Genomic DNA, 55,939 nt, shown 5'->3' with positions numbered 1-55,939 from the left:
AATCCGCCACCGTCGTGCCCGACAATTTGCAGGAAGGTTGGGCAGTACAATCTAGGTGAGGTACCAAAAGAATGGTATCACTTGTTCCCCAATTACAAGTGGAGATGCGACTACGCATGCCCGCCTACTGGTCAGATTGTAACCAAGTACATAGTCAATACCCTTGGCTGCCCTGATATCCATATTCTTGGACAAGGCTAATGTGTAAGAACGGCGTCCAATTGACAGAGAGGGCTATTCAGCTATATCGCGAAATGGCCCGTTCGATAGGCCAAGGGCCTCTTGCGCTTCATCTCGTATGGGATGTAACGGCAGCGGAGAGCACTGGAGTTTGGGAAGTTGGCTTAACGCCTGAAGCGCACTTTACAGCGGCTGGCCAGCAAATGCTGGATAAGATCATCGCAGGAAGGTTTGATGGAATTCTAGTCGTAATAGACGGGCCGATCGCGAAGCCGGCATCGGAATTGAGCATCAAGATCGATGCAACGGCAACAGGAGGCAGCTTCATAGCAGCTATCGACTGAAGAGCGACGCAACGTGAAGGTGGAGCCGCTGGCCGACGCCATCACCTGGGCGCCGTCCTTGCCGGCCAGCGGCACTTACCAGGTCTATGCCAAGTGGACCGCCGACGAGACGCGGGCGACGGACGCGCGCTACTCCATCGTCCATAGCGGCGGTACGGCGGCGGTGAGCGTGAACCAGCGCGTCGGCGGCGGCCTCTGGCACTACCTCGGAAGCTATGCCTTCGATCCGCTGTCAAACCCGACGGTGACGCTGGCGGCCAACGACAACGGCAGCGTGGCGGCGGACGCGATCCGCTTCGTCGGCGGGCCGGGCGGGGCGACCGACGTCGCCTACCTGCATACGGACCACCTGGGCACGCCCCAGGCCATGACCGATGCCAACGCCCAGGTGCTGTGGTGGCGTGACCAGACGCCCTTCGGCCAGACGGTGACGACGGGGGGCTTCAGCCAGAACCCCTTGCGCTTTCCCGGCCAGTTCGCCGACGCCGAAAGCGGCCTCGCCTACAACTACTTCCGCGACTATGACCCGGCGCTGGGCAGGTACATCCAGAGCGATCCGATCGGGCTGCGAGGTGGGCTGAATACCTATGGGTATGTGGGGGGGAATCCGGTTCGGTATGTAGATTCGTCGGGTCAGTTTACTGAGTTAGCGCTAGGCTCGTGCATTGCTGGAGGACCGCTTAATCCAGTCTGCGATGTCGCAATCATTGTTAATGGTTGCAAGTGGATTGTGATTGGGGGCGGTGTGGTGGTTGCAACCATCATGCTTTCTGAAGATACCTGCGAAGATTGCGCAAAAGAACATGATGATGACCGCAAGGCGCTAAACGATCTGATCAATGAGGCGACCAATGGAGGCCGCAAACCGCTATCAAGTGACGATGCAGATACTATAATTGACTGGGCTAATGAACAGGGTATTGGTGGTGTGAGGGATGATCGTGGAACTGGTCACTGGGAAGGCGGCGACCACATTCACGTTCCCGGCTCCGGAATAAGACATATTCCTGCGAATTAAGGGTGAATGACTATGCATAGTCCTTCAGGTTACATGATACTCCGAAGGCCAGAGTTTAGTGGCTATGCTAACGCTCCTGCTCCGTGCCTAGAGATTGGTAGAGCTAGGGGCTCATTTCAGTACAGCGGGGTAGACCGGCTTCCGTGGAGTGACTTGGATGAAGCGCACTATGCAGGTGCCTTGCCGGAGGAAGTTGAGGCATTTTGGGAGGAGCTTAATCGGACAAAGCTTAGTTGGTGTGATTTTCGGTTGGCTGTTTCGTATCAGAAGACAAAGGCGGTTTTGTCTTATTTTGCGGAGCTACGCGAGAAGAATGAAATTTGTGCGATCCAATGCGGCGATAGGCAGTCCTCTAGCTCGAAAGCTTTCGATTCTCCTGTGCAATGGCTCGGTATTGATGTGTACGTTCATGGATACGGGTCGGTCATTCGAGGTGGTGTCTTTCAGCGACCAGATCTATTCTCTGAGTTTGTACCAGAACTAAACAGATATGGCCTTTTCAATCTGACTGAGAAACCCATTCCGTTGCTGATGGAACGATGCCGCGCCATATCGCCTGGTGAGAATGTGGAATTGTTTCCGCAGGAACGAGAGCTGTGGCAGCAAGTGTTGGTGGGAAGGAGCTTGTAACGCTGAAATAGTTACCGTTCGGTCTTCATCCAGGCATCTCCATTTGCGTGTGCAATGAGGGTAATCGCCTGACCGCCGATCCCGCGGCGCTGCGCACGGCGAGCTGGACCTACAGCCCGGCTGAGAGCGGCGACTACCGGGTCTTCGCGCGCTGGCCGGAAGGCGAGGGGCACGCCACCAACGCCCCCTACACGGTCCAGCATGACGGCGGCAGCAGCCTGGTCACGGTGAGCCAGGCCCAGCGCGGCGGGCAGTGGAACGAGCTGGGGGTCTTCACCTTCACGGGAGGGCAGGACTACGCCGTCACCCTGTCGGACGACGCCAACGGCACGGTGGTGGCCGATGCGCTCTACATCGTGAAGGTGGAGCCGCTGAGCGACGCCGTCACCTGGGCGCCGTCCCTGCCGTCGAGTGGCTCTTACCAGGTCTATGCCAAGTGGACCGCCGACGAGACGCGGGCCACGGACGCGCGCTACTCCATCGTCCATAGCGGCGGCACGGCGGCGGTGAGCGTGAACCAGCGGGCCCATTCTTGAGTACTCTTGGGGCGGCCTCTGGCGCTACCTCGGCTCCTATGCCTTCGATCCCTTGAGCAATCCCACGGTCACCCTGGCGGCCAACGACAATGACAACAGCGTGGCGGCGGATGCAATCCGCTTCGTCGGCGGGCCGGGCGGGGCGACGGACGTCGCCTACCTGCATACGGATCATCTCGGCACGCCCCAGGCCATGACGGATGCCAACGCCCAGGTGCTGTGGTGGCGCAACCAGACGCCCTTCGGGCAGACGGTGGCGGCGGGCGGCTTCAGCCAGAACCCCCTGCGCTTTCCCGGCCAGTTCGCCGACGCCGAAAGCGGCCTCGCCTACAACTATTTCCGCGACTATGACCCGGCGCTGGGCAGGTACATCCAGAGCGATCCGATCGGGCTGCGAGGTGGGCTGAATACCTATGGGTATGTGGGGGGGAATCCAATTGGAAGGATTGATCCAAGCGGACTGGATCTCATTCTCATAGGCGAGGATGGCGGGCTGGGCAAATTATTCGAACTGGCAGCCAAGACGTGGGATAGAGAGAACTGCGGTTGCAATGAAATCGTACACGTTGGGACCGGAGATGAAGCTGTTGAAGCGATTGAGAGCTATGCATCTAGAAACAACGGTGTCGACGGCCTTCAAGTATTTGCGCACAGCGCGTCGGACGGCGTCTATTTTAACCAAGGGGTAACGATTAACAGTCTCTATTCTGATGGTGCGGGGTGGTGGCTCTCTTATGTTCCCGGCGGCCAGGCGAGAATCGAGGAGATTGACCCAGATTTGTTTAAGCCCGGCGCGACGATCCAGCTCTTTGGCTGCAACACAGGTGATGGAGATACTTCATTCGCTGAAGCGCTTGCAAAGCACCTTGGAAGGCCGGTGACAGGTTCGCAGAGTCCAACTCATTTTGAGCCGAGTAACATTCGGAGCGACTATAAGGGGGCCGTTCGCATGGTCCCCGATAATCCGAAAAAGGGATGGACGACCTACAAACCTTAATGTTGGTGAGGAATAATGAGAGTCTCCGTTTTCCGACAGGTGCTTTGTGTGATTGCTGTGACGTTCCTTCTCGTAGGGTGTATGCGGTCGCCAGGAGACCTTTTCGACAAGATGATGGCGACAGACAACAATGAGGATTTCAGGTTTCTTTCGGCACAGGCGATGGAGCTTGGAAAGGATTCAATTCCAATTTTTCTTGCCATCCTATCTCGCGAGATCCCGCCAGAACGCAAGCTCTCGGTCATTGAGTTAAGCAAAAATGGCGTTTGCTTGGCTCGCTTAAATGATCTGGCCAAGGAAGGAATCTATAGCATCTATGAGATCCCAATTTTGCTCAGGCATATGGAGCAAGAACCTTTCGACCTCCATGCATCGCTCATTCCGGCGGAGACCCTGAGGTTGATCACCGGGCTGGATGTCGGATATAGCGAACAGTTCGTGGCAGGCTTCACCAAAGCCGATGAGCCGAAACGGAAAAAAATGCTCTCTGCTTGGCGAAATTGGTACGAGGAGAAGATAGCAAGTGAAGGTTAGTGCTGAGTTGTTGGCGGCAATATTGCACTGCTGAAGGGCAACGATTTCTACGCCATGGTCACTTGTGAGCCGGTTGCGGCCAATTCTATTCCCCGGCGACGGCTCGGGCTCGGTGGTGCTGACCGACCGGGCCAACGGGCAGGTGGTGGCCGACGCCGTGCGCCTGACCGCCGATCCCGCGGCGCTGCGCACGGCAATCTGGACCTACAGCCCGGCTCAGAGCGGCGACTACCGGGTCTTCGCGCGCTGGACGGAAGGCGAGGGGCATGCCACCAACGCCCCCTACACGGTCCAGCATGACGGCGGCAGCAGCCTGGTCACGGTGAGCCAGGCCCAGCGCGGCGGGCAGTGGAACGAGCTGGGGGTCTTCACCTTCACGGGCGGGCAGAACTATGTCGTCACCCTGTCGGACGACGCCAACGGCACGGTGGTGGCCGACGCGCTCTACATCGTGAAGGTGGAGCCGCTGAGCGACGCCGTCACCTGGACGCCGTCCCTGCCGTCGAGTGGCTCTTACCAGGTCTATGCCAAGTGGACCGCCGAGGAGACGCGGGCGACGGACGCGCGCTACTCCATCGTCCATAGCGGCGGCACGGCGGCGGTGAGCGTGAACCAGCGGGCCCATTCTTGAGTACTCTTGGGGCGGCCTCTGGCGCTACCTCGGCTCCTACGCCTTCGATCCGCTGTCGAACCCGACGGTGATCCTGGCGGCGAACGACAACGGCAGCGTGGCGGCGGACGCGATCCGCTTCGTCGGCGGGCCGGGCGGGGCGACGGACGTCGCCTACCTGCATACGGACCACCTGGGCACGCCCCAGGCCATGACGGACGCCAACGCTCAGGTGCTGTGGTGGCGCGACCAGACGCCCTTCGGGCAGACGGTGGCGGCGGGCGGCTTCAGCCAGAACCCCCTGCGCTTTCCCGGCCAGTTCGCCGACGCCGAAAGCGGCCTCGCCTACAACTATTTCCGCGACTATGACCCGGCGCTGGGCAGGTACATCCAGAGCGATCCGATCGGGCTGCGAGGTGGGCTGAATACCTATGGGTATGTGGGTGGGAATCCTCTGACACGCATTGATCCATATGGGAACCTAACTGTCTACGTCTGGAGAGGTAAGGGCGAGCAATGGGGACATGCATCTATCGAGCTGGAAAATAAAACGTACATAAGCTGGTGGCCTGATATTTACAACGCTGAAGAAACCAAGAGCATGGAATACAACATCTATTGTGCTCCTCCGCTTGAGCGGACACTAAACCTCGACAGCAGGGATGAAAGACGACGCCCAGATACTGCGATCAAGATTGATGGTCTTGATGAGGAAGCGATCCAGAAGTGGTGGGATGAGTTCAGAGATAGCCATAGGTGGTGTACCCTGGATCAGAATTGCTCGACTACTGTTGCGGAGGCGCTCGATGTAGGAGGTGGAATGGTGGATGCGCTAATTGGAGGAGGCCGTCCCAGTCCTGTAATTTGGGCCCCTGAAGATGTTGAAGCGTATGCCGCTGCTATCACGATTGGTCAGACCATCCGAAACGCACTCGGGAGAATCTTCAAATGATTGTGAGGGAGCGGCGGCTGCGCGGGGCTGTATTAGCACTTTCCATGATAGCCGCATTTTGGATTTCCGTATGCCATGGCCTCGCCCAGGAGGGGGAAGTGCCGATGCCCGATCCCGATGTAGATTACGCTTGGCAACTTGGCGATGATGAGGCGCGTGAGCTGATCCAGAAGATCAAGTCTCTGCGATACGGAGACAAGCTCGATGATGTGAGGAAGCTTTTGGGAAAAGCTTCACGCGATATCGATTTATTCGACAAAAAGCGCAAGTTCTCGGCGCATTTGCTCGAGTACCCAATCCGACGCGTTCGACCGGAGGGAGGGAACCTCTATGACCAAGAAATCCACCTTTTTTTCGATGAGTTGGGGAGATTGACTGAGATCGGTTACAACGCGATGCGACCGCTTATGGGAGACATCATCGACAAAGGTATGGGTTCCCGGACGGGTACGGAGTTTTTTCTCACCAGACCACCTGCCAGACAGCAATCTGAGTAGTGGCTACGGGGAAGCAATCTTTGAGCCGGTAGGAATACGGTAGGCATCTGAGGGGTGCCGTTCTTGGCCAAGGATGGTTCAAGTGGCTTTGGGTATCGCTTTGATTTTTGCCGCTAGGCCTCCGATCCGTTATCGAACCCCACGGTTACGCTCAGGGTCTAGGTGATTGGTAGCGTGGCGGCGCTGCGCACGGCGAGCTGGACCTACAGCCCGGCTGAGAGCGGCGACTACCGGGTCTTCGCCCGCTGGCCGAAAGGCGAGGGGCACGCCACCAACGCCCCCTACACGGTCCAGCATGACGGCGGCAGCAGCCTGGTCACGGTGAGCCAGGCCCAGCGCGGCGGGCAGTGGAACGAGCTGGGGGTCTTCACCTTCACGGGAGGGCAGGACTATGCCGTCACCCTGTCGGACGACGCCAACGGCACGGTGGTGGCCGACGCGCTCTACATCGTGAAGGTGGAGCCGCTGAGCGACGCCGTCACCTGGGCGCCGTCCCTGCCGGCCGGCGGCACTTACCAGGTCTATGCCAAGTGGACCGCCGACGAGACGCGGTCGACGGACGCCAGCTACTCCATCGTCCACAGCGGCGGCACGGCGGCGGTGACCGTGAACCAGCGGGTCGGCGGCGGCCTTTGGCATTACCTCGGAAGCTATGCCTTCGATCCCTTGAGCAATCCGACGGTGACGCTGGCGGCCAACGACAACGGCAGCGTGGCGGCCGACGCGATCCGTTTCGTCGGCGGACCGGGCGGCGCCACGGACATCGCCTACCTGCACAATGACCACCTCGGCACGCCGCAGGTGATGACCGACGCTTCGGCTCAGGTCTTGTGGTGGCGCGACCAGACGCCCTTCGGGCAGACGGTGACGGCGGGTGGTTTCAGCCAGAGCCCCCTGCGCTTCCCCGGCCAGATCGCCGACGCCGAAAGCGGCCTCGCCTACAACTATTTCCGCGACTACGACCCGGCCCTGGGCCGTTACATCCAGAGCGACCCGATCGGGCTCGGGGGCGGGCTGAATACCTACGGGTATGTGGGGGGTGCACCTCTGAGGTATGTAGATCTGTATGGCCTGCGGGAGTATCCGGATGACTTCTTCGGACCGTTGCCGGAGAACGGGTATTTCAAGTCGGAAATGACGTGGACCAGATGTGGGAACATACCACCCGCTCCTCCCGGGGCTGATGTTAACGCGAACATGCAGGAGGCTGACGATAGTTGGGATCCGTTCTGGTTCTACAATCAGGTAAGAAACGGTGGTCCTTGGGATTACAAGCAGCAAGGGAGGAAGTATGAGGATTTTGGGAACTTCAACTTTGGCGCCTCGGGCTCTGCCTTTGGTTTCCCAGAGGGCGTGTTGCGACGAGGTGCCGGATGGGCTAACCAAAAGGCAGACCCCACTCGCAAGGGGCTGGGTGATCCACTCGGGGGGCCCCCATACGGCGACGATCCCGCTGATCAGGAGCAAATTGGGAAAGGAATTAACTATTGCGAATGCATGGAGTACTGAGTGTGCGGATCTTCATTGTGCTCGGATTGGCATCATTCCTGGCTTCTTGTGATTCAAGCATCTGTAGCAATACTATGATCCATGAGATTGCATCACCTGATGGTGAGATCATCGCTGCAGTGTTTGAACGGGACTGTGGAGCAACGACACCATTTGTTCGTATCGTAAACCTTCGGCGGTCCGAGGCAGAGTTTGATCCGAACATGGATGATGCATGGGTGTTCACGATTCATGGACGGTCCGATGTCAAAGCGTGGTGGTTGGGTGATCGCAGCCTCAAAGTGACCTATTCGGCGACCGGTGATCAGCCAACAATGCGAGAGAAATGGAACGACGTCTCCGTCTCATATGACTGAGATCAACCAATGGTCTTCCGGGAGCTGGAGCCCGAGGCTTTTTTGGCAAGTGATTGTTGAAGTGGCTGGCCACGACTGAAATTGTAGAGGAGGAGTTGGCGACGGGGACCCGATGAACCAGACGGGCAACCTCGGCGTCTGGATGCCGCTGGGCAGCTATCTCGTTCCCGGCGACGGCTCGGGCTCGGTGGTGTTGACCGACCAGGCGGACGGCCGGGTCATCGCCGACGCCGTGCGCCTGACCGCCGATCCCGCGGCGCTGCGCACGGCAATCTGGACCTACAGCCCGGCTCAGAGCGGCGACTACCGGGTCTTCGCGCGCTGGACGGAAGGCGAGGGGCATGCCACCAACGCCCCCTACACGGTCCAGCATGACGGCGGCAGCAGCCTGGTCACGGTGAGCCAGGCCCAGCGCGGCGGGCAGTGGAACGAGCTGGGGGTCTTCACCTTCACGGGCGGGCAGAACTATGTCGTCACCCTGTCGGACGACGCCAACGGCACGGTGGTGGCCGATGCGCTCTACATCGTGAAGGTCGAGCCGCTGAGCGACGCCGTCACCTGGGCGCCGTCCCTGCCGGCCGGCGGCACTTACCAGGTCTATGCCAAGTGGACCGCCGAGGAGACGCGGGCGACGGACGCGCGCTACTCCATCGTGCACAGCGGCGGCACCGCGGAGGTGACCAGGAACCAGCGGGTCGGCGGCGGCCTCTGGCACTACCTCGGCAGCTATGCCTTCGATCCCTTGAGCAATCCGACGGTGACGCTGGCGGCCAACGACAACGGCAGCGTGGCGGCCGACGCGATCCGCTTTGTCGGCGGGCCGGGCGGGGCGACCGACGTCGCCTACCTGCACAGCGACCACCTGGGCACGCCCCAGGCCATGACGGATGCGAACGCGCAGGTGCTGTGGTGGCGCGACCAGACGCCCTTCGGGCAGACGGTGACGACGGGGGGCTTCAGCCAGAATCCCTTGCGCTTTCCTGGCCAGATCGCCGACGCCGAAAGCGGCCTCGCCTACAACTACTTCCGCGACTACGACCCGGCGCTGGGACGCTACATCCAGAGCGATCCCATCGGGCTGAGAGGTGGGCTGAATACCTATGGGTATGTAATGGGGAATCCACTGCGGTGGGTTGACCCGTATGGGCTTCAACAGGCTCCAATTCCGGACCCCAATGGCGTAGTTCCTGGAGGTCCCTGGACTCCAAACGATGCCCAACGTAGAGGAAATTTCTTGGGTCCGAAGCCACAAGGAGGCGGTGGACGCGCTCAATGCCAGTGGGTTCCCGCCGAAGCCGATGGCGGTCCGCCCGGTAGTCAAGGATATTGGAAGACCAATCAATCGGGCCAAAAGGGGGGGCAACAAAGGTACGATCAACAAGGCAAACCGATTAATCCGGACGAAGCGCACCCCGGTACGCCTCCCCCGCTGCCAAAGTTACGTTCCTTCGGTCCCTTGATCTTATGCCCCCTTCCCGTATGTGAGGAAATCTTGAGGCAGGAGCGGGAGCGACAGGGTTGCAATAGCGAGTGTAGACTGGAGAGTTAGGAATGCGAGTGCTAACGCAGGCGGAGGCAGACAGCCTCCTCCAACCTTTAGATCTGAAGGTCGGAGAGTGGTGCGAGTTAGCCTGTCTGAGTTCAGAGGTATTTCCAAACAAGGCGTACCGGCCGAATCCAGACGCGCGAGAGCTTTATGTTCTCGCCGGACATCTGCTTGATTGGCTTGATCCCAAGGATTGGGTCATCCTACAGATAGATAATTCTACAGCACCTCTTTTTGATGAATCGAAGGTATTCGAAGAGCTAGCCTTCGAGCCGGGCCAGAGATGGGACCTTGGCAATCAAAGAACTTTCCTGTTCGGAATTGAACGGGCCAAGCTTATTTTGATTGTTTTCTTTTCCCTTGTGTTTGAATGGCATGTCTATTTGACATGTAAGAGCGCCGACCAGGGCCAACGCTTAGGTCTCCAAGATGGCATCGTTTACTTTATTGGTCGTCCAGAGATGGTCGGTGCAGCTGAAGCGATGGTTGAGAGAATTGCCGAGAATCCATTGCGTCTGTCACAATCCGGAAAGTAAGCGGTTTCGGGGGCAATCCCCTACTGGATGAGCTGGGGGTCTTCACCTTCACCGGCGGGCAGAACTATGCCGTCACCTTGTCGGACGACGCCAACGGCACGGTGGTGGCCGACGCGCTCTACATCGTGAAGGTCGAGCCGCTGACCGACGCGGCCACCTGGGCGCCGGCCCTGCTGTCGAGCAATTGAATTGGCCGCATTGGATAGCTTCTGCGCCGTAGCGTGGCTTGCTATGCTGTCGCTATGGTCCAGTCCTTCGAACCGCCTTCCGCTACTAGAACCTCTGCCAGGCGCTCCCGCGGGATTGCGCTAGTGGCGGTGCTCTGGGTGACGAGCCTGCTGGCGGTCATCGCCGCGAGCTTTGTCACTACGCAGCGCAGTGAGACGGTGGCGGCGCGCAACCAGATCGATAATGCCGAGGCGCGGGCCCTGGCGGACGCCGGCCTGTACCGTGCGGTCGTGGCGCTGGCGGCGGACGGTGAGGGGGCTCCGCACGACGGCAGCCCCCGGGAATGGACTTTCGGCGGCGGCAGGGTGGTCACTTCGATCCAGGCTGAGGGCGGCAAGATCGACCTGAACGGCGCCGATATCGACCTGCTCGCCGGGCTCTTCACGGCGGCGGGGGCGGCGCGGCCGCAGGCGCTGGCCAATGCGGTGATCGATTTCCGCGACGCCAACGACGATCCCCTGCCGGGCGGGGGCGAGGACGCCGACTACCGCGCCGCCGGCCTGAACCACGAGGCCAAGGACCGGCCCTTCGAGCGCCGCGATGAACTGTTGCAGGTCATCGGCATGACGCGGGAGATCTATGACGCTGTTGCGCCGGCAATCACGGTCCATACCCGCTCGCGGGGCATCGACCCGGCCAGCGCGCCGCCGCTGGCGCTCGCCGCCCTGCCGGCGGTGAACGCGGGGTCCGCCGAAGCCCTGGCCTTGCAGCGCGACGGCAGGACGCAGGAGGACCTGCGCGGCCTGCTCGGCGACAGCCCTTACCTGGTGCCGAGCCGCATTCCCGTGGTTACGATCCGTGCCGAAGCGACCACCAAGGGCGGCGCCGTCTTCGTCCGCGAGGCGGTGGTTGCGCTGACCCCCGGCCTGCGCCAGCCCTATCACATCCTGACCTGGGAACAGGGGCGGCGGTAGCGCGAAAGCCCCGCATCTTCAGCTGTTCGGCGTTCCAGTCTCCACCGCGCCGCTCTCCGCATCGCCGTCACCTTCCGCCGGCTCCGGCGGGAAGATCCCCGGCAGCTTGCGGCGCAGTTCTTCCGTCACCGCGCGGGCGTCTTCCTGGTTGCGCACGACCTGGGGCTTGATGAGCACCAGCAGCTCGGTGCGCGAGCTGGAGTTGTCGGTGGCCTTGAAGAGGTTGCCCAGGATGGGGATGTCGCCCAGCACCGGCACGGAGGTGGTGCCTTCCTCCAGGCGGTTGCGGATCAGGCCGCCGAGGACGATGGTCTCGCCGTTCTGCACGGCGATGGTGCTTTCCATCTTGCGCTGCTGAATGGTCGGCGAGTCGATGCCGGAGGAGGTGGTCTCGGTGACCTCGCTGACTTCCTGCGCGACGTCGAGAACCACCAGGCCGCCCGAGTTCACCCGCGGCGTGATGTCGAGGATGACGCCGGTGTCGCGCAGCTCGACGTCGTTCACGATGGGCGCGTTGTCGCCGACGGTGCTGGTCGAGGTACGCGTGACGATCGGCACCTCGTCGCCCACCTGCAGGCGCGCGGTCTCATTGTCCAGCACCATGAGCGTCGGGGCGGAGAGGAACTTCACGTCGGTGATGCCCTTCAGGGCGTTCAGCGTGGCGTGGATATTGTTCGAGTCGAAGACGTAGGAGAAGCCGGGGAAGGAGGCACCCAGTACCGCGGCACCGCCCTCGGCAGCCGCGTCGGTAAAGGTGAAGGAAGAGTCGCCGGACTCGAAAAACCAGCGCACGCCGTACTCCAGGGAGTCGTTAAGTGTCACCTCCATCAGGGTTGCCTCGATCAGCACCTGCAGCGGCAAGATGTCGAGGCGCTTCAGTGCCGCCTCGACCTGGCGGTAGCCCTCCGGCGTCGCCAGGATGACCAAGGAATTGCTGGCCTCGTCGGCGAGGATGCGGATCGCGCCGCTGCCGCCCAAAGCGGACCCGCGAGCCGCGCTGCCGCGGGACGCCCCCCGGGCCGGGGCGGCGCCGGCCGCCGGCGGCGCGTTTCCCGCCGTGGGCGGGGCGGGGGCTGGCGCCTCATCGAAACCCCGCGGCTGCGGCGGCTCGCTGGTCAGCGTCGCAGGGGTCAGGCCGGGGGCGACCGCCGGTTCGGCGGCCAGGGAGGTGGTCGTGGTCTCCGCCGAGAAGATGTTGCCCAGGGTATCCGCCAGGTCCGCCGCCCTGCGGTTCTGCACGTAGTAGACATAGACCCGTTGGGCGTTACTGCTGCCTTGGTCGAGGCGGTCGATCCAGCGCCGCGCTTCGTCCAGGTAGCGCGGCTGCTTGGAGATGACCAGGACGGCGTTCATGCGCTCGATGGGCACGAAGCGCACGATGTCGCTCAGCCGCGGGCCGTTGGGATCGTCGAGGATCTGCTGCAGCTCGGCCACCAGGGTGTCGGGGGTGACCGCCTCCAGCGGCTCCAGGGCAAAGGACATGCCGGAGAGCCAGTCCACGTCCAGTACCGCGACCAGGTTGTTGAGGGAAGTAAGCTCGGCCCGGGTGCCGGTGACGAACAGAAGGTTGCGGGCGGGGTCGATCCGGACGCTGCTGGGGTTGGCGGCGAAGGACTGGGCCACCGTGCCGACCTCGTTGGCCGAGACGAAGCGCAGGGGGATGACCTGGGTGCTGATGCCGCGGCCGCTCGGCCCGTCGTAGGTCAGGTTGGCGATGCCGACGCCGGCCTGGTCGGCCGGCAGCACCCTGAACAGGCCGTCGCTTTCCACCAGCGCGGCGCCGTTCATGCGCAGCAGCTCCTCCAGCGTCGGCAGCACCTGCTCGGGCGCCAGCGGCTGGCTGGTCTGCAGGGTGACGCGCCCCTGCACGTTAGGATCGACGACGTAGTTCAGGTCCAGGGTGTCTTCCAGGACGGCGCGGATCACCTCCCGCAGGTCGGCGTCGACGAAGTTCATGGTCACGCCCTCGGCGGTGTCCTGCACCTGGGCCACCTGAACGCCGCGCGGCCGCGGGCCGGGCAGGCGCGCCAACTGGCCGCTACCGCGCACCTCGAAGGGGCGGATGCCGCCGTCGCTGGCCACCGCTTCCGGCTCGAGAGGCTCGGCGCTGCCTTCCTCGGACGAGGGCGAGGTCTTGTCCTTGGCGGATTGCGACAGGGTCTCGCCGAAGAACTCGCGGCTGCTGGTTTTCGACGCCTCGCAAGCAGTCAGGACGATCGTCAGCGATGCGGCGATCAGCCCTACGGAAAGGCGGCGGATTGTCGTCAATTTGTGAATGTTTTCCCCCTGCACGCTCTCGCCTATGAGTTTAACCGCCCGGGCCATAAGAAATCTATGGGTACAATCCGTGAATCGCTGTCTAGCTGTCATTGCCGCCGCTGCCGTGGCGCTGCGCCTGATCCGCGGGGTCCGCCGCTTCCCTGTTCCGCCTCGGTCAGTTCCAGTTCCAGCACCTTCTCGCCGTGGCTCAGCAGCAGGCGGTCCGGCAGCACGCTTTCGACCCGCCAGCCCTCGAGCTCCGCCCCCTTGGCGAGGCGCAGCAGCTCCTCGGCGCCGGGTTTGCGCACCATGGCGATGCTTTTCTCCGCCGAGATGACGATGCCGACCAGAGTGACTTGTGGTTCCGCCACCGTCTTGGGCAGTGGCGCCGGCGCCTGCTGTTGCGCGACCGGCTTGGGTGCCGGCTTGGCGCGGGGCGGGCGGCGCAATTCGGAGAAGGGCGGCCGGGTCGCCAACTGGGCGTAAGTGTTCTTCGGCGGCATGCGGAAGGAAGGGGGCGGCGCCGGGATGGCGCTGCCGGTAGCGGTCTCAAGCGTCGCCGTTACCGAGGGGGAATCGGGCAAGGCCGGCAAGGGCTTCCGCGCCTCGCTGTAGGCCCAAGCGCCGAGGGCGCTGCAGGCGATCAGCGCCAGGAGGTTGAAAACGGCGAGCCCTCTCATGAGCGTTCCTCCATCGCCGGTTTGGCCGCGAGGAACCCATAGACGTCGAAGCGCACCAGCAGCTCGACTTCCTCTTCGTCGGACGCCTCGGGGCGCGGCTGCAGGGTGCGGCGGATATCGAGGTTGTCGATGAAGAGGTAGGGATCGTTCCCCTCGAGGCGGTGCAGGATATCGCGCAGGGCGGCCGAGGTGGTGTGCAGCTGCGCCCGTGCGGTCACCTTGCGCAGCCCGCGTTCATCGCGAACCGGCAGAACCTGCACCGAACGGACGGTGCCGCCGCCGCGCTCGACGGTTGAGGTGAGGAAAGACTGGACGAAGGCGCCGGCGATGGTCTCGTTGTCGCCGCGCAGCAGCCCGGCGGTTGCCTCGGGCTGTTGGCTGAGCGCCTCGCGCTGCCGGGTAAGGGTGGCCGGGTCCCCCGTCTCCTTGGCGAAACGTTGCAGCAGTTCTTGCGACAGGGCGATGGACTCGTCCAGGGCCATGTGGCGTTGGCGCAGCGGCTCGACAACAGCCAGGTGGACGGCGAGCCCGGCGCCGATCAGCAACATCACGGCAAGCAGCCGGCTCAGGAGGGGTGAGAGGCGGGTCATTGGCCGCCCCCCGCTGGCTCGACGCGCAGAGAGAGGCTGAAGCGCTCAAGCCCCAGGCGCGGGTCCTGGGTCACCGGCGCCCGGAACACGGTCTCGGAGAATCGCGGCGACTGCTCGAAAGTGGTGATGAGTTTGGAGGAGTTGGGCGAGAAGCCGCTGAGACTCAGGCGGTTGCCGTCCAGGCTCAATTGACTGAGCCAGCTGTCGTCAGGCAGCAGTCGGGTGACCTGGTCGACCAGTGCCAAAGTCAGCAGGTCCTGCCGTTTAAGGTCTGTCAGGGAGGCGTCCGGCTTCTGCAGTGTCGCGATCTCCTCCTCCAGCTTGCGTAGCTCCGCCACGCGGGCACGTTCCTCCGTAACCCGCGCGCTGAGCGCGGCGGCGTAGTCGGCCTTGCGCTCCAGTGGGACTTGCAGTGCCAAGAACAGCAAGACCGCTACCGTAGCCGTCAGTGCGCCGGCCAGGGCGCGGGCCACGCGCGACGGCGCAGGGGAGGGCGCCTCCGGAAGCAGGTTCACGCCCAGGGGCCGTCCGGGTTCATCCGCGGCGATGTCGACCCGCGTGACCGTCAGCTCTTGGCCGCGCAGTTCCTCCAGCAGGCCGTCGACCTTGCGGCGCGGCGCCAGCATGATGTCGACGCTCAGGCGGCCGTTCTTGGCGTCGCGCCCCGCCACCCGGCAGGCATAGTAGACTTCCTCCCGGCTGAAGGGCGTCAGGCGGTCCATCTCGAAGCCGACGACCTCGCGCAGGTTTTCCTCCGCCGCCAAGGGCAGTTGCGCTTGCCGTGTCACGAGCTCCCGGCGCGCCAGCGCCAGGGTCGCCGCGGCTTTGGCTTTGGCGGAGGCCTCCTTGCTGCTGGCCAGCGGCACGGCCTTGCGGCCGCGCAGGCGATACAGTTGCGGCGGCGTGGTGCCCATGTCGAGCAGAAGCTTTTCGCCGCCGCGCAGGCCTTCCCGCAGCACGCCGGGCAACAGTGCCGCTAATTCGCCGAACCACCAGCGGAAGAAACTGGCCGGGAGAGCGAAGAAGTTTTTCACGGCCCCCATCATCGCTGGACCGGCTCCGTCACCACGGCGGCCGCCAGGACCGGCCAGGTGAGCTCTTCCCGGGTATCGAAGTCGACGGTGATCTCCACCAGTTCCGGCAACTGACCACTGTCATTCCAAGAGGTCAGCCACCCGGTCGGCTGGTTGAGGCGGCCGCGGCCGAAGTATTTGAACCCCACCGAACGGACGCCGGTCAGCAGCACCTCCTTGCGGGCCCTGTCGCTGAAATTCAGGCCGGGCCGCTCGCGGGTGAAGGGCTCCCAGCGCAGCACCAGGTTGCGCGTCGGCCCCGCGGCTTCGCTCTCCACCGCGACGACGTAGTAGCCGCCCTGGCCGAGGTATTCCGGCACCGGGCCGATGAAGACCAGGCGCTCCGCCTTGCCCTCCAGGGCCATGCCCGGCCGCCGGTCGGCGCCGCGCACCTGCTGCGGCTGCATCTGGGCGATCTGGCGGCGCAGCAGCGCCTGCACCGCGGCCACGCGGCCCTGGTCCTGGGCGATGCTCTCCGTGCGCTCCCATACCCGAGCGCCGAAGTTGAGGCCGCCCACCATCATGACGCTGAGCAGCGCCAGCACGGTGATGGAGACCAGCAGCTCCATCAGGGTGAAGCCGGCCTGCCGGCGGCGCTGGGGGCGGGCTCCGGTCATGTGGTGCCTCCCAGGCGCAGGGTGGTGAGGGTCACGTCGCGGTCGTCCCAGCTTACGGTCACGGTGACGCTGTAGGGCTGCAGCCCGGCCGGCGGCACGGCCGGCGTCGTGGCGTCGCTGTAGCGGGCGACCGTCTCGCGCCACGTCATGCCGTCCGGCAGCCCGCCGCTGCGCACCCCTTCGACCAGTGGCTGCTCGGTGCCGGCGCGCGCCAGCAGGGATTCCGCGTGGCCTAGGGCGATGAGGGCGCGGTCGGCCACCGTGGCGTTGCGCAGGCCGCCGGAAAAGATCTGCATGATGGCGGCGAAGCTGAGCGCGAAGATAGTGAAGGCGACCAGGACCTCCATCAAGGTGAAGCCGGCCTCGCGCCGCCGAGGGATCTCAGTGTTATTGCGCAAGGGACACCTGCCCGGTGAGCCAGTGCACGCTGACCTGATAACTGCGGGCGCCCTGGCTGAGGCGGATGCCGCCGCCGGTGGCGCTGCCGTCGGGAAAGAAGCGGATGGCGCCGCGGCTTTCCCGGCTGATCTCTTCGGCGGCGGTGAGAAAACGGATCTCCGCTTCCGGCGGCAGCGGGCGCTGCTCCGCGCCGTCCTTGACGCCGTAGACCTTCTCGTCGACGTCGACGAAGACGGCCACTTCGCGGTTCTGCGCCAGGGCCTGGCCGCGCGTGCGCTTCAGCAGCGCCGTCAGATCCTGGGCCGCCGCGCGCAGCTCCACCGTCTCCTTGCCGGCGAAGATGTTGGTGGCGAAGGCAGCCGTCAGCAGGCCGGCGATGGCGATCACCACGAGCAGCTCCAGCAGGGTGTAGCCCCCTTCGCCGCGTCGCCGCCCCCGCCGGAGTGCGGCTGCGCGACAGGGTGCGGCGCTACCAGTTGGTGACGTCTTGATCTTCGTCTTCACCGCCGTCGGCCTTGTCTGCGCCCAGGGAATAGATGTCCACCTCGCCGTGCTGGCCCGGGCTGGCATAGAGGAAGGGGGTGCCCCAGGCATCGTCGATGGCCTCCGCCTTCTTGACGTAAGGCCCGTTCCACTTCTCGGCATCGGCAGGTGCCTCGATCAGCGCGCGAAGCCCCTCCGCCTCCGTTGGGTAACGGCCCATGTCCAGGCGGAAGAGGTCGAGGCCCGCTTCCAGCTGATTGATGCGCAGCTGCGTTGTCTCCGTCTTGGCACGGCCCAGGTAGTTGAGCGCCACCGTGCCCACCGCCGCGGTGAGCAGCCCCAGCACGGTGATCACCACCAGCAGTTCCAGCAGCGTCATGCCGGCCTGCCGCCGGCGGCGCCGGGCGGCCTTGATGCGGCGATAGCGCAGGAGAACGTCTTGTCTGTCGAAACGCATTCAGAGCACCAGTTCGTTGACGGAGAAGAGGGCAAAGAGAATGGAGGAGACGATGAAGGCGATGAGCGCGCCGAGGCCGAGGGTCAGCACCGGCACCAGCAGGGCCAGCAGGCGGCGCATCGTCTCCTCGCTTTCCTGGTCGTAGATCTCGGCGAGCTTGGCCAGCATGTCCTCCAGGCGGCCGCTTTCCTCGCCGACGCGCAGCAGCTGCACCAGCAGCGGCGGAAAGAGCGGGTTTTCCGACAGCGGCGCGGCGAGGCCGCGCCCGGCCTTCACGTCCGGCTGCACCGCCGTCACCCCGGCGGAAAGGGCGGCGTTGCTCATCACCTCGCGCACCAGTTCCAGCGCGTTCAGCAGCGGCACGCCGTTGGCGAGCAAGGTAGCGAGGGTGCGGGCAAAGCGCGCCACGTCGTTCTTCACCCAGAGCGCGCCGATCACCGGCAGGCGCAGCACCTGGCGGTGCCACCAGAGGCGTCCGGCCGGCGTGCCGAGGTGGGCCTGCAGGCTCACCACTGCGACGGCCAGGGCCAGCAGGATGATCCACCAGGCCTGGCGCACGACCGCGCCGAAACCGATGACGATCTGCGTGACCAGGGGCAGCTCGGTGCCGGCGTCCTCGAACATCGGTTGGAAGGCGGGGATGACGAAGGTCAGCAGGATGGCCAGGGAAGCCCCGGCGGTCACCAGCAGGAAGATCGGGTAGATAAGGGCGGAGCGCAGCTTGCCCTTGGTCTCCTGCGCGCGTTCCAGGAAGTCGGCCAGACGCTCCAGCACCGTGTCCAGGCTGGCGCCGATCTCGCCGGCGCGCACCATGGCGCGGTAGTAGGTCGGGAAGGTCTTGCCTTCCTTGTCCAAAGCGTCGGCCAGGCTGCTGCCGCCGCGCAGGGCCGCCAGCAGGCGCTCGACCATGGCCTTGGTTGCTTTGCGTTCGGTGAGGCCGCTCAAGAGTTCCAGCGCCCGGTCGAGCGGCAGTTCGGCGCGCAGCAGGGTCGCCAGCTTGCGGGTCAGGGTCACCAGCTCCGCGCCTTCGGCCGGGCGCGCCGGCAGGATGTCGCGGTTGAGGGCCTCCAGCAGCCGGCCGCCGCCCGCCGCCTCGACGCGGACCGGCAGGTGGCCCATCTGGTGCAGGCGGGCCACCGCCGCGCCCTGGTCGCTGGCCTCCAGGCGGCCCTCGACCACCTCGCCCTCGCCGGTGACGGACTTGTAGCGGAAGTTCGCCATAACGCGGCTCCTAGTCCCCCGCCAGGGAGGTGACGCGCGCCACCTCCTCGAACGACGTCACGCCGGCGCGCGCCTTGGCGAGGCCGTCCTGGTACATGGAGCGCATGCCGCCGGCCACCGCGGCCTTGTGCAGCTCGCGCGATTCCGCGTGGCGCAGCACCAGGCGGCGGATCTCGTCGCCCATGGGCAGGATTTCCAGGATACCGGCGCGGCCGTGGTAGCCGCTGCCGTTGCACTGGGGGCAGCCCTGGGGCTGGTAGAGCGTCACCGGCGCGCCGGAAGGATCGATCTGTTGCGCGAGTTCCGGCAAAGCGTCATGCGCCTCGCGGCAGTGCGGGCAGAGGCGGCGCACCAGGCGCTGGGCCAGGATGCCGACCAGGGTGGAGGTCAGCAGGTAGTCCTCGACCCCCATGTCGAGCAGGCGGGTGATGGTGGCGGCCGCCGTATTGGTGTGCACCGTGGCCAGCACAAGGTGGCCGGTCAGCGCCGCCTGCACGGCGATCTGCGCCGTCTCCAGGTCGCGGATTTCGCCGATCATGACGATGTCCGGGTCCTGGCGCAGGATGGCGCGCAGGACATGGGCGAAGGTCAGGCCGATCTTGGGGCGCACTTGGATCTGGTTCACGCCGTCCAGCTGATACTCCACCGGGTCCTCGACGGTGAGGATCTTCTTCTCCGGCGCGTTCAGCTCCTTCAGGGCGGTGTAGAGCGTGGTGGTCTTGCCGCTGCCGGTCGGGCCGGTGACCAGCAGGATGCCGTTGGGCTTCTGCAGCAGGGCGCGCAGGGTCGCCTTGGTCTCGGCGTCGAAGCCCAGGGCGTCGAAGTCCAGCACCACGCCCTGGCGGTCGAGGATGCGCAGCACCGCGCCCTCGCCGTGCAGGGAGGGCAGGGTGGAGACGCGCAGGTCGATCTCCTTGCCGCGCACCACGATCTTGAGGCGCCCGTCCTGGGGCAGGCGGTGCTCGGCGATGTTCAGCTTGGCCATGATCTTGATGCGGGAGATCACGGCGGCGCGCAGCCGCGCCGGCGGCGCCTCCACCTCGCGCAGCACCCCGTCGACGCGGGTGCGCACCCGCAGCGAGGCCTCGAAGGGCTCGATGTGGATGTCGGAGGCGCGGGCCTCCACCGCCTTGGCGATCAGCAGGTTGACGATGCGGATGACCGGCGCCTCGCTGGCCTGGTCTCGCAGGCGGGCCACGTCGGCCTCGGTGCCTTCTTCTTCTGCCGTCTCGGCTGTCGCGGCGATCTGCTCCAGCGAGCCCCGGCCGCCGCCGTAGAGCCGCTCCAGCGCGTCCTCCAGCTCCGCCACCGTGGCCACGGCGCGGGCGACCGGCAGGCCGAGCCGCAGCCCCACCGCCTCCGCCGCGAAATCGTCCAGCGGGTCGGCCATGGCCAGGGTGACGCCCCTCTCCTTGCCGTCTTCTTCCAGGGCGATGGGCAGCACCTGGCTGTCCTTCAGGAACTTGGCCGCCAGGGTCTCCTCGGCCAGCGGCAGGGCGGGGTAGTCATCGCGGGCCGTGAGCGGCAGGCCGAGCAGCGCCGCCAGGGCCTCGGCCATGTCGCGCTCGCCGACCAGGCCCAGGCGGGTCAGCACCCGGTCCAGGCGCTCGCCGGTTTCCGCCTGGGCCCGCTCGGCGCGAGCCAGGGCGGCGGGCTCCAGCTTGCCGCGCGCCAGCAGCAGGTCGCCCACGTTGCGCGGCTGCTTTTCAGCGATCTTCGGGCCGCTGTTCGGGGGTACATCCTCGGTTGCAGCCGCGGCGGCGGCAGGGGCAAGCGGCCCCGAAGCCCTTTCGCGTGAAAGGCTTACGGCGCTTTCCTCCTGCAACCCGTCGCCCAATCCCTGGCTGGGCTGCGTCAGTGCCCTGGGTTCCCCCATGGGAACGGTCCCCTGTGACCACCGCCTTTCCCGTTAAGCTGCTGGAAAGGCTTGATTTATAGAGGCCAGCCGAGGCGGATCGGGCCGTAGAGCCAGGTGAGCCAGAGGCCCAGCGCCAGGAAGGGTCCGAAGGGCAGGGCCGTCCGGCCGGCCAACTTATCGGATAGTGTACCCTGTATAAGTCCGGCGGCAAGCGATACCACCAGGGCGATAGGCGCCGCCCAGAGCAGGACGGAGCCGAGCCCCGTCCAGGAGACCCAGGCGCCAGCGGCGGCCAGCAGCTTGGCGTCGCCCAGGCCCAGGCCCTCGCGCCCGCGCAGGCGCTGGTAGGCCCAGGCCAGCCCCGCGAAGCCGAGGAAGCCGAGGGCCGCGCCCAGGGCGTGGTGGAGGATCTGCCCGCCCAGCAAGCCGGCTGGATCGAGCCACCAGGCGACCGCCAGCCCCGCCGGGATCAGCGGCAGGGTCAGCACGTCGGGCAGGTAGAAGTGCCTGGCGTCGATGACCGCCAGCACCAGCAGCGCCCAGCCCAGCGCCGCCGTCGGCCAGACGAGGGGCGCGGGCACCGTGAGCACCGCCCAGACCGCGACGCCCAGTGCCGCCAGTTCGATCAGCGGGTAGAAGGCGCCGAGCTTCGCGCCGCAATGCCGGCAGCGGCCTTTGAAGGCCAGCCAGGAGAAGACGGGAACCTGATCGATCGCGCCCAGCACCTGCCCGCAGGCCTCACAGCGCGAGCGGTCGAAGACCACCGCCCGTCCCTCCGGCAGGCGCAGGACCAGCGTGCCGAGGAAGGAGCCGATGAAGGGGGCAAACAGGAGAACCGCCGTATGTAAATACCAAGCCAAACCTGGGCGCCTTGAGGGATTTTTGAAACGTCGGCGGTGCCGTCTGTGTGGGAGTTAAAAGGCCTCGGTTGTGTCCTGCCTGCCCAGAAGCCTCATGATTTCTACCGTGTCGTTGTCGATGCGATAATAGATCGAATGCACGCCGCAGACACCGCGTCTGTAGCCCTCGCGGATATGGTCGACGGCGGGATACAGCAAGGGGGTCTCGGCGATCTGTTCGAAACGCGCGAAGAAGTCGGCGAAATAGCGGTCGGCCTGCGTCTCGCCGTACTCCAGAAGCCCGTATCTGTAGATTTCTCGCAGGTCGCTCTTGGCTGCCTGGCTGAGCTTATAGCCCGCCATCTTGCCTTAGCTCGGCCTTGATCTCGGCAAGGATTTCCTCGGCGGACTGCTTGGTGAAGCCGCTGTCTTCCGCCTCCAGAAGCTTGGCCCGGATCGCCTTGATCGCGGCCGGGGTATCCAGTTCGCGCAGTTGGCGTTCACGGATGAGGTCGCGCACAACCTCGCTCTCGTTGCCGTAGCGCCCGGACTCGATCTGGGCTTTGATCCAGTCGTTCTGCTGGTCCGTGACCGAAATGCTTTTTTTGACGATGGCCATGTTGCGCTCCCGCGGAAGCCAAATTTCATACTTGGTAGTATAATATACTACCAATCAACCTTCAAGTCTGGCAGTCGTTGAGAAGGATAGCAAGAATTGCTATACTTCGTTATCGCCATCCAGCCGCTAGAGGCCGCCATGAATGTCTCCCTGACCCCGGAGCTTGAGAAACTGATCGAAGACCGGGTGAAGTCCGGGCGCTACACCTCGGCCAGCGAGGTCATCCGGGAAGCTCTGCGCCTGCTGGACCGCTTCGACGAAGCCCAACGGCAGGCTCTGGTCGATCTCAACCGAAAGATCGACGAGGGCTTGGTGCAGGCCGAGCGGGGCGAGGTCATCAGCGGCGAGGAGTCGCGCCGCCGCACGCGGGCGGCGCGGGCCAAGCTCACCCGGCAAGGGTGATGTCTTATTCACTGACGCTTGTTGCCCAGGCCGATATCGAAGAGATCGTCACCGCTCTTTGGCTGGAGAACCCCGAAACCGCCGAACTGGTTGAGGATCGGCTTTACGCGGCGTTCGACCTTCTGGCCGGCAACCCGGGTTTGGGTCACGAGCGGGCGGACCTGACGGATCGGCCGGTGCTGTTTTGGCCGGTGAGGCAAACTTCTTACGCCGCGATTTATCGGCCCGCTTCTCCGATCCAAGTCATCAGAGTGGTCCACTGGCACCGCGACATTGCCTCGTTGCTTTAGGGTGATGGTTTCGTTTGAGGCTTGCAGATCTACTTCGTCTGGTGGGGCGGCGACAAGATGGGTTTCATCCATCGGCACACAGCCGAACCGCCCCAGTTAAAAGCGATCAGGCCAGAAGTGGCCAGTCTTTTGCGTCCGCGCATGAACGTGCCCGGCATAGGCGCGATGCACCTTCGAGAGCGCCCGCCGGATGCCGTCCGCATCCCGCGGCGTTAAGATCAGATGCACGTGGTTCGGCATGAGCACCCAAGCCCAAATGCTCACTTCGGCCTCCGTGCAATGTTTGCGCAGCAGGTCGAGATAGAGCCGGTAGTCGTCGTCGCTGAAGAAAGTCTGCGCCCGGCCATTGCCACGTTGCGTGACGTGGTGGGGCAGGTTGGGGATCACCACGCGCGCCAGGCGAACCATGGGAAGAGGCTAAGGCCAAAGTCTGGTTTCGTCAATTAAGTGCACTGTCACCGTAATTGCGGCAGCCGCAGGATCAGCGTGCCCAGGAAGGAGCCGATGAAGGGGGCAAAAAAAGCAACGGCAACTTTCACGTAAGTTGCCAGAACCCATGACAAACGAAGCTCGCGATGATTGTTGTGTTCGGCAGTTGCGCTCAGGAATCACGCTAAGCTAGATGACTCCCTCCATTGCGCAAATGAATAGAGAAATTGAACTCTCAGAACACGAAGGTACTCCTTCCGAGATCAATTCAACAATGCATATGGAAAGCAAGTTTTCGAGCCTGTTATGCTCTAAGTGGACGATCCTTTGCGGCCAAGTTCGTATCGAGCTGCCTCAGCAATAGCTATGTTGACACTGTGCGCTAGTCTGTACAGTTTTTCCTCCGCATCGGCAGTGTCGATAGCGCCGAGTGCCCAACAACACTTCTTTCCGAGGGCATTCTCATCGCCGCCCATATAATCGAACTGCAATAGAGCCGCTTCATAAAGGGCGTCGGTGCTCCGAGGGTCCCTTAGAACTCGGAGTGCTTCGGCAATGTCTTCATGGCTGATATGCCAATCTGCTGTAATGAGTTCGTTGAGCAATGGCACGCAGTTCGACGTGAATTTGTCAAAGCGATGCCCGACTATCAACGCTGCCTCCACCTCATCGCTATCTCTCTTTTCTATTCCGCTTCTTAAAAGATCATAGACGTGGTCTTCATCTTTCCGCGGATCTACAGGGTATCTATCGAGAAACTCCTCGAAATTGATTTCTTCAGAGATGAAGTTTATTAACGCCTCAAAATGCTCGCTCTTCATCACGGTATCTCGGAAAACCCTGTCAAGCCATCATTCACTATATCCATTGCTGGTCCTCGACCCAAGCCAATGTTCACGAAGCCTCGCTCCTGTTTGAAGTACGCGTTCGTTTTCGTCCAGTTCATGCCCTTTGCAAGACGCTGCATCGCAGGATACTTACTCTCTACTAAGGAGCCGGCGCTCCGAACCCCTATTGCTTCGAGCCTAGCCATAGTGCCTGGCCGAAGATCCAGGCGCACAGTCACTCCCGTGAAACTTGAGGGGATACCGCCGGTCTTTGTTCATTACGGTGACAGTGCAGTTAATTGATGAACTCACCTTTCCAGCTTCTGTGCCTGTTGCGGTTTCGGCCCGCGCTTGGCGGGTTGTAGGGTGCGGCCGGTTTGGCGCTCGAGCGTCTCCACAAATGCCGCATTGCCCAGAGGGCGGCCGATGGACTCCGCCCGGCGCAGGGCCATTGACAAGTCCTCATCCTCGCCCGCCTCGATCAAAGCGGCAAAATTGGGATAGCGCTCCCGCACCGGCGCGGTGTCGGTGAGCGTGCCGCTTCGCTTGCGCGAGAGCTGATCGTGCACGCTCGACCATTGCCAATCCACCGCCCGCTTCGCGAGGCGGGCCCGCACCGGATTGAGCGCTACATAGCGCAAGGCGGCCTCAAGATGAGCTTCATCCATCGGCACACAGCCGAACCTTCCTTGCCAAAAGTGGCCGGTCTTTTGCAGCCGCGCGTGAACGTGCCCGGCATAGGCGCGATGCACCTTCGAGAGCGCCCGCCGGATGCCGTCCGCATCCTGCGGCGTTAAGATCAGATGCACGTGGTTCGGCATGAGCACCCAGGCCCAAATGCTCACTTCGGCCTCCGTGCAATGCTTGCGCAGCAGGTCGAGATAAAGGCGGTAATCGTCGTCGCTGAAAAAGGTCTGCGCCCGGCCGTTGCCACGTTGTGTGACGTGGTGGGGCAGGTTGGGGATCACCACGCGGGCCAGACGAGCCATGGGAAGAGGCTAAGGCCAAAGTCTGGTTTCGTCAATTAAATGCACTGTCACCGTAATTCGTTGCCACGTTGCGTGACGTGGTGGGGCAGGTTGGGGATCACCACGCGCGCCAGATGAGCCATCTCAGGATGGTCTCCGTCAATGTCTGACAACGTCAATTTCGTGCGCTGTTACCGCAACCACAGGATTCTAGGGCATCTCCTCTGCAGCAGGTGGCCGAGTAAGTTTTCTGAATTCAGCTTTTACTGCGCCGAAATGTGCAAAGTTTTTCTTGGCAGTTTCGAGTGAAATCGTATTTGCTCCTCCAGCGTAATTCGGATTTGAGCTTTGGATCGGATCATCTTCCCAGTAACAGACAGGGCAGATTTCGAAAGTTCCGGGTGGTGGTGATGAAAAAGTCAAATAGCCACAGCAAGGGCATGGAAATACCATGGTCAATTTACCTCGTTCCAATAATCTAAACCTCTCTCTGGGCGAAAGAAGGTTCTAGGTTCGCCAACCCTATTGTAGACGCCAAACGTATTTGTCGCAGGATCGTACACCATAGTATCTCCATTTTTTCGCGTTTTGGTAAGATACTCATACTGTCTTGTGAAGAATGCCTGCGCTTCTTCAACATATTGCTTGGCATTATTTAATCCAGGGAACTCTAGTCTATGATTCTGCCAGTGTGCGAAGGCGTTCATCACGCTTGTGCGCATCCGCGTGCTTGACCAGATTGACCCCGCCCGTCTAACCATGCCAGGTACGGCCATCGCACCTTTCACACCGGCCCCAATAGTGCCGGGTCCAGGTCCAAACGAGTCAAGCAGTGAAGTTAGGGTGTCTATAAAGTCGTATCGAAAATCCTCATAGATGTTGACGGTCATTCCCCACTGGAATTGTACAGCTGCCTCAATATCCTCGATGGCACCTTCTACATCGACGCCAAAAACTTCATCTAGCTCGAGAGATGCTATCTGGGCACTGCGTGCTCCTAAAGACCCCGTGGATTGGATACTGGATATGCCTCCTAGGTGAGCGATCGCTCGGTCTAGGACCCCGTTCGCGAACTCAGGGATGCCGAGAGAAGTGGTCGCTGCAACGACATGCGACACCACAGTGGCAACACCCCATTCCTCCAGACCGGCCACATTCTCTGCAACAGCAGAGCCGACTAGGTCATGGATTTCTCGAACGGCAGTTTGATAGTCAATTCCAGCTTGTCTGGCTCGAGTCCGAGCATAATCTCTGGCGACCTTGTTAACACCAAGCAAGTCCGAGAGGAAGTCGTCGACTCGTTCGATGAATCCGCGGTCATCATTCCCAGCCTCAGGCCCTGCTGAATCACTCGGCGCTTCTGCAATGCTCCCATCATCATTGAAAATTGAGAACCCGCTCGGATCGGTGTAACTGAGTGGGTTGTTAAAGACGTAGCTGTAGCGGTTGAAGCCCTGCGTGGTCTCCGGGTACTGCACGAAGGGATCAGCACTTAGGAACCTTCCCAAGGTCGGGTCGTAGACGCGGCCGTTCATGTGGATGAGGCCGACGGCGTCGAGATGCTCGTGGCCGGTGAAGCCCCGGGGCGTTTCGCCCGGCGTGGTGGGTGTGCCGGCCTGCCAGTCGGTGAGGCGGCGCTTGCCGTGGGCGTCGTAGGAGAAGCGCTCGGTGACCGCGCCGGACTCGTCGGTGACAGCCGCGACGGAGCCCAGGTGGTCGCGGTGCAGGTAGCGGGTCTTGTCGCTGAGCGTGCCGACGTCGCTGTAAGTGGTGTGGATGGCCACCACGCTGCCGCCGGCGCGGATGTAGTGCACCAACTCGTCGTCCTCGCCGGGGCGCACCTTCTTCTCGAAATGGCTGCCGACGTAGATGACAGTGGTGCTGAGGCCGCCGTCGACGATCTGCTGCTTCACCCGGGCGCGACTGGGGCCGTAGACGAAACTCGTCAGATCCCCGGTCAGGGTGTCGGTGATCTGTTCGGGCTTGTTGAAGGAGGTCCAGGAGGTGGTCTTGTCGTCGCCCGAGACCATGGCGCCGTTGGCGTCGTAGCTGTAGAGCTTTGCACCGATCTGCGAGACCGCGTGCGGCCCGGCGCCGGCCAGGCCGTAGACGTAGTTCGACCCGCCCGCCACGTCGGACTTGGTGACGATGTTGCCCAGGGCGTCATAGGTGTAGGCCGTGGTGGCGAGGGTCGCCAGGGTGGCGGTGTCGGTCAGGGTGGTGCCGGTCAGGCGGTTGAGGCCGTCGTAGGTGAAGGCCTCCTCGCGGTCCTGGCGCAGGTCACGGCGCGCCGTCAGGTTGCCCAGGGTATCGAAGTCGAAGGCCAGGTCCTGGATGCCGGTGGCGCCCTTGGTGGTGACGATGGAGTCAATGCGGCTGGTCGCCGGGTCGTAGACGCGGGCCGTGGCGACGCCGTTGCCTAGGGTCTCGGCCGTCACCTGGCCCTCGGCGTTCACCGTCGTCGCCTGCCAGTAGGTGACGGTCGAGAGCTCGTCGGTCACCGAGGAGAGGTGGCCGTTGGCGGTGAAGTGGGACTTCACCTGGAAGCCCGTGGGGTAGACCAGGGTGTCGGCCCGGCCCGCGGCGTCATAGAGCGCGCGGGTGTCGTAGGTCTGGCTCTCGACGGTCAGGCTGGCGATGTCCGGCCGCTGCTAGGCCCGGGCGGGCGCAGCGAAGCCGAGGAAGCCGAGGGCCGCGCCCAGGGCGTGGTGGAGAAGCTGGCCCCCAAACGAATGTGTTGGATCGAGCCACCAGGCCACCGCCAGCCCCGCCGGGATCAGCGGCAGGGTGAGCACGTCGGGCAGGTAGAAGTGCCTGGCGTCGATGACCGCCAGCACCAGCAACACCCAGCCCAGCGCCGCCGTCGGCCAGACGAGGTGAGGGGGCACGGTGAACGCCGCCCAGAGGGCAACGCCCAGCGCCGCCAGTTCGATCAGCGGGTAGAAGACGCCGAGCTTCGTGCCGCAGTGCCGGCAGCGGCCTTTGAAGGTGAGCCAGGAGAAGAGGGGAACCTGATCGAGCGCACCCAGCACCTGCCCGCAGGCCTCACAGCGCGAGCGGTCGAAAACCACTGCCCGCCCCGCCGGAAGCCGCAGGATCAGCGTCCCGAGGAAGGAGCCGATGAAAGGGGCGGCGACGAGAACCGTGGAAACAAGAAGAAGGACCGGATACGATTGCAAGGAAGTCTGACTGCCCTGGCAAGAGGAGACGAAGTACTACAGAGTAGCTCAGACGCCTTGCACCAAGGAACCCGGAAGGAAAACGGGCAAGGATTGCGGTGGCAGTGCAGGGATGCGATGCACCTTCGAGAGCGCTCGCCGGATACCGTTCGCATCTCGCGAAGTGAAGATCAAACGTAGGTGGTTCGGTATGAGCACCCCTGCCCGAATGCTCACCCCCAATGCTCATCTGGGCCTCTGTGCAACGCATGCGCAACAGGTCGAGATAAAGCCGATAGTCGTCGTCGCAGAAAACAGTCTGCGCCCGACCGTTGCCACGTTGCGTGACGTGGTGGGGCAGTTCAGGGATTACCACTCGGGCCAGACAAACCATCGGCAGAGGTCAAGGCCAAAGTCCGGTCGCGCCAATTTCATGCACTGTCACCGTAATCTGACGGATCGGCCGGTTCTGTTCTGGCCGGTGAGGCAAACTTCTTACGCCGCGATTTATCGGCCCGCTTCTCCGATCCAAGTCATCAGAGTGGTCCACTGGCACCGCGACATTGCCTCGTTGCTTTAGGGTGATGGTTTCGTTTGAGGCTTGCAGATCTACTTCGTCTGGTGGGGCGGCGACAAGATGGGTTTCATCCATCGGCACACAGCCGAACCGCCCCAGTTAAAAGCGATCAGGCCAGAAGTGGCCAGTCTTTTGCGTCCGCGCATGAACGTGCCCGGCATAGGCGCGATGCACCTTCGAGAGCGCCCGCCGGATGCCGTCCGCATCCCGCGGCGTTAAGATCAGATGCACGTGGTTCGGCATGAGCACCCAAGCCCAAATGCTCACTTCGGCCTCCGTGCAATGTTTGCGCAGCAGGTCGAGATAGAGCCGGTAGTCGTCGTCGCTGAAGAAAGTCTGCGCCCGGCCATTGCCACGTTGCGTGACGTGGTGGGGCAGGTTGGGGATCACCACGCGCGCCAGGCGAACCATGGGAAGAGGCTAAGGCCAAAGTCTGGTTTCGTCAATTAAGTGCACTGTCACCGTAATTGCGCCTACGCCAAAGCTGAAAAGAGAAAGCTCACCTAACAAGTTGCTCTATGGCGCAGCTGCATGAATTGCCGAACAACGCAAAAAGGGTACGCATGTGTCTTCTATTTCATGAGGATATTTCTCCCCTATTTCTCAACCTCTCACGTTCTATTTTTATGAAGGTTTCGGCGTAGGGGTGGTTCAGAAAAATGCCGATGGGGAGGTAAGAAAAAGAAAGAAATAATAACGCCCTTGTGCGCCTAGTTTTTTTTGATGTAGAGGCAACATTATAGAGTACGCCTGACGATTTCCACATTGATATTGCCACAATTATAAAAATTAGCGAATTCAATGACGCGACTACTTGATTGATAAATGCTACATCAAATTCTTTTATATCGATGGCGCTGTGACGTAAAAATATCGATATCAAAGAAAATATGACTGGAGAGCACAGTATAGCGGCAAATAATTTCTGATGACTTCTTACGGCGTCATATACTGCTATCGTAGTGGGGTATCCAATAGTTACTATGATAAATATTAAGCCAATTAATTTGGCGGGGATTCCGATTGGGTCAATTTCTAGGGCGACTAATATAAGTGCGTTAAATAAGAGCAGAATTACGCAAATAATAAATGGGGGAATCTTCCAAAGTGTGTTCATTATACGAAAGATTGTGTATTCACACACAGGAATCGGCCTTTCTTACTCAATCTGGCATCATATATCAGTAGAAAGAATGAGTATAACGTCAGTACGCCCCTTTTATACCAAATGCCTCTTTTATAACTGGAGTGAAAGGGTCTATTTCATATTCAATGCCTGCGAGTAGGCCTATTTTTGCCCCACTGCCGAGCGGCATACGTGTGTTCGAACTGAAAGGTGACTGGAGGGTAATCGGCTCGAAAGTATGGGTAGATGGGGTGTCATAGAGATTCCAAGCTCTATTGTAATTCGCTCTGTTATATGGTGTAAGCGTCACATTGCGTTCCCAGAATGACATGCGAGAGGTAATAAAGTAGGCAAAAGTTACTTCGATGACAATCCCACTATGAAGTGTTGACTCTAACGTGACCAAGTTTACCTGTTTTGACAGTATATCAAAATCGAGATCTACCCCAACTACGCCCCCGAGAATATTAAATCCCCAGGCAGCATAAAAGCCCGCTCTGACCGCCGCCTTGACAACTTCAGCGACTTTTTGTCTGGCCCCACCGCCTAAGGAAGCGGCTATCTGGTTTAGCTGAAGGTTTTGACGTGTTATCTGGTTCATCACGTCGTACACGGTATCGACCACTGTGCCGGCCGCTTCTAGGCCCCTTTCGTAACCAGGCGTGTTCGCGAAATCCGGAAGGTCTATACCCATTTGCCCTCGTGAATACCGCTCAACAATTCGGTCAATATCAGAAACTCTTCCGGTGGTGCTATTGACAAATCCTTCAACAAGATCCCTAACCGCATTAGGGTCGTTTCTTACTGTTTCGGGAAGACCGTTTAAGCCATCAACGATTCCCTGCACCTCGGCTGCCGAGAGGCGCCCAGGTGCGTCAATGCTTATCCCGAAGTAATCCTCCAGGCCATTGAGTTGATCGTTGGCCCAGTCGTTGAAGCCATCAAGGGCATGGCCAATCTCTCCTTCCCATCCCTTTCCTCCCAGGGAGTTGTCTGTCCTCTCGGCTGCATATCCCTCAAACCCACTTGGATCGGTGTAGCTGAGCGGGTTGTTGTTGACGTAGCTGTAGCGATTGAAGCCCTGCGTGGTCTCCGGATACGTCACGAAGGGATCCGCACTTAGGAACCGTCCCAGGGTCGGGTCGTAGACGCGGCCGTTCATGTGGATGAGGCCGACGGCGTCGAGGTGTTCGTGGCCGGTGAAGCCCCGCGGAGTCTCGGCCGCGGCGGCGGGGGTGCCGGCCTGCCAGTCGGTGAGGCGGCGCTTGCCGTGGGGATCGTAGGAGAAGCGCTCGGTGACCGCGCCGGCTTCGTCGGTGACGGCCGCGACCGAGCCCAGGTGGTCGCGGTGCAGGTAGCGGGTCTTGTCGCTGAGCGTGCCGACGTCGCTGTAAGTGGTGCGGATGGCCACCACGCTGCCGCCGGCGCGGATGTAGTGCACCAACTCGTCGTCCTCGCCGGGGCGCACCTTCTTCTCGAAATGGCTGCCGACGTAGATGACAGTGGTGCTGAGGCCGCCGTCGACGATCTGCTGCTTCACCCGGGCGCGACTGGGGCCGTAGACGAAACTCGTCAGATCCCCGGCCAGGGTGTCGGTGATCTGTTCCGGCTTGTTGAAGGAGGTCCAGGCGGTGGTCTTGCCGTCGCCCGAGACCATGGCGCCGTTGAGATCGTAGCTGTAGAGCTTCGCGCCGATCTGCGAGACCGCGTGCGGCCCGGCGCCGGCCAGCCCGTAGACGTAGTTCGACCCGCCCGCCACGTCGGACTTGGTGACGATGTTGCCCAGGTTGTCGTACCTGTAGGCCGTGGTGGCGAGGGTCGCCAGGGTCGCGGTGTCGGTCAGCGTTGTGCCGGTCAGGCGGTTGAGGCCGTCGTAGGTGAAGGCCTCCTCGCGGTCCTGGCGCAGGTCACGGCGCGCCGTCAGGTTGCCCAGGGTATCGAAGTCGAAGGCCAGGTCCTGGATGCCGGTGGCGCCCTTGGTGGTGACGATGGAGTCGATGCGGCTGGTCGCCGGGTCGTAGACGCGGGCCGTGGCGACGCCGTTGCCCAGGGTCTCGGCCGTCACCTGGCCCTCGGCGTTCACCGTCGTCGCCTGCCAGTAGGTGACGGTCGAGAGCTCGTCGGTCACCGAGGAGAGGTGGCCGTTGGCGGTGAAGTGGGACTTCACCTGGAAGCCCGTGGGGTAGACCAGGGTATCGGCCCGGCCCGCGGCGTCATAGAGCGCGCGGGTGTCGTAGGTCTGGCTCTCGACGGTCAGGCTGGCGATGTCCGGCCGCTGCTAGGCCCGGGCGGGCGCAGCGAAGCCGAGGAAGCCGAGGGCCGCGCCCAGCGCGTGGTGGAGGACGTGCCCGCCGGGCAAGCCGGCCGGATCGAGCCACCAGGCGACCGCCAGCCCCGCCGGGATCAGCGGCAGGGTCAGCACGTCGGGCAGGAGGAAGTGCTTGGCGTCGATCGCCGCCAGCACCAGCAACACCCAGCCCAGCGCCGCCGTCGGCCAGACGAGGTGAGGGGGCACGGTGAACGCCGCCCAGAGGGCAACGCCCAGCGCCGCCAGTTCGATCAGTGGATAGAAGACGCCGAGCTTCGTGCCGCAGTGCCGGCAGCGGCCTTTGAAGGCGAGCCAGGAGAAGACGGGTACCTGATCGAGCGCGCCCAGCACCTGCCCGCAGGCCTCACAGCGCGAGCGGTCGAAGACCACCGGCCGCCCTTCAGGCAGCCGCAAGATCAGCGTGCCGAGGAAGGAGCCGATGAAGGGGGCGGCGAGGAGTGTGGATGGGAGAAAGAAATTGCTCAGCGTCGGCAAGTGAGGAGAGCCATGCGTGATCTGACAGGTGAAATAACTCTAGTGTACGACGGCTAGAAGCAGGAGCAGGAAGTCATTCAGAAGAAGTTGGCGGACACCGATGCTCGCCGGGTCAATCAAAATACTAGACTCGTGCGCCAAGGGCGCATCTTGATCCGGCACTGATCAGGAGCGGCCCCTGTCATGTTGGTGGCCTATCCGTCCATTCTGCAACATACTAGTATTAAAAGATGCGCGATCTAAAGAGTTGGCATTTTTTGGAACTCTGACAGCCTAGTTCTCTCCGGCGTTTGAATTGATTTTCAGAGGCCAAGAACTTGGCCAGCCAGCAAGAGTACGTTCGAACAAGTCCCGTGCTTTGCCCTCCAACCGCTGATGCGCGACTTTGCGACACTCTTCCGAGTCCACGAGTTTCTCAAAGATAGCGACAACTAGTAGGTTCTGGATATCAAGACTATCAGAAGAGCCTAGGTCATTCATGAATTGGAACGCATTCTCAGTCTCACCTTCTGTGAAGTTACCTGTTTCAATTCCATCAACCACAAAAAAGGCAAAGTTGCTCACAATGATATAGCGTTCCTCGGTAGTGTCTGTCGACGCGGCAAAACGCGGAAATCGTGCGAAGAGAGAATCTGTGATTGAGTTTGGCCGATTCTTTGTCATCTTCCACCTAGTGCTTTTGCTATGTCCCTGGCTATTTCGGTCGCAATCGCAGTATCGGTTTCGTTCAAGCGCCCACTCGCATTACGGTGACAGTGCAGTTAATTGATGAACTCACCTTTCCAGCTTCTGTGCCTGTTGCGGTTTCGGCCCGCGCTTGGCGGGTTGTAGGGTGCGGCCGGTTTGGCGCTCGAGCGTCTCCACAAATGCCGCATTGCCCAGCGGGCGGCCGATGGACTCCGCCCGGCGCAGGGCCATTGACAAGTCCTCATCCTCGCCCGCCTCGATCAAAGCGGCAAAATTGGGATAGCGCTCCCGCACCGGCGCGGTGTCGGTGAGCGTGCCGCTTCGCTTGCGCGAGAGCTGATCGTGCACGCTCGACCATTGCCAATCCACCGCCTGCTTCGCGAGGCGGGCCCGCACCGGATTGAGCGCTACATAGCGCAAGGCGGCCTCAAGATGAGCTTCATCCATCGGCACACAGCCGAACCTTCCTTGCCAAAAGTGGCCGGTCTTTTGCAGCCGCGCGTGAACGTGCCCGGCATAGATGCGATGCACCTTCGAGAGCGCCCGCCGGATGCCGTCCGCATCCTGCGGCGTTAAGATCAGGTGCACGTGGTTCGGCATGAGCACCCAGGCCCAAATGCCTACCTCGGCCTCCGTGCAATGTTTGCGCAACAGGTCAAGATAAAGCCGATAATCGTCGTCGCTGAAAAAGGTCTGCGCCCGGCCATTGCCACGCTGTGTGACGTGGTGGGGCAGGTTGGGGATCACTACGCGCGCCAGACGAGACATCAGGAAAGGTTAAGGCCAAAGTCCGGTCGCGTCAATTTCGTGCACTGTCACCGTAATCCTTTTGCAGCCGCGCGTGAACGTGCCCGGCATAGGCGCGATGCACCTTCGAGAGCGCCCGCCGGATGCCGTCCGCATCGCGCGGCGTCAAGATCAGATGCACGTGGTTCGGCAGGGGCACCCAGGCCCAAATGCTCACCTCGGCCTCCGTGCAGTGTTTGCGCAGCAGGTCGAGATAGAGCCGGTAATCGTCGTCGCTGAAAAAGGTCTGCGCCCGGCCGTTGCCCCGTTGGGTGACGTGATGTGGCAGGTCGGGGATTACTACGCGGGCCAGACGAGCCATCGGAGAAGGTTAGCGTCAGCTTCTGACAGCGTCAATTTCGTGCACTGTCACCGTAATCCCAAAATACCTGCCGGGGCCTCCGTGCAATGTTTGTGTAGCAGGTCGAGATAAAGGCGGTAATCGTCGTCGCTGAAAAAGGTCTGCGCCCGGCCATTGCCACGCTGTGTGACGTGGTGGGGCAGGTTGGGGATCACCACGCGCGCCAGACGAGCCATGGAAGAACGTTAAGCTCGAAGCGTGATTGCGTCAATTTAGTGCACTGTCACCGTAATCTAAACGAGCCATCGACGGAGGCTAAACCCGGACCCTGATTGAGTCAATTTGGTGCACTGTCACCGTAATCTGTCACCGTAATCTGTCACCGTAATCTGAATCCATCGCCGCAATCCCGGCAACATCGCGAATAGCATCCCGAGGAAGGAACCGACAGATGATGCGCGCTCATCTGGTGCGAAATGCTCTTACCGTATAAACTCTGGGATCAATGCTGCCGTTATAGTCAGCGAAGCGATAACTGATTTTCAGCGTCTTTACGTCTTTAGGGATCGAATACTTAACAACTTCGTAATCACCATTTGATGATATGTCGCCAAACAACATCACGCTGATCCTAATTTTGTATATAAATAGTCTGCTATTAACGATCCCTGATTCAATATTGATATCATCGAGATAAATGCCCGACCGTTTTTCAGTTACACGCTGACCATCGGCCCATATGTCTACTATTTTAATGGCCCACATAGGGTCATGATATAGCTCAGTTCCCGGTTCTACATTTATGGCAAGAGGTAACGTGAATTCTTCAGAGCTAAAGCTAGTTTCTGATGCAAACTCATTTTCGTGTTTCACATCTTGCTCCGCTCTTACGCTGGCATGATTGTATAGCATCGCTAACACAAGTCCCAAACTAGCGATCAGCACTTTCATTCTGCGACTCCTCAATTAGTGGGTGGGCACAGCCCAATTACCATAAAGTGCTCTCTGCTCTATACCCATTGCTTTCCTGTGCCAGTTCTCGACCGAAGTGGCAGCAACCTCTGCGCGTTCACTGGCATTAAAGAAACCTATCGCTCCAGTGTTGAATTGTCGCACATGATGGGCTTCATGGACGAGGGAAGCTTCTGCATTACGCTTAATGCCGCCTGCAAGTAGTCCCGACCTCCGAGGGTTAAAGTTAATGGTTCCCGCCGAGCCTATGAAGGAAATCGTTGAGCCGAACGGAGAGTCTGGTGCGGCCCAGTTCCCGCCATATTCATCGCCAATAGCGATGGTCGTTTTGAATTCTCCATATTCCAAGGCGTACAAATCGACAACTGATGGAGGCAAGCTTCCGTCAGACAAACGACGTGATTTTGCCTGCTCCCAAAGGTTTTGAGTTACTGTCATATCAGCGAAAGTTCCGTATTCGTTCTCTGCATATGACCACTCTAACCCGCCAAACGAACTCGGCGACATTCCTACGATGCTGTCGACTTCTTCTGGCGACAACCCAAACAGGTCAGTGACCTCTTCCAGCATCCCAGGTATGTGTTCGTAACGCAGGCGTCCGTGAAAGACTCGGCCTGCCGTATTGGTGACGTAATCCCGCCAAGCTTCCTCTCTCGTTTTCGGGTCGATCCAATCGATAATGTGGCTGTACTTAAGCCCATACTTTTCGAAGGCATCTCCCAATTTGCTCTCGCGAGCACTGCCATCCCAATCTATTCCGTTTGACGGTACCGGTCCGCCTGATCCCATTTCCATCCTGTCTCTGTGCGTAGATCCATCAGAGCCATCATAGCCACCAAATCCGGACCCGCCTGGAGCGCCAGGGTCATTGTGGCCGTTCTTGCTGAAATCGTCGTCAACCCAGAATCCGCTCGGATCGGTGTAGCTGAGGGGGTTGTTGATGACATAGCTGTAGCGGTTGAAAGACTGAGTCGTCTCTGGCGCTTGCACGAAGGGATCCGCTGACAGGAACCGCCCGAGGGTCGGGTCGTAGACTCTGCCGTTCATGTGGATGAGGCCGACGGCGTCGAGGTGCTCGTGGCCGGTGAAGCCCCGCGGCGTCTCGCCCGGCGTGGTGGGCGTGCCGGCCTGCCAGTCGGAGAGGCGGCGCTTGCCGTGGGGGTCGTAGGAGTAGCGCTCCTTCTCAACACCCGCCTCGTCGGTGACGACGTCGACCGAGCCCAGGTGGTCGCGGTGCAGGTAGCGGGTCTTGTCGGTGATCGTGTAGCCGTCGTCGTACTGGGTGTAGATGGCCACCACGCCGCCGCCGGCGCGGATGTAGTGCACCAGCTCGTCGTCCTCGCCGGGGCGGACCTTCTTCTCGAAATGGCTGCCGACGTAGACCACGGTGGTGCTGAGCCCGCCGTCGACGATCTGCTGCTTCACCCGGGCGCGGCTGGGGCCGTAGACGAAACTCGTCAGATCCCCGGTCAGGGTGTCGGTGATCTGTGCCGGCTTGTTGAAGGAGGTCCAGGCGGTGGTCTTGCCGTCGCCCGAGACCATGGACCCGTTGAGATCGTAGCTGTAGAGCTTCGCGCCGATCTGCGAGACCGCGTGCGGCCCGGCGCCGGCCAGGCCGTAGACGTAGGTCGACCCGCCCGCCACGTCGGACTTGGTGATGATGTTGCCCAGGGCGTCATAGCTATAGGTCGTGGTGGCCAGCGTCGCCAGGGTGGCGGTGTCGGTCAGCGTGGTGCCGGTCAGGCGGTTGAGGCCGTCGTAGGTGAAGGCCTCCTCGCGGTCCTGGCGCAGGTCGCGGCGCGCCGTCAGGTTGCCCAGGGTATCGAAGTCGAAGGCCAGGTCCTGGATGCCGGTGGCGCCCTTGGTGGTGACGATGGAGTCGATGCGGCTGGTCGCCGGGTCGTAGACGCGGGCCGTGGCGACGCCGTTGCCCAGGGTCTCGGCCGTCACCTGGCCCTCGGCGTTCACCGTCGTCGCCTGCCAGTAGGTGACGCTGGAGAGCTCGTCGGTGACCGAGGAGAGGTGGCCGTTGGCGGTGAAGTGGGACTTCACCTGGAAGCCGCTGGGATAGACCAGGGTGTCGGCGCGGCCCGCGGCGTCATAGAGCGCGCGGGTGTCGTAGGTCTGGCTCTCGAAGGTCAGGCTGGCGATGTCGGGCCGGCCCACCGAATCGTAGGTCATGGTCTCGGCGTAGTTGATCGCCGGCGCCGAGACGGCGGCGATCTTGCCGACGCCCTTCGTCGCGCTGTCGTAGGTCCAGGCGGTGGTGGCGGCCTGGGGGGTGCCGTAATCGTCCGTGCGGCTCACCATGCGGCCCAGCTTGTCGTAGGCCATGGTGACGACCTGGGACTTGGCGTCGGTCTGGCTGGTGAGCTGGCCCAGGGCGTCGTAGCTGTAGGACCACACCCCCATGTCCGGGTCGTCCATGGCGGTCTTCAGGCCGCGGATGTCGTAGGTCATGGTGGTGACCACGCCGGCGGCGTTGGTGCTCAGCAGGTTGCCGAAGGCGTCGTAGCTGTAGGTGGTGACATTGGCGAGGTTGTCGGTCGCCGAGACCAGCTCGCCGATCGCGTTCTCCACGCGGAGGGAGGTCTGGCTGAGGGCGTTGGTGAGGGTGGTGGTGAGGCCGGAGAAGTCGGTGGACTCCACCCCGCCGTCGGGCAGGGTCACCGAGGTGCGCCGGCCGACGACGTCGTAGGCGTTCTCGGCCCAGAGGATGTTCTGGGCCGCCGTGCCGGCAAAGTAGGGCTTGGAGACCTTGTGGACTTCACCGCGGGCGGTGAAGAGGGTGTCGGCGTAGACCGGCGTGCCGTCGAAGCCCTCGCCCTCGCTGCGGAAGACGCGGTTCAGCTTGTCCAGGTACTCGATGGCCTTGGCAGTGGTTGCCGTGTTTGAGGAGGTGATGAAGTCCTGCGCCGAGACCATGTAGACCGCGCCGGCCGGGCACTGGGTGGCGCAGAGCTCGTAGGTCCAGCGGCTCTCCGTGCCGTCGGCGCGGAGCTCCTTGGTCTTGCGCCCGAAGCCGTCGTAGACCCAGGTGGTGCTGAGGCTGTTGGGGCCGGTGAGGCTGGTGACATTGCCGAAGCGCCCGTCGATGACGCGGGTTTCCGTGTGGCCCAGCGCATTGGTGACGGTGGCCGCGAAGCGCCCGTCGGCGCTGTAGGTCGCCGTGGTGGTGCGCGTCGCGATGTCCGGCCCGCTCACCGTCGAGGTGAGCTGATTGCCGAAACCGTCATAGGTGTAGCCGGTGGTCAGCGCGATGGCCGCGTTGTCCGGCTCGCTCACCCGTTGGAGCAGCAGGCCGGTATTGCTGTCGTAGGTGAAGGTCGTCACCCGGGTATCGCTGATGACCTGCGCCTGCGCCCCCGGCGTCGCCGCCAACAGCAGGGTTGCCGCCAGGGCCAGCGAGCCCAGGGCCAGTGTGCTCAAGGCCCCCGAGGCCAGCCGCCCCCCGAAGCGCGAGAGCCGCGGGGCGGGAACGGAGCGGATAGGGGTCATGACGGGATCTCCCGGGGTATCGCCGGCGGAAAGGGCGGCTTGCAAGGGCGCTGCTGTGGAGGGCGTGTCGGAACGTCGCTTCATCGTCATGGCGCTCCGGGGCGGCTGCGTGTGACCTCGGAGCGGGTGACGAGGCCGGGGAGCCACCGGGTTGGGGTGGCGATGTTCTGGTAGCTGTTCACCGTGGTCTCGGTGAAGGTCTCGCCGCCGCCTGTGGTGGTGGTGGTGAGATTGGTCGGGTTGCCGTAGACGTCGAAGACCGCAGTGGCGGTGCGGGAGACGACCGGCAGGTTCCCCACGCCGTCGTTGGGCTCGTAGTCCTCGGAGGTCGAGCTTGCGACGTAGGGCCAGACCGTCTTGCCGGTGTTGAGGGAGAGCTGGTCCCAGGTGTTGGCGATGGTCTTGATGGTGGCGCCGTCGGAAAGCCTCTTGACCGAGGTCAGCACCTGGGCGGTGGTGGGGAAGACCTGGCTGTAGTCCGTGGTGGTGACGATGCCGGTCTGCTGGTCGGTGGCCTTCATCTGGCGGAAGCCGCGGAAACCGCGGCCCTGCACATGCACCTTGGCGCCGGCGTAGCTGTACGAGGTGACCTTCTGCCCGCCGACCCCGTCGTCGGAGGAGACCGACTTCACCACATAGAGCGGCGCCTGGATGTCGACCACCGGGAAGACTGCGTCGCTGTCCTTTGCATAGACCGTGGCCTCCGTCAGCGGCGCATAGTCGAGGGTGGAGACGCGGCCGAGGGAGTCGGTGATCGAGGCGAGAAGGTCGGGGGCGGGGCCGCTGTGGGTGAGGGTGAAGGTCCACAGGCTGCTACTCTTCCCCTGCCCAAGAATGTCGGGAAGACCGTCGCCGTTGTAGTCGAGGATATGGAGAATGCGCTCATCACTGGCCCAGGCGCCAACATCCATGTTCCAAAGATCACTGACGACTGTCTTGGTGTATTCCGCCCCGGTCGAAGTAAGGAGAACCGTCGAATGGAGTGAGGGTGCACTCTTCCCCTGCGCCAGAATATCGCTGAGACCATCTCCATTGTGGTCAAGGACATGCAAGGTTCGACGGTTCGCGCCCCATGCACTAAGGGACATGCCCCAGGAGTTGGTAACGTCCCTTTTTGCGAAGCCGGTACCGTTTGACGTCAGAAGTGCCGTAATATGCGTATCGTCAATCCCTTGAATGAGGATGTCATCAAGGCCGTCACCATTGTGGTCAATAGTATGGATCACGCGCTCGACGGCGGCCCACCCCATCAGCGACATGCCCCAGGAGTTGGTTACGACGGTCCGGTCGAACCCGCTGCCGTTGGAGGTGAGAAGCGACGTGCCGTTGTTTGAATTCTTGCCCTGGATAAGAATGTCATCGAGGCCGTCACCATTGTAATCGAATACATGGAGAATTCGCTCGGCGGCAGATAGTGCGCCAAGGGTCAGTCCCCACGAACTATCGATAACGGCCTTTTCAAAGCCGGTGCCATTTGAAGTCAGCAGAACGGAAGAAAGACTATTTGTCCGCCCCTGAACCAGGATGTCGGTGAGACCGTCGCCGTTGTAATCAAAGGGGTGCAATATCCGTTTGTCGGCAGACCAAGCACTATTGGACATGCCCCACAGACTGTCGATTATAGTCTTGTCGAAGCCGCTACCGTTTGAAGTCAGCAGTGCAGAAGAAAGGCCATCGGTTTTTCCTTGCACGAGGATGTCACTGAGGCCGTCGCCATTGTAATCAAGAATATGGAGTACTCGTTTATCGCCTGCCCAAGCGCTGGCGGACATGCCCCAAGAGTCGGTGATGATGGATTTGTCGAAGCCGTTGCCGTTTGAGGTTAGAAGGACGGAGGAAAGGCTATTGGTCTCCGCCTGGACCAGAATGTCGCTGCGGCCGTCGCCATTGTAGTCGAGGATATGAAGAGTTCGCTTGTCGGCGGCCCAGGCGCTAACAGACATCCCCCAGGAGTCGTTGACAATCTCCTTGGTGTAGTTGAGCGCGCTTCCTTGCCACCCCAGGCTCACCGGCTGGAGGCAGTTGCTGTTTGCATCGCACTCGGTGATGGAGGTCAGGCGCGATCTGCTGGTGGCGGGGCTGGTCTCGTAGGTGAGGCTGTAGCGTTTCACCAAGGCGAGGCCGCTGCCGCTGCCGCTCCAGGTCTCGACGGCGGCGAGGCGCTTGGTCATGGCCAGCTTTGCGCCGGCGAGGTAGCTGGTCCGGACATCCGGGCGGGCCTCGTAGACGAAGCGCACCTCGCTCTGCGGCAGCACGCTCTGGCCGGCGTTGCTCGTGTATTCGATGCGGTCGAGGCGGTAGCTGCTGTCGGCAGCGCCCTCCACGTAGTGGTAGGTCATGGCGTTGCCGAGCGTGTCGCTGACCTTGTTCAGCGACCACAGGCGGATCTCGCTGGCCGCCGCTACGCCGAGGCGCGCGTCCGCGGTGTTGCCGTACTCCAGGGTCCGGCCGGACTTGGTCTCCACGGTGAAGGAGAGCGGGCCCGTGCCCGCCGTGCCGTGGGAGGTGATGCGCGCGAAGCTGTCGATCTCGGTGCGGTACTCGCTGCCGTCGGCCCCGTAGGCGCCGGAGATGGCCACCAGGCGCTGGCCGTCCAGGCAGAAGCGGTCTTGCGCCGAGAAGTCGACGCCGTGGATGGCGCCGTCCTGGGCCAGGGTCTGGGAACAGCGGTGGATGGAGGACGAGGCGCTGAGGCCCCAGCCGACCCCGGCGGTGCCGTTGCCGCCATGGCTCTGGTAGACCAGGGCAAGGCTTGGCTGCATCCCCGCGATGCCCGGCGGCACGGCGATGGGGATCGTGTAACCGGCCGAGCCCGTCTCATCGACCGACAGCGCGCCCGAGGTGACGCCGGCTACCGTGGCCTGCGCTTGGGCGCTCTGTAACGAGCCGACCGCCTGCAGCACGCCAAGCGCCAGAGCAGTCGCCAGAGAGGGTCGAAGTATGTCGGAACGTCGCTTCATCGTCATGGCCCTCCGGGGCGGCTGCGTGTGACCTCGGAGCGGGTGACGAGGCCGGGGAGCCACCGGGTTGGGGTGGCGATGTTCTGGTAGCTGTTCACCGTGGTCTCGGTGAAGGTCTCGCCGCCGCCTGTCGTGGTGGTGGTGAGATTGGTCGGGTCGCCGTAGACGTCGAAGACCGCGGTGGCGGTGCGGGAGACGACCGGCAGGTTCCCGACGCCGTCGTTGGGCTCGTAGTCCTTGGAGGTGGAACTCGCGACGTAGGGCCAGACCGTCTTGCCGGTGTTGAGGGAGAGTTGGTCCCAGGTGTTGGCGATGGTCTTGATGGTGGTGCCGTCGGTCAGCGTTTTGACCGAGGTCAGCACCTGGGCGGTGGTGGGGAAGACCTGGCTGTAGTCCGTGGTGGTGACGATACCCGTCTGCTGGTCGGTGGCGGTCATCTGCCGGAAGCCGCGGAAGCCGCGGCCCTGCACATGCACCTTGGCGCCGGCGTAGCTGTACGAGGTGACCTTCTGCCCGCCGACCCCGTCGTCGGAGGAGACAGACTTCACCACATAGAGCGGCGCCTGGATGTCGACCACCGGGAAGACTGCGTCGCTGTCCTTCGCATAGACGGTGGCGTCCGTCAGCGGCGCATAGTCGAGGGTAGAGGTGCGGCCGAGGGAGTCGGTGATCGAGGTGAGAAGGTCGGGGGCGGGGCCGCTGTGGGTGAGGAGGTAGTTGAATCTGTTTTCATCCACCCCCTGCAGAAGGATGTCGCTGAGGCCGTCGCCATTGTAGTCCAGCATGTGGAGTTCGCGCGTGTTGGCCGCCCAATCGTTTCTGCTCAGGCCCCAGAGGTTGGTCACAGTGTCGCTGGCGATGACGGTTGTGTCGAAGTCAGGCACTTCTCCCAACCACCCCAGGTTCACCGGCTGGAGGCAGTTGCTGTTTGCATCGCACTCGGTTATGGCGGTGAGGCGCGATCTGCTGGTGGCGGGGCTGGTCTCGTAGGTGAGGCTGTAGCGCTTAACGAGGGCGAGGCCGGTGCCGCTGCCGCTCCAGGTCTCGACGGCGGCGAGGCGCTTGGTCATGGCCAGCTTTGCGCCGGCGAGGTAGCTGGTCCGGACATCCGGGCGGGCCTCGTAGACGAAGCGCACCTCGCTCTGCGGCAGCACGCTCTGGCCGGCGTTGCTCGTGTATTCGATGCGGTCGAGGCGGTAGCTGCTGTCGGCAGCGCCCTCCACGTAGTGGTAGGTCATGGCGTTGCCGAGCGTGTCGCTGACCTTGTTCAGCGACCACAGGCGGATCTCGCTGGCCGCCGCTACGCCGAGGCGCGCGTCCGCGGTGTTGCCGTACTCCAGGGTCCGGCCGGACTTGGTCTCCACGGTGAAGGAGAGCGGGCCCGTGCCCGCCGTGCCGTGGGAGACGATGCGCGCGAAGCTGTCGATCTCCGTCCGGTACTCGGTGCCGTTGGCGCCGTAGGCGCCGGAGATGGCCACCAGGCGCTGGCCGTCCAGGCAGAAGCGGTCGTCGGCGGAGAAGTCGACGCCGTGGATGGCGCCGTCCTGGGCCAGGGTCTGGGAACAGCGGTGGATGGAGGACGAGGCGCTGAGGCCCCAGCCGACCCCGGCGGTGCCGTTGCCGCCGTGGCTCTGGTAGACCAGCGCGAGGCTTGGCTGCATGCCGGCGATGCCCGGCGGCACGGCGATGGGGATCGTGTAACCGGCCGAGCCCGTCTCATCGACCGACAGCGCGCCCGAGGTGACGCCGGCTACCGTGGCCTGCGCTTGGGCGCTCTGTAACGAGCCGGCCGCCAGCAGCACACCAAGCGCCAGAGCCGTCGCCAGCTTTCTGAAGCTCCAGGTTGCCCATTGTGTTCTCGACCGTAAGGTGAGGCCATCAGCGGGATGAGAAGGCTCAATATCTTTCAGAGATATCCGGATAAAACTATGAAGCGCATAACGATGAGCGCGGTTAAGCTGGCTGCAGTTCGTAACGGCCGAACCGGTACAGGTAGAAAAGATGGCCGCTTTGGGGAATCCCGCAACATTCCGTTGCAAAGTTCGATTCTTGAGAAAACTGTTAAGAATCAATGAGATAAAGTCAAATTTTGACGACACTCGGCACAACCTCAAAGCTCGTGAATGCCGCTGCAAGCGCACTCTCCCGTCTGTCCACATGCGTGACTCGAAGCCGAGCTGCGGAGGGTTCATCAATTCGATGGTCTTGGTAGTTTATCGATAGGAACAACCTCAGCGATTAAACGTAAAGCGCGATTACATGCTGTCTCAAGCCGCGCATATTTTTCAAGAGTACACGCGCAGATTGCTGTGGATTATTGGGGAAAGCTGTTGCGGGCGGGGCGCTTAGGCGGTTGGGCGCAATGGTCCAACAGTGCACCCGCACTGGACGGCGCGATGACGACTCGAGACTTCTTGAGCCCTGATCTCGTTGGAGGGGAGGACGTGTTCCAAGGAACCCTTGTCGTTGAGGAGCAGGCAGGTCTAAGTGGCCGCTGGGTGCGGACCCGCTGGACGTGCTCTCCCCATGATGGGACAGTTCCTACATCCAGGCCGGAAGCCTGTCGTTTTCCGCCTGCGCAAGGAGAATAAACCGGCAGCGGGAGTGCATCGGGCCGTCTGTTGCATCAAGTGCAACGCTATGAACGGTGAGGTCTCGCCGGCCTGGTCTGCCGCGTCGTCGTCGGAGCGGTTCCCCCTCGGGTCTCCGGTCGCCCGTATCCTCGCTCCTTCGAGGCCGTCGCCGCTGCGACCTATTGCGCCTGGCGACGGCGGGCGAAAGACGGCAGACTGCGCCAACCATTCCCGCAGGATTACCGCGAAGCTTTATGATTGAAGAGAAGGACGGCCTGTCCCAACCACCGCTCGCCACCGCCATGTGGCGGGGGCTGCGCGGCCTCTGTCCGTCCTGCGGGGCGGCGAACCTTTTCGCGAGCTACCTCAAGCAGGTTGAGAGCTGCCCGGCCTGCCGGGAGGAACTCGGGCACATCCGCTCCGACGACGCGGCACCCTGGCTGACCATTCTGGTGGTGGGGCACATCGTCGTGCCGGTGATGTTCACGGTCGAGCGCTACACCGCCTGGCCGGACTGGGTTGCCATGACCGTCTGGCCGCTGGCCGCGCTGGCCCTGGTTCTCGCTGTATTGCCCAGGGCCAAGGGGTTGCTGCTCAGCATCATCTGGGCTACCCGGGCGCCAGGCTCCGAGCGCGACTGAAGATCTACTCCGTGCCGGCCGGGCAGGCCCCTCCGGCGGGGGCCGGAGGGGCGCTGGGTGATCGGTTCAGGAGCAGGAAGCGCCCCAGATCACGGAAACCCATTCCGGGTGGTCGATGAAGGGATTGCGGTTCTTCTGCAAGCCGCAGACGGCGACGTTGCGCAGGGCCTCGGCGTCTGAAACGGCATCGGCTTCGTGCCATTTCAGCAGGGTGCAGAGCTGGCCCATTTCGGGCTTCTTGCTGCCTTCGGGGGCGTCCCCCTTGATCAGCCTCAAATGCGGGTAGCGCACTTCCATGTAGAACAGCATCCGCGCCACATCGCCTTTGACCTGGTCCTTGGGCTCGAAGGTATTGCTGCTCTCCTTGCCCGCGGGAACGCCGGCAGATCCATTCACGGCGTTGGAGGCCGGCCCGAAGTTCTTGTTGCCGCGCGCGCTGTTGGCTTTGTAGTCGGCGGGGCGGATGTGGTTGAGATCGGAATATTGGGGCGTTGATTTCACCCCCAGGCCGCGCGACTGCGGCCAGGTATGCTCGCGGTTCCAATCTCCCGCTTCGGGAATTTTACCGGAGAGTTTGGCCGACTCAGAGGCCTTACGTTGCGTATAGATGAGCCGGACCTCCGCGACAGGCGGGTCGTCATCGCTGAAGGCGGTGTCGGTTTCGACGAACTTGTCCCAGAGTTGGTCGTAGGGAATTCGCACATAGTTGGCGGAGATGATGCCGTGCAGGCTGCTCCGCAGTTCCTCGCTGCTCTCCGCGGCGGAGGCGGCCTCGTAGTAGCTCTCGAGATCGGTGCAGTCGGCCTGGACCGTCGTGCTGCAGGCCAGGAGGGAAGAGAGCGTGAGGGGGCCGGCAAGGCGGCACAGAGTGCGTTTCATGTCATTTCTCCTTTTCTTGGAGGGGCGGGCGCTCCCCCTCCCAGGGGAGGTGAGGAGGGGGAGCTTCGCGGCCGCGCTGTGGGGTTAGGAGGCCGCGACGGCGTTGCTGGTGGCCCAGGCCAGCTTGCCGGAGGCGACATTCGACGTGGTGACGGTGACGTCGATGCTCTGCAGGTTGGTCAAGTCGACTTCGAAGGCGCCCTGGGTTACCTGGTCGGAGCGGATGATGTCGCCTTTCTGCAGGTTGCTGAGAGCGAGGAAATAGAGCTTCGGTGTGAGCTGAAAATCCGCCTGCTCGCCTTCGGCGAGATCTTCCTGCACCGTCAGCATGCTTCCGTTCTTGGCGATGCCGACGTCGATGAACTCCGTGGAATTGTTCTGGCAGACGACCACGCCATCGACGCCCTTGGCCTTGCCGCTCTGGGTCAGCTCGGAGAAGACGCCCGGGCGTTTGAACGACCACACTTGGCCTTCGTCGACGTCCTGCAGTGTCTTGCGCCGGATCGCGTTGATGGCGGAGTTGTGCTCCGTCACCTGGAGCTGCAGTTGCACCGGATAGACGACCGGATCCGCGGTCTGGTTGGGGCCAAGAGCCAGCACCTCCCAGGCCACCGGGAAGAGGGACGTGTAGATCACGTTGGGATTGGCCGTCTGGGGCTTTTGGAAGATGGTGATGAAGAGGTCGCGGTTGGCCGTCTTGTTGAAGACGGAGATGCTGACGTCGTTGGCCATCGGATGTTCCTCTCTTGCATTATGGGTTGCACCTGCCGGCGAGCGGAGGTTCTGAATGCAATCGAGGCTAGAGGCGGGACGGTCCGCCGGCCCTTGGAACAGTTCCCTTGCCGCCGGCGTGCCGCGTCAGGGGCCTGCGCCTTGGTTCAGACCGTGGGAGAGCTTGCGCAGATAGCGGTCGGTAACACCGAAACGGCGGACGATCTCGCCGCGTGGATGGCGGCTCTTCAGTGCGGCGATGATCGCCGCGCGGCGGATTGAAACGAAGATTCCCCAGGAGGACGGCAAGTCGATCAGGCCGCTGGAATCCGAGTGCAGCACCAAGCGGTCGTGCTGCTGCTCGGTGAGTTTCAGGCTGAAACGGGAGTTGAACTTCAGGCGGTCGTGCGAGATGTAGACTTTGGTGCCGCCGGCCTTGCGGATCAGCCGCAGCATATCGGCGAAGCCATTGCTGTGCGCCATCTCGGCGGCGAAGAAAGGGAGCGACGCCAGAACCAGCGGGCGATTCTGCTCGCAGAAGCGGACAAGATGTGCGAAAGCCGCGCTTTCCGGGGGAGGAATGCATTCGAACAACTCGTGGCCGTCGCCGCAGTTTGCGGAGCATCTGGGCATTCGCTGATCCAGATCACAGGTGTAAAGTGGGAGACCCCTTTCACATTTGAAGTCTGGTGACGTCGTGCCCCATTGTTACGAGGGGAGAACGGCCCCCGAAATTCGGAACAGTTCCCCTTATGCGTGTTGTCTCTTTGTCCGAAGTCGCGGACGATCTCGGGCTAGTCTAGATGACTACGTGATAAGGGTGATATAAAACAATGGATTAGTTCGTTGTCTTGCGGGCCGGTGTGGCAGGTCCTCCAAGGTGGCCTTGCCGTTGAAATGGGGTGGCGTCCCTGGTTTCCATCTTCTGGTGCGCCCTGCCTTGGGCGTGCAGGGGTGGACCGGCGCCCTCTCGACAAGGCTGCCATCGGGCCGCATAGTGCCGCCGCGCCGGGGGGCGAGAGAAAAGGGGCATGACCAGAGAAGAACAGAATCTGCGCCAGGAGATTATCCAAACCTGCCTGGCGATGAACCATCAGGGGATCAACCAAGGCACGTCGGGCAATGTCTCGGCGCGCCACGGCAAGACCATGCTGATCACCCCTTCGGGCATCCCTTACGAGGCCTTGAAGCCGGCGGACATCGTCGCCATGCCGCTGGACGACGACTACGGTGCCTACGAGGGCAAGCTGGCTCCCTCCTCGGAGTGGCGCTTCCATCTCGACATCATGGCCGCGCGGCCGGAGGTCGGCGCCATCGTCCACACCCACAGCACCTATGCCACAGCCATGGCCATCTGCGGGTTCGAGATTCCGGCGGTCCACTACATGATCGCGGCCGCCGGCGGGCCGACGATCCGCGTTGCGCCCTACGCCACCTACGGCACGAAGGAGCTGTCAAGAAACGCTCTGCAGGCGCTGGAGGGACGCGGCGCTTGCCTGCTCGCCAATCATGGCGTCATCGCCACGGGCCCCGGACTCCAGCGGGCGCTCTGGCTGGCCGGCGAGGTGGAGACGCTGGCGCGGCAATACGTCCTCGCGCGCAGCCTTGGCAAACCGGTTGTCCTGCCCGAGGAGGAAATCGCGGCGGTGGTGGAGAAGTTCAAGAGTTACGGTCCGCGCGCCGAGGCTGCGCCGGCGGCGCCGAAACCGGCGCCGCGGCGCAAACGTGCGTCCGGTTCGAAGCCGTCCGTCCGCAAGCGCGGCGCGCCCGGCAAGGGATCGCCGGGGCGTGGCGGGAAGAAGAGTTGAGGCGGCCATAGGGATTGAGGGCGCGGGCCGCTTTGCCACGCACCCTCGATCATCGAGACCTTCCGGACTAGAACGCCAGGTCGGCGGCCACGGCCTCGATGCCGGCGCGGGCGCAGGCGTCATCCATGTCGCCGCCGGGCGCGCCGGAGACGCCGACGCCGCCGACGATGCTGCCGGCGGCTTCGACCGGGACGCCGCCGCCCAGCATCAGCGCCTCGGTGATGAAGTTGGCGCCGTAGGCCTCGGCGCCGGGCTTGGCGACTTCGCTGAGCGCCAGGGTATCGTTGCGGAAGCTGACGGCGGTCCAGGCCTTGCGGCGCGCCGTCTCCGGTGTGTGCGCCCCGGCGAAGCGGTCGCGCAGCATCATCTGCAAATTGCCGAAGCGGTCGACCACGGCGACGGCGACCTGGGCGCCCTTGCCGCGGCAGCTTTCCATGGCGGCCTGGGCCAGCTTCACGGCGATCTCGGGCTTCATCACCGAGAAGGAGACCAGGGCTTCGTCCTGGGCCTTGGCGGCGAGACCGCCGCCGGTGAGGACGCCGAAGGCGAGCGTTCCGGATACGGCCAGTCGTCGGATGCTTTTCACGGTCATTGTTCCTCCCTTTTCGCTGGGGCGGCAGTCCGGCCGCCTGCTTCTTGCTCCGGTGATCCCTCTCCGCAGGCCGCCCCAGCGCGGCCCGGTACCCATGAAGACCGCTGCGCGGGACTACTCCGCAGATTCGCGATGCGTAATGCGGAAGACGCTCCAGACCGAGCCTTCCAGCAGATAGGCGAGGCCGAGGCGCGCGCCGGCGGCGATGGAAAGCATCACGACCGGAGCGGAGACGGCCAAGGTGGAGGCGGCCGTCACGCCCTGACCGATGGTGCAGCCCATGGCGAAGACGCCGCCGGTGCCCATCAGGAAGGCGCCGACGATGTGACGGCCCAGCTCGCGCGCGTCGTCGCAGGCCTCCCAGCGCACGTCGTGCTTCCGCCAAGCCACCAGCGCAGCGCCCAGGCCGACGCCGATGACCAGGCCGACGCCGTAGTCCGGGAGCACGCCGGTGAAGGCGATGAACTGGATGAGGGTGTCGCCCACGGGCACGACGAAGGAGCCGGCCTCGATCTGTATCGGCTCGAAGGCGCGCTGGGCCGCCCAAGTGGTGGCCAGCCAGCCGAAGGCGATGCCCAGGCCGATGATGCAGCCGGTGACGATGTTGCCGCGGCGCCGGCGGTAGTTGGCCGAGGAAAATATCCAAGTGAGCAGCAGGGCAGCGGCGGCGAGGGCCACCACTAGGCGCGCGTCGAAGCCCAGCAGCGCGGAGAAGATACTGCCCAGCGACTGGTCGCCGGCGAAGCTGAGGTCGGCGGCCAGGTTGTCGACGATCTCGACGCGGCCCTGGGCGATGAGGCCACGCTGCGCGGCAAGGGCCGACAGCCCCAGCACCAGCAGCACCACGAGGGACCTCAGACTGCCGCCGCCCAGGCGCACCAGCGCGCCGAAACCGCAGGTGCCCACCAGGGCCATGCCGAAGCCGAAGGCGAGCCCGCCCAGGATGGCGCCGGTCCAGCCGAAATTCGGATTGAGGTAAAAGGCCTGCGTCAGGTCGATCACGCCGGTCAGTGCCATGGCCTGGGTGGCGATCAGGGCCACCGTCGCCGCCAGGATCCATGTCCTGAGGCCGCTGCTGTCGTTGGCGTACCAGAGGCGCTCCAGCGCCGCCAAAGTGCAGAAGCGGTCGCGCCGGGCGGCGGCACCGATGACGATTCCGGCCAGACCTCCGGCAATTGGTAACAGCCAGCCGACGTCCTGCATCGACTCCTCCCATCGGTTCCGGCCCTGCCGCGCGCCGCGCGGCGGCGGGGCCTTTCGTTGACGCCGGCCGCCGCTTCGGGGCTGGCGCGGGGCCGCTTACCTATCGCGGCCTTGTTCCCGCGCGGGCTTGCAGAAGAACTCGTAGATGAGTTCCACAAGGCGCGCGACTTCGTCGTCGGCGATCGAGTAGTAGACCATGCGCCCTTCGCGGCGCGTGGTCACCAGCCGGTCGAAACGCAGGCGGGCAAGCTGCTGCGATACGGCCGCCTGCGGCATGTTCATGATTTCCTCGAGTTCGGAAACCGACCGTTCGCCGTTGACCAGAATGCAGAGGATCAGGAGGCGGCTCTCGTGGGACAGCGCCTTCAACAGGTCGCCGGCCTTGCGCGCCTGATCCATCAGAATGTCGATGTCCATGGCGGCGGCATTGGAAGTTAGGTCGGCCATCTGTAGATCCGTCGTACTGTCCTGCACCTACTCTTGACCCAGGAGCCCTGGGGACTGTCGCCGCGGCGGTCATGCCGCGGACGGCACCGACTATACACCAGCCCCGGTTCAGCTGCTATCCGGCCGCGGGACGTCAGCGGCCGGTGGCAGCAGGTTCAGCATTTCGCCGAGTAAAGGCCAGAAGAAATTGTCGCCCGGATAGCCGCGCAGCCGCGCGACCTCCGCACCGTTCTCCACCACGATAAAGGTGGGGGTGTAGAGGTCACCTTCGATGCCCTCCAGATCCTCCGGCCAAGGCCGGGTCACATCGACCCGGCGCAGCGGCGCGCGGCGGCCTTCCTCGGTCAACGGATAGATGGGAGCGATCTCGCGGTTCCAGCGGGCGCACCAAGCGCAGCCCGGGCGCTCCAGCATGACCAGTTCGGCGGCCGCCGCGTCGGTTGTGGCGACGGGCAGGCCGGCCGCGCCGGCGGCCAGGGCGGCGGCGAGGATCAGCGAGGCGAGGCTGGACCGAAAAGCAATCATCTTTCGCAGCGGTGTGGAATCCCGATTGAACTGTCACAATATATATGAATTAATGCATGTATTGCAAATCCGGCGGCCCGACCGGAAAGCGGGGGAGCTTCGACCGGCTGTGGTACTTTTTCAAGAGTTTCGCTGAATGCTCGACGTCACCTACGGCGGTGCTTTTCTGGCCGGCCTGATTTCCTTCGTTTCCCCCTGCGTCCTGCCGATCGTGCCGCCCTACATGGCCTATCTGGCCGGCCTGACTTTCGACGAACTGCAGAACGAAGCGCGTGGTGCCGACTCGACCCGCAGGCTGATCCTGGCCGCCGTCGGTTTCGTCCTGGGCTTTACTACCGTCTTCGTCGCCCTGGGCGCCACGGCCAGCGTCGTCGGTCAGTCGATCGCCCAGTACTTCGATATTCTCTCGATCATTGCGGGCGCGCTGATCGTCATCATGGGCCTGCACTTCCTGGGCGTCTTCCGCATCGCGCTGCTGTATCGCGAGGCCCGGGTGCAAGTGAGCCGCAAGCCGACGGGAGTCGTCAGCGCCTACGTCATGGGGTTGGCCTTCGCCTTCGGCTGGACGCCTTGCGTCGGTCCGGTGCTGGCGGCCATTCTCTTCGTGGCCGGGGCGGAGGCGACGGCCGGCCGCGGCGCGCTGCTGCTGGCGATCTATTCGCTGGGCATCGGGCTGCCGTTCCTCTTGGCGGCGGTCTTCGCGACGCGGTTTCTCAATTGGGCGGCCCGCATCAAACGGCATATGCACAAGATTGAAATGGCGATGGGAGGCGTCCTGGTGCTGACCGGGATTCTCTTCATGACCGGCCAGATGGTGGAGATCGCCAACTGGCTGCTGAATACGTTTCCCGCCTTTCAGGACATTGGATGAGGAGGAGTGAAATGCTGAAGCGCCTGCTGCTGGTTCTCGCGTTCTGTCTGCCCGCTTCGGCGGCCTGGGCGGTCACCCTGGGCGACGACGGCCTGCACAAACCGGAATGGTTCTCCCTGACCTTCAAGGACATTCAGGAAGACCTGGCGTCGGCCCGGGAAGAAGGGAAGAGGCTGGCGATCATCGTCGAGCAGCGCGGCTGCATCTACTGCCGCAAGGTGCACGAGGAGGTCCTCACCGATCCCCAGGTGCGCGACTACATCAAGGCAAACTTCATGATGGTCCAGTACGACCTGCACGGAAACCAGGAGATCACCGACCTGGACGGCGAGGTGTTGCCGGAGAAGAGCGCGGTGCGCAAGTGGGGGGTCCTCTTCACTCCGACGATCCTGTTCTTGCCGGAGCAAGCCGACGGCAGCCGGAACGCGGCCCAGGCCGCCGTCGCGGCGATGCCGGGGGCGTTCTCGAAGGGCACCTTCCTCGACATGTTCACCTGGGTTCGCGAGAAGCGCTACGAGGGGGAGGAGGACTTCCAGCGCTACCACGCCAGGCGGATCCGCGAGCGCGCGGCCGCGGGAATCGAGAACACGGACTAGCCGCGGAGGCCTCGGGTCGAGGTATATGATCCTTGGTCATCCCAGGTGGTTGCCGAGCCTGCCAAGGATAGAAAAACGCAAATTTCGTAAGCGCTTAGGGTTGGAGTAACAACACATTCAAGAATTGCAATTTATGCATTGAATGGCTGCTCTTCGGCCGCTAAGGTTACACAAAACAACCGCCGCATCTAACGCGGCGGACGACAAAGCTGAGGAACGACGCCCATGATTGCAGCACGTATGTCTCTCGCCGCGGCCGCGCTTTTTGCCGGGATCACGACGGCCGTGGCCATGGATACGGCCCCGAACGACGTGATGATCGTCGATGGAGTGGTGTCCAAGTCTTTGACGGGAAGCCCGGGTAACGTCGCCGACGGCCGCAAGTTCTTCGCCGATCGCAAGTTGGGCAACTGCCTGGCCTGCCATGCCAATTCGGAAATGAGCGAGCAGCTCTTCCACGGTGAAGTCGGTCCGTCGCTGGACGGCGTGGCCGAGCGCTGGTCGGAAGAGGAGTTGCGCGCAATCATCGTCAATTCCAAGGCGGTCTTCGGTGAGCAGACCGTAATGCCGGGGTTCTATTCGCTGGAGGTCGGCAAGGACGTCCGCAAGGATCTGGTCGGCAAGACCATCCTGACCGCCGATCAGGTTGAGTCGATCGTTGCTTATCTCGGCACGCTCAAGTGACCGACAAGCCTAACTGGAGAACACCAATGCAAGTAACACGACGCCAGGTGCTCGGACTGTCCGCGGGGGCCGCTGCCTTCATGGCGTTCGCCCCGGCATTTGCCGACGAGGCCGCTACCGAGAAGATGCTGATGGAATTCACCGGCGGCAAGTCGCCGGGCAGCGGCAAGATCGATCTGAAGGCGCCCGAGATCGCCGAGAACGGCAATACCGTGCCGATCACGGTTTCGGTGGAAAGCGAGATGACGGAGAGCTCCTACGTCGAATCTGTGACGCTCCTGGCCGATGGCAACCCCAATCCGGCCGTTGCCACTTTCCACTTCACGCCGATGAGCGGCGAGGCCAGTGCGACGACCCGTATGCGCCTGGCGAAAACGCAGAACGTGATTGCGGTCGCCAAGATGAGCGACGGGTCCGTCTTCATGGACAAGAAGCAGGTCAAGGTCACGATCGGCGGCTGCGGCGGCTGATCGAGAAGCGAGGAATACGAAAATGGCAGCGCCCAAACCCCGCGTGAAAGTTCCGAAGTCGGCCTCCGCCGGCGAAGTGATTACCATCAAGACGCTGATCAGCCACAAGATGGAATCCGGCCAGCGCAAGGACAAAGACGGAAATGTGATTCCGCGGCAGATCATCAACAAATTCACCTGCGAGTTCGAAGGGAAGCCCGTTTTCTCCTGCGACCTCGATCCGGCGATCTCGGCCAATCCTTACTTCGAGTTCAACGCCAAGGTGATGGAGAGCGGCACCTTTAAGTTCACCTGGGTGGACGACAGTGGTGACGTCTACACCCATGAGCAGGGCATCGAGGTCAAGTAAGTCTCGAGGCCATGGACGGCCGGAGCCGGAACGGCAGAACTGCGGCCCGGCCGGATGGGCGAGGCACCAACGGGAGGGAATGTGTTGAAGAAAAGAATAATCCTGGCGGCTGTCGCCGCCGCAGCCGCCTCCGGTATGGCCATCTCGATGGTCAGTGCCGAGCCGGCGGATGACGAGTTGGTTATCGACGGCGAGAAAAAAATGGTGACGCGGGCCGCGCCGCCCGAAGGGCATCCCTTGGACGAGGTGCTTTCGGGCTGGCTGTACCGGACGCCGGAGACCCGCGCCCTGGAGGCCGACAGCTTCGCGAACCCCGCGATGCTTTATGTCGAGCGCGGTGAGGAGATCTGGAATACCGTTGAAGGCGAGGCGGGCAAGTCCTGTGCGTCTTGTCACGGCGACGCCTCGGAGAGCATGGCCGGTGTCGCGGTCTCCTATCCGAAATGGGACGAGGCCGCCAAGCGCCCGATCAATATGGAACTGCAGATCAACAAGTGCCGCGAGAACAACATGAAGGCGGAGCCTTACAAGTTCGACGCGGCCGATCAGAAGGCGCTGACCACCTTCGTGAAGCATCAGTCGCTGGGCCTGCCCATGAAGGTGGATCTTACCCAGGGCGAACTGCAGAGTTGGTGGGAAAAAGGCAAGGATGTCTACTACACCCGTACGGGGCAGTTGAATCTCTCCTGCGCCAATTGCCATGAAGACAACAACGGCAACTACATTCGGGCGGACCACCTGAGTCAGGGCAACGTCAACGGCTTCCCGACCTATCGCCTCAAGCAGGCCAACATGGTCTCGCTGCACAACCGTTTCCGCGGTTGCATTCGTGATACCCGCGCGGAGTTCCCGGCGGCTTTTTCGGACGACCTCATGGCGCTGGAGGTCTACGTGACCTGGCGCGGTACCGGCCTTTCGATCGAAACCCCGGCCGTCCGGCAGTAAGTGGTTAAGGGCCGGCGGCGGCCGCAACGCCGCCGCCGCCGGCCCTGACATTCTCAATTTGTTGTGCGACGGTCCTGTCCGTCGGCGTGAAAGCGCGGACAGGAAGAGAGGGGTTTTATGTTCTCTAGACGCGATTTCCTCACCGCTTCGGTGGCCCTGGCGGCCATCTTCGGGCCGGGGATGCATGGCCGCTGGAGCCAGGCCGCCGCCCAGCAGGCGCTGACCGAGGATGATCTGCTGGCGGCGGAGGACTTCGGCAACGTCACGCTGCTGCACGTGACCGACATCCACGCCCAGATGAAGCCACTCTATTTCCGCGAGCCCTCGGTCAATCTGGGTGTCGGCGAGGTCGAAGGCCTGCCGCCGCATGTGACCGGCG

62 protein-coding genes (2 of these 62 cut by a window edge) are annotated in these 55,939 nt (G+C 62.7%); 26 read left to right on the top strand and 36 right to left on the bottom strand.

Annotation, left to right across the window (positions count from 1 at the left end):
- The 15 genes from AAFN88_RS16865 to AAFN88_RS16795 form a co-directional block, all read left to right on the top strand.
- Positions 1–201, top strand: partial view of an RHS repeat-associated core domain-containing protein gene (locus AAFN88_RS16865; protein WP_347521595.1) — the end only. 7,956 nt of this gene lie to the left of the window's left edge; 201 of the gene's 8,157 nt are visible here — the last part of the coding sequence; the start codon falls outside the window, past its left edge; its stop codon occupies positions 199–201.
- Positions 201–524, top strand: a complete 324-nt coding sequence (locus AAFN88_RS16860; RefSeq protein WP_347521594.1) for a hypothetical protein — start codon at positions 201–203, stop codon at positions 522–524. Before AAFN88_RS16865 ends, AAFN88_RS16860 begins: the two co-directional genes overlap by 1 nt.
- Before the next feature lie 13 nt (positions 525–537).
- A complete protein-coding gene (locus tag AAFN88_RS16855) occupies positions 538–1,542 on the top strand; it encodes an RHS repeat-associated core domain-containing protein (RefSeq protein WP_347521592.1) in 1,005 nt (334 codons plus the stop codon).
- A gap of 153 nt (positions 1,543–1,695) precedes the next feature.
- Entirely contained in the window at positions 1,696–2,172 is a 477-nt protein-coding gene (locus tag AAFN88_RS16850; RefSeq protein WP_347521591.1) for a hypothetical protein, read from the top strand.
- 47 nt (positions 2,173–2,219) lie between these two features.
- Positions 2,220–2,708 (top strand): hypothetical protein, encoded by a 489-nt coding sequence (locus AAFN88_RS16845; RefSeq protein WP_347521590.1) that lies wholly within the window; start codon positions 2,220–2,222, stop codon positions 2,706–2,708.
- Positions 2,709–2,760: 52 nt separating this feature from the next.
- Positions 2,761–3,705 (top strand): RHS repeat-associated core domain-containing protein, encoded by a 945-nt coding sequence (locus tag AAFN88_RS16840; RefSeq protein ID WP_347521589.1) that lies wholly within the window; start codon positions 2,761–2,763, stop codon positions 3,703–3,705.
- A gap of 111 nt (positions 3,706–3,816) precedes the next feature.
- Positions 3,817–4,239 carry a hypothetical protein gene (locus AAFN88_RS16835; RefSeq protein WP_347521588.1) on the top strand — a complete coding sequence of 141 codons (423 nt, stop codon included), beginning with the start codon at positions 3,817–3,819 and terminating at the stop codon, positions 4,237–4,239.
- Positions 4,240–4,312: 73 nt separating this feature from the next.
- Complete coding sequence (locus AAFN88_RS16830) at positions 4,313–4,870, top strand: hypothetical protein (RefSeq protein ID WP_347521587.1); 558 nt, start codon at positions 4,313–4,315, stop codon at positions 4,868–4,870.
- A gap of 67 nt (positions 4,871–4,937) precedes the next feature.
- Positions 4,938–5,801, top strand: coding sequence for an RHS repeat-associated core domain-containing protein (locus AAFN88_RS16825; RefSeq protein ID WP_347521586.1), 864 nt, complete (start codon positions 4,938–4,940; stop codon positions 5,799–5,801).
- Complete coding sequence (locus AAFN88_RS16820; RefSeq protein ID WP_347521585.1) at positions 5,798–6,298, top strand: hypothetical protein; 501 nt, start codon at positions 5,798–5,800, stop codon at positions 6,296–6,298. Before AAFN88_RS16825 ends, AAFN88_RS16820 begins: the two co-directional genes overlap by 4 nt.
- Positions 6,299–6,472: 174 nt before the next feature.
- Positions 6,473–7,807: an RHS repeat-associated core domain-containing protein gene (locus AAFN88_RS16815; RefSeq protein WP_347521584.1), complete on the top strand. Its 1,335-nt coding sequence runs from the start codon at positions 6,473–6,475 to the stop codon at positions 7,805–7,807.
- A gap of 2 nt (positions 7,808–7,809) precedes the next feature.
- Positions 7,810–8,163, top strand: a complete 354-nt coding sequence (locus tag AAFN88_RS16810) for a hypothetical protein (protein WP_347521583.1) — start codon at positions 7,810–7,812, stop codon at positions 8,161–8,163.
- A gap of 112 nt (positions 8,164–8,275) precedes the next feature.
- Positions 8,276–9,712, top strand: coding sequence for an RHS repeat-associated core domain-containing protein (locus AAFN88_RS16805; protein WP_347521582.1), 1,437 nt, complete (start codon positions 8,276–8,278; stop codon positions 9,710–9,712).
- A gap of 2 nt (positions 9,713–9,714) precedes the next feature.
- A complete protein-coding gene (locus AAFN88_RS16800) occupies positions 9,715–10,245 on the top strand; it encodes a hypothetical protein (RefSeq protein WP_347521581.1) in 531 nt (176 codons plus the stop codon).
- A 311-nt stretch (positions 10,246–10,556) separates the two neighbouring features.
- Entirely contained in the window at positions 10,557–11,387 is an 831-nt protein-coding gene (locus AAFN88_RS16795; protein WP_347521580.1) for a hypothetical protein, read from the top strand.
- Positions 11,388–11,405: 18 nt separating this feature from the next.
- Here the strand turns inward: AAFN88_RS16795 and gspD are convergent, their stop codons facing one another.
- From gspD to AAFN88_RS16730, 13 genes are all read right to left on the bottom strand, one after another.
- Positions 11,406–13,655, bottom strand: a complete 2,250-nt coding sequence (gene gspD / locus AAFN88_RS16790; protein ID WP_347521579.1) for a type II secretion system secretin GspD — start codon at positions 13,653–13,655, stop codon at positions 11,406–11,408.
- Positions 13,656–13,753: 98 nt separating this feature from the next.
- The gene (locus tag AAFN88_RS16785) at positions 13,754–14,326 is read right to left on the bottom strand and encodes a hypothetical protein (protein ID WP_347521578.1); all 573 of its coding nucleotides are present in this window, start codon (positions 14,324–14,326) and stop codon (positions 13,754–13,756) included.
- Positions 14,323–14,916, bottom strand: a complete 594-nt coding sequence (gene gspM / locus AAFN88_RS16780) for a type II secretion system protein GspM (protein WP_347521577.1) — start codon at positions 14,914–14,916, stop codon at positions 14,323–14,325. The genes AAFN88_RS16785 and gspM overlap by 4 nt, the downstream gene beginning before the upstream one ends.
- Positions 14,913–15,950, bottom strand: coding sequence for a PilN domain-containing protein (locus AAFN88_RS16775; RefSeq protein WP_347521576.1), 1,038 nt, complete (start codon positions 15,948–15,950; stop codon positions 14,913–14,915). Before AAFN88_RS16775 ends, gspM begins: the two co-directional genes overlap by 4 nt.
- An 8-nt stretch (positions 15,951–15,958) precedes the next feature.
- Positions 15,959–16,606, bottom strand: coding sequence for a prepilin-type N-terminal cleavage/methylation domain-containing protein (locus AAFN88_RS16770; RefSeq protein WP_347521575.1), 648 nt, complete (start codon positions 16,604–16,606; stop codon positions 15,959–15,961).
- On the bottom strand, positions 16,603–17,004 hold the full coding sequence (locus tag AAFN88_RS16765; RefSeq protein WP_347521573.1) for a type II secretion system protein: 402 nt from the start codon (positions 17,002–17,004) through the stop codon (positions 16,603–16,605). The genes AAFN88_RS16770 and AAFN88_RS16765 overlap by 4 nt, the downstream gene beginning before the upstream one ends.
- Complete coding sequence (locus tag AAFN88_RS16760) at positions 16,994–17,509, bottom strand: GspH/FimT family pseudopilin (protein ID WP_347521572.1); 516 nt, start codon at positions 17,507–17,509, stop codon at positions 16,994–16,996. The genes AAFN88_RS16765 and AAFN88_RS16760 overlap by 11 nt, the downstream gene beginning before the upstream one ends.
- Positions 17,475–17,945, bottom strand: coding sequence for a type II secretion system major pseudopilin GspG (gene gspG, locus AAFN88_RS16755; RefSeq protein ID WP_347521571.1), 471 nt, complete (start codon positions 17,943–17,945; stop codon positions 17,475–17,477). The genes AAFN88_RS16760 and gspG overlap by 35 nt, the downstream gene beginning before the upstream one ends.
- Positions 17,946–19,166 carry a type II secretion system F family protein gene (locus tag AAFN88_RS16750; RefSeq protein ID WP_347521570.1) on the bottom strand — a complete coding sequence of 407 codons (1,221 nt, stop codon included), beginning with the start codon at positions 19,164–19,166 and terminating at the stop codon, positions 17,946–17,948.
- 10 nt (positions 19,167–19,176) lie between these two features.
- The gene (gene gspE / locus AAFN88_RS16745; RefSeq protein ID WP_347521569.1) at positions 19,177–21,042 is read right to left on the bottom strand and encodes a type II secretion system ATPase GspE; all 1,866 of its coding nucleotides are present in this window, start codon (positions 21,040–21,042) and stop codon (positions 19,177–19,179) included.
- Between the two features lie 56 nt (positions 21,043–21,098).
- On the bottom strand, positions 21,099–21,884 hold the full coding sequence (locus AAFN88_RS16740) for an A24 family peptidase (protein ID WP_347521568.1): 786 nt from the start codon (positions 21,882–21,884) through the stop codon (positions 21,099–21,101).
- A gap of 54 nt (positions 21,885–21,938) precedes the next feature.
- Positions 21,939–22,226 (bottom strand): type II toxin-antitoxin system RelE/ParE family toxin, encoded by a 288-nt coding sequence (locus AAFN88_RS16735; protein ID WP_347521567.1) that lies wholly within the window; start codon positions 22,224–22,226, stop codon positions 21,939–21,941.
- On the bottom strand, positions 22,213–22,482 hold the full coding sequence (locus AAFN88_RS16730) for a type II toxin-antitoxin system ParD family antitoxin (protein WP_347521566.1): 270 nt from the start codon (positions 22,480–22,482) through the stop codon (positions 22,213–22,215). The genes AAFN88_RS16735 and AAFN88_RS16730 overlap by 14 nt, the downstream gene beginning before the upstream one ends.
- A 96-nt stretch (positions 22,483–22,578) precedes the next feature.
- Between AAFN88_RS16730 and AAFN88_RS16725 the strand changes: the two genes are divergently transcribed.
- Positions 22,579–22,884: a type II toxin-antitoxin system ParD family antitoxin gene (locus tag AAFN88_RS16725; protein ID WP_347521565.1), complete on the top strand. Its 306-nt coding sequence runs from the start codon at positions 22,579–22,581 to the stop codon at positions 22,882–22,884.
- The gene (locus AAFN88_RS16720; protein ID WP_347521563.1) at positions 22,884–23,174 is read left to right on the top strand and encodes a type II toxin-antitoxin system RelE/ParE family toxin; all 291 of its coding nucleotides are present in this window, start codon (positions 22,884–22,886) and stop codon (positions 23,172–23,174) included. Before AAFN88_RS16725 ends, AAFN88_RS16720 begins: the two co-directional genes overlap by 1 nt.
- A 96-nt stretch (positions 23,175–23,270) precedes the next feature.
- Here AAFN88_RS16720 and AAFN88_RS16715 read toward each other — a convergent pair whose 3' ends face one another.
- The 16 genes from AAFN88_RS16715 to AAFN88_RS16645 form a co-directional block, all read right to left on the bottom strand.
- Positions 23,271–23,582: a transposase gene (locus tag AAFN88_RS16715; protein ID WP_347521557.1), complete on the bottom strand. Its 312-nt coding sequence runs from the start codon at positions 23,580–23,582 to the stop codon at positions 23,271–23,273.
- A gap of 332 nt (positions 23,583–23,914) precedes the next feature.
- Positions 23,915–24,424 carry a hypothetical protein gene (locus AAFN88_RS16710; protein ID WP_347521562.1) on the bottom strand — a complete coding sequence of 170 codons (510 nt, stop codon included), beginning with the start codon at positions 24,422–24,424 and terminating at the stop codon, positions 23,915–23,917.
- 314 nt (positions 24,425–24,738) lie between these two features.
- Positions 24,739–25,419, bottom strand: a complete 681-nt coding sequence (locus AAFN88_RS16705) for a transposase (RefSeq protein WP_347521560.1) — start codon at positions 25,417–25,419, stop codon at positions 24,739–24,741.
- Positions 25,420–25,608: 189 nt separating this feature from the next.
- Complete coding sequence (locus AAFN88_RS21960) at positions 25,609–25,851, bottom strand: CPCC family cysteine-rich protein (RefSeq protein WP_367576145.1); 243 nt, start codon at positions 25,849–25,851, stop codon at positions 25,609–25,611.
- Positions 25,852–25,853: 2 nt separating this feature from the next.
- Positions 25,854–27,938, bottom strand: coding sequence for an RHS repeat-associated core domain-containing protein (locus AAFN88_RS16700; protein ID WP_347521559.1), 2,085 nt, complete (start codon positions 27,936–27,938; stop codon positions 25,854–25,856).
- A gap of 111 nt (positions 27,939–28,049) precedes the next feature.
- On the bottom strand, positions 28,050–28,577 hold the full coding sequence (locus tag AAFN88_RS16695) for a prepilin peptidase (RefSeq protein WP_347521558.1): 528 nt from the start codon (positions 28,575–28,577) through the stop codon (positions 28,050–28,052).
- Positions 28,578–29,232: 655 nt separating this feature from the next.
- Positions 29,233–29,544 (bottom strand): transposase, encoded by a 312-nt coding sequence (locus AAFN88_RS16690; RefSeq protein WP_347521557.1) that lies wholly within the window; start codon positions 29,542–29,544, stop codon positions 29,233–29,235.
- A gap of 794 nt (positions 29,545–30,338) precedes the next feature.
- On the bottom strand, positions 30,339–32,426 hold the full coding sequence (locus tag AAFN88_RS16685; RefSeq protein ID WP_347521556.1) for an RHS repeat-associated core domain-containing protein: 2,088 nt from the start codon (positions 32,424–32,426) through the stop codon (positions 30,339–30,341).
- A gap of 111 nt (positions 32,427–32,537) precedes the next feature.
- Positions 32,538–33,062, bottom strand: coding sequence for a prepilin peptidase (locus tag AAFN88_RS16680; protein WP_347521555.1), 525 nt, complete (start codon positions 33,060–33,062; stop codon positions 32,538–32,540).
- A gap of 273 nt (positions 33,063–33,335) precedes the next feature.
- Positions 33,336–33,626 (bottom strand): hypothetical protein, encoded by a 291-nt coding sequence (locus tag AAFN88_RS16675; RefSeq protein ID WP_347521554.1) that lies wholly within the window; start codon positions 33,624–33,626, stop codon positions 33,336–33,338.
- A gap of 210 nt (positions 33,627–33,836) precedes the next feature.
- Entirely contained in the window at positions 33,837–34,517 is a 681-nt protein-coding gene (locus AAFN88_RS16670) for a transposase (protein ID WP_347521553.1), read from the bottom strand.
- 31 nt (positions 34,518–34,548) lie between these two features.
- Positions 34,549–34,857 carry a transposase gene (locus tag AAFN88_RS16665; protein WP_347521552.1) on the bottom strand — a complete coding sequence of 103 codons (309 nt, stop codon included), beginning with the start codon at positions 34,855–34,857 and terminating at the stop codon, positions 34,549–34,551.
- Positions 34,858–35,298: 441 nt separating this feature from the next.
- Positions 35,299–35,787, bottom strand: a complete 489-nt coding sequence (locus tag AAFN88_RS16660; protein ID WP_347521551.1) for a hypothetical protein — start codon at positions 35,785–35,787, stop codon at positions 35,299–35,301.
- A gap of 15 nt (positions 35,788–35,802) precedes the next feature.
- Positions 35,803–39,306 carry an RHS repeat-associated core domain-containing protein gene (locus tag AAFN88_RS16655; RefSeq protein WP_347521550.1) on the bottom strand — a complete coding sequence of 1,168 codons (3,504 nt, stop codon included), beginning with the start codon at positions 39,304–39,306 and terminating at the stop codon, positions 35,803–35,805.
- An 86-nt stretch (positions 39,307–39,392) separates the two neighbouring features.
- A complete protein-coding gene (locus AAFN88_RS16650) occupies positions 39,393–42,266 on the bottom strand; it encodes a toxin TcdB middle/N-terminal domain-containing protein (protein ID WP_347521549.1) in 2,874 nt (957 codons plus the stop codon).
- Positions 42,267–42,268: 2 nt separating this feature from the next.
- Positions 42,269–44,068 (bottom strand): toxin TcdB middle/N-terminal domain-containing protein, encoded by a 1,800-nt coding sequence (locus AAFN88_RS16645; RefSeq protein WP_347521548.1) that lies wholly within the window; start codon positions 44,066–44,068, stop codon positions 42,269–42,271.
- Between the two features lie 1,025 nt (positions 44,069–45,093).
- Between AAFN88_RS16645 and AAFN88_RS16640 the strand changes: the two genes are divergently transcribed.
- A complete protein-coding gene (locus AAFN88_RS16640; RefSeq protein ID WP_347521547.1) occupies positions 45,094–45,480 on the top strand; it encodes a DUF983 domain-containing protein in 387 nt (128 codons plus the stop codon).
- Positions 45,481–45,546: 66 nt separating this feature from the next.
- Here AAFN88_RS16640 and AAFN88_RS16635 read toward each other — a convergent pair whose 3' ends face one another.
- The 3 genes from AAFN88_RS16635 to AAFN88_RS16625 form a co-directional block, all read right to left on the bottom strand.
- The gene (locus AAFN88_RS16635; protein ID WP_347521546.1) at positions 45,547–46,359 is read right to left on the bottom strand and encodes an endonuclease; all 813 of its coding nucleotides are present in this window, start codon (positions 46,357–46,359) and stop codon (positions 45,547–45,549) included.
- Between the two features lie 84 nt (positions 46,360–46,443).
- Positions 46,444–47,091, bottom strand: coding sequence for a hypothetical protein (locus tag AAFN88_RS16630; protein WP_347521545.1), 648 nt, complete (start codon positions 47,089–47,091; stop codon positions 46,444–46,446).
- Positions 47,092–47,217: 126 nt separating this feature from the next.
- A complete protein-coding gene (locus AAFN88_RS16625) occupies positions 47,218–47,703 on the bottom strand; it encodes a hypothetical protein (protein ID WP_347521544.1) in 486 nt (161 codons plus the stop codon).
- A 398-nt stretch (positions 47,704–48,101) separates the two neighbouring features.
- On the opposite strand from AAFN88_RS16625, the gene AAFN88_RS16620 reads away from it, so the two are divergent.
- A complete protein-coding gene (locus AAFN88_RS16620) occupies positions 48,102–48,878 on the top strand; it encodes a class II aldolase/adducin family protein (protein WP_347521543.1) in 777 nt (258 codons plus the stop codon).
- A 67-nt stretch (positions 48,879–48,945) separates the two neighbouring features.
- Here the strand turns inward: AAFN88_RS16620 and AAFN88_RS16615 are convergent, their stop codons facing one another.
- From AAFN88_RS16615 to AAFN88_RS16600, 4 genes are all read right to left on the bottom strand, one after another.
- The gene (locus tag AAFN88_RS16615) at positions 48,946–49,470 is read right to left on the bottom strand and encodes a heme-binding protein (RefSeq protein ID WP_347521542.1); all 525 of its coding nucleotides are present in this window, start codon (positions 49,468–49,470) and stop codon (positions 48,946–48,948) included.
- Between the two features lie 114 nt (positions 49,471–49,584).
- Positions 49,585–50,673: a YeeE/YedE family protein gene (locus AAFN88_RS16610; protein WP_347521541.1), complete on the bottom strand. Its 1,089-nt coding sequence runs from the start codon at positions 50,671–50,673 to the stop codon at positions 49,585–49,587.
- 96 nt (positions 50,674–50,769) lie between these two features.
- Positions 50,770–51,120: a metalloregulator ArsR/SmtB family transcription factor gene (locus AAFN88_RS16605; protein ID WP_347521539.1), complete on the bottom strand. Its 351-nt coding sequence runs from the start codon at positions 51,118–51,120 to the stop codon at positions 50,770–50,772.
- 108 nt (positions 51,121–51,228) lie between these two features.
- Positions 51,229–51,645 carry a transcriptional regulator gene (locus AAFN88_RS16600; RefSeq protein ID WP_347521538.1) on the bottom strand — a complete coding sequence of 139 codons (417 nt, stop codon included), beginning with the start codon at positions 51,643–51,645 and terminating at the stop codon, positions 51,229–51,231.
- A 136-nt stretch (positions 51,646–51,781) separates the two neighbouring features.
- Between AAFN88_RS16600 and AAFN88_RS16595 the strand changes: the two genes are divergently transcribed.
- From AAFN88_RS16595 to soxB, 7 genes are all read left to right on the top strand, one after another.
- Entirely contained in the window at positions 51,782–52,516 is a 735-nt protein-coding gene (locus AAFN88_RS16595) for a cytochrome c biogenesis protein CcdA (RefSeq protein WP_347521537.1), read from the top strand.
- A gap of 11 nt (positions 52,517–52,527) precedes the next feature.
- Positions 52,528–53,112, top strand: coding sequence for a thioredoxin family protein (locus AAFN88_RS16590; protein ID WP_347521536.1), 585 nt, complete (start codon positions 52,528–52,530; stop codon positions 53,110–53,112).
- Between the two features lie 225 nt (positions 53,113–53,337).
- Complete coding sequence (gene soxX / locus AAFN88_RS16585) at positions 53,338–53,796, top strand: sulfur oxidation c-type cytochrome SoxX (RefSeq protein ID WP_347521535.1); 459 nt, start codon at positions 53,338–53,340, stop codon at positions 53,794–53,796.
- Positions 53,797–53,822: 26 nt separating this feature from the next.
- Positions 53,823–54,266, top strand: coding sequence for a thiosulfate oxidation carrier protein SoxY (soxY, locus tag AAFN88_RS16580; RefSeq protein WP_347521533.1), 444 nt, complete (start codon positions 53,823–53,825; stop codon positions 54,264–54,266).
- Between the two features lie 22 nt (positions 54,267–54,288).
- Positions 54,289–54,615 (top strand): thiosulfate oxidation carrier complex protein SoxZ, encoded by a 327-nt coding sequence (gene soxZ / locus AAFN88_RS16575; protein ID WP_347521532.1) that lies wholly within the window; start codon positions 54,289–54,291, stop codon positions 54,613–54,615.
- Positions 54,616–54,699: 84 nt separating this feature from the next.
- Positions 54,700–55,560: a sulfur oxidation c-type cytochrome SoxA gene (soxA, locus tag AAFN88_RS16570; RefSeq protein WP_347521531.1), complete on the top strand. Its 861-nt coding sequence runs from the start codon at positions 54,700–54,702 to the stop codon at positions 55,558–55,560.
- Between the two features lie 117 nt (positions 55,561–55,677).
- On the top strand, positions 55,678–55,939 hold the beginning of the coding sequence (soxB, locus tag AAFN88_RS16565; protein ID WP_347521530.1) for a thiosulfohydrolase SoxB. 1,433 nt of this gene lie beyond the right edge of the window; only the first 262 of its 1,695 coding nucleotides appear in the window; the start codon lies at positions 55,678–55,680; the stop codon falls past the right edge of the window.

Origin of the sequence: Pelagibius sp. CAU 1746, assembly GCF_039839785.1 — a bacterium.
GTDB lineage: Bacteria > Pseudomonadota > Alphaproteobacteria > Kiloniellales > Kiloniellaceae > Pelagibius.
Note: the sequence above shows the minus strand (reverse complement) of the source record. Positions and strands in the feature narration are given on the sequence as shown.

What these genes read in the sequence shown, in the direction of transcription:
- AAFN88_RS16860 (WP_347521594.1), top strand. Translation starts at nt 201, where the DNA reads ATGTGTAAGAACGGCGTCCAATTGACAGAGAGGGCTATTCAGCTATAT.
- AAFN88_RS16835 (WP_347521588.1), top strand. Translation starts at nt 3,817, where the DNA reads ATGATGGCGACAGACAACAATGAGGATTTCAGGTTTCTTTCGGCACAG.
- AAFN88_RS16820 (WP_347521585.1), top strand. Translation starts at nt 5,798, where the DNA reads ATGATTGTGAGGGAGCGGCGGCTGCGCGGGGCTGTATTAGCACTTTCC.
- AAFN88_RS16805 (WP_347521582.1), top strand. Translation starts at nt 8,276, where the DNA reads ATGAACCAGACGGGCAACCTCGGCGTCTGGATGCCGCTGGGCAGCTAT.
- AAFN88_RS16800 (WP_347521581.1), top strand. Translation starts at nt 9,715, where the DNA reads ATGCGAGTGCTAACGCAGGCGGAGGCAGACAGCCTCCTCCAACCTTTA.
- AAFN88_RS16785 (WP_347521578.1), bottom strand. Translation starts at nt 14,326, where the DNA reads ATGAGAGGGCTCGCCGTTTTCAACCTCCTGGCGCTGATCGCCTGCAGC.
- gspM (WP_347521577.1), bottom strand. Translation starts at nt 14,916, where the DNA reads ATGACCCGCCTCTCACCCCTCCTGAGCCGGCTGCTTGCCGTGATGTTG.
- AAFN88_RS16770 (WP_347521575.1), bottom strand. Translation starts at nt 16,606, where the DNA reads ATGACCGGAGCCCGCCCCCAGCGCCGCCGGCAGGCCGGCTTCACCCTG.
- gspG (WP_347521571.1), bottom strand. Translation starts at nt 17,945, where the DNA reads ATGCGTTTCGACAGACAAGACGTTCTCCTGCGCTATCGCCGCATCAAG.
- AAFN88_RS16750 (WP_347521570.1), bottom strand. Translation starts at nt 19,166, where the DNA reads ATGGCGAACTTCCGCTACAAGTCCGTCACCGGCGAGGGCGAGGTGGTC.
- gspE (WP_347521569.1), bottom strand. Translation starts at nt 21,042, where the DNA reads ATGGGGGAACCCAGGGCACTGACGCAGCCCAGCCAGGGATTGGGCGAC.
- AAFN88_RS16735 (WP_347521567.1), bottom strand. Translation starts at nt 22,226, where the DNA reads ATGGCGGGCTATAAGCTCAGCCAGGCAGCCAAGAGCGACCTGCGAGAA.
- AAFN88_RS16730 (WP_347521566.1), bottom strand. Translation starts at nt 22,482, where the DNA reads ATGGCCATCGTCAAAAAAAGCATTTCGGTCACGGACCAGCAGAACGAC.
- AAFN88_RS16720 (WP_347521563.1), top strand. Translation starts at nt 22,884, where the DNA reads ATGTCTTATTCACTGACGCTTGTTGCCCAGGCCGATATCGAAGAGATC.
- AAFN88_RS16715 (WP_347521557.1), bottom strand. Translation starts at nt 23,582, where the DNA reads ATGGTTCGCCTGGCGCGCGTGGTGATCCCCAACCTGCCCCACCACGTC.
- AAFN88_RS16710 (WP_347521562.1), bottom strand. Translation starts at nt 24,424, where the DNA reads ATGAAGAGCGAGCATTTTGAGGCGTTAATAAACTTCATCTCTGAAGAA.
- AAFN88_RS16705 (WP_347521560.1), bottom strand. Translation starts at nt 25,419, where the DNA reads ATGGCTCGTCTGGCCCGCGTGGTGATCCCCAACCTGCCCCACCACGTC.
- AAFN88_RS21960 (WP_367576145.1), bottom strand. Translation starts at nt 25,851, where the DNA reads ATGGTATTTCCATGCCCTTGCTGTGGCTATTTGACTTTTTCATCACCA.
- AAFN88_RS16690 (WP_347521557.1), bottom strand. Translation starts at nt 29,544, where the DNA reads ATGGTTCGCCTGGCGCGCGTGGTGATCCCCAACCTGCCCCACCACGTC.
- AAFN88_RS16670 (WP_347521553.1), bottom strand. Translation starts at nt 34,517, where the DNA reads ATGTCTCGTCTGGCGCGCGTAGTGATCCCCAACCTGCCCCACCACGTC.
- AAFN88_RS16665 (WP_347521552.1), bottom strand. Translation starts at nt 34,857, where the DNA reads ATGGCTCGTCTGGCCCGCGTAGTAATCCCCGACCTGCCACATCACGTC.
- AAFN88_RS16660 (WP_347521551.1), bottom strand. Translation starts at nt 35,787, where the DNA reads ATGAAAGTGCTGATCGCTAGTTTGGGACTTGTGTTAGCGATGCTATAC.
- AAFN88_RS16655 (WP_347521550.1), bottom strand. Translation starts at nt 39,306, where the DNA reads ATGACCCCTATCCGCTCCGTTCCCGCCCCGCGGCTCTCGCGCTTCGGG.
- AAFN88_RS16650 (WP_347521549.1), bottom strand. Translation starts at nt 42,266, where the DNA reads ATGAAGCGACGTTCCGACATACTTCGACCCTCTCTGGCGACTGCTCTG.
- AAFN88_RS16640 (WP_347521547.1), top strand. Translation starts at nt 45,094, where the DNA reads ATGATTGAAGAGAAGGACGGCCTGTCCCAACCACCGCTCGCCACCGCC.
- AAFN88_RS16635 (WP_347521546.1), bottom strand. Translation starts at nt 46,359, where the DNA reads ATGAAACGCACTCTGTGCCGCCTTGCCGGCCCCCTCACGCTCTCTTCC.
- AAFN88_RS16630 (WP_347521545.1), bottom strand. Translation starts at nt 47,091, where the DNA reads ATGGCCAACGACGTCAGCATCTCCGTCTTCAACAAGACGGCCAACCGC.
- AAFN88_RS16625 (WP_347521544.1), bottom strand. Translation starts at nt 47,703, where the DNA reads ATGCCCAGATGCTCCGCAAACTGCGGCGACGGCCACGAGTTGTTCGAA.
- AAFN88_RS16620 (WP_347521543.1), top strand. Translation starts at nt 48,102, where the DNA reads ATGACCAGAGAAGAACAGAATCTGCGCCAGGAGATTATCCAAACCTGC.
- AAFN88_RS16615 (WP_347521542.1), bottom strand. Translation starts at nt 49,470, where the DNA reads ATGACCGTGAAAAGCATCCGACGACTGGCCGTATCCGGAACGCTCGCC.
- AAFN88_RS16610 (WP_347521541.1), bottom strand. Translation starts at nt 50,673, where the DNA reads ATGCAGGACGTCGGCTGGCTGTTACCAATTGCCGGAGGTCTGGCCGGA.
- AAFN88_RS16605 (WP_347521539.1), bottom strand. Translation starts at nt 51,120, where the DNA reads ATGGCCGACCTAACTTCCAATGCCGCCGCCATGGACATCGACATTCTG.
- AAFN88_RS16600 (WP_347521538.1), bottom strand. Translation starts at nt 51,645, where the DNA reads ATGATTGCTTTTCGGTCCAGCCTCGCCTCGCTGATCCTCGCCGCCGCC.
- AAFN88_RS16595 (WP_347521537.1), top strand. Translation starts at nt 51,782, where the DNA reads ATGCTCGACGTCACCTACGGCGGTGCTTTTCTGGCCGGCCTGATTTCC.
- AAFN88_RS16590 (WP_347521536.1), top strand. Translation starts at nt 52,528, where the DNA reads ATGCTGAAGCGCCTGCTGCTGGTTCTCGCGTTCTGTCTGCCCGCTTCG.
- soxX (WP_347521535.1), top strand. Translation starts at nt 53,338, where the DNA reads ATGATTGCAGCACGTATGTCTCTCGCCGCGGCCGCGCTTTTTGCCGGG.
- soxY (WP_347521533.1), top strand. Translation starts at nt 53,823, where the DNA reads ATGCAAGTAACACGACGCCAGGTGCTCGGACTGTCCGCGGGGGCCGCT.
- soxZ (WP_347521532.1), top strand. Translation starts at nt 54,289, where the DNA reads ATGGCAGCGCCCAAACCCCGCGTGAAAGTTCCGAAGTCGGCCTCCGCC.